At 62.3% G+C, this 57671-nt stretch carries 45 protein-coding genes and 1 riboswitch (1 of these 46 running past the window's edge); of the genes, 20 read left to right on the top strand and 25 right to left on the bottom strand.

Going from position 1 to position 57671, the window contains the following annotated elements; translation table 11 throughout:
* Nucleotides 1-876 carry the 5' portion of a putative hydroxymethylpyrimidine transporter CytX gene (gene cytX / locus NPS47_RS19825; protein ID WP_274296477.1) on the bottom strand. 417 nt of this gene lie to the left of the window's left edge, so 876 of the gene's 1293 nt are visible here — the first part of the coding sequence; it begins with the start codon at nt 874-876; the stop codon falls past the left edge of the window.
* A gap of 131 nt (nt 877-1007) precedes the next feature.
* Complete coding sequence (gene thiC, locus NPS47_RS19820) at nt 1008-2897, bottom strand: phosphomethylpyrimidine synthase ThiC (RefSeq protein WP_274296476.1); 1890 nt, start codon at nt 2895-2897, stop codon at nt 1008-1010.
* Between the two features lie 157 nt (nt 2898-3054).
* Nucleotides 3055-3159: riboswitch (TPP riboswitch) on the bottom strand.
* 141 nt (nt 3160-3300) lie between these two features.
* On the opposite strand from thiC, the gene NPS47_RS19815 reads away from it, so the two are divergent.
* Nucleotides 3301-4731, top strand: coding sequence for a TolC family outer membrane protein (locus NPS47_RS19815; RefSeq protein WP_274296475.1), 1431 nt, complete (start codon nt 3301-3303; stop codon nt 4729-4731).
* A 75-nt stretch (nt 4732-4806) separates the two neighbouring features.
* Here the strand turns inward: NPS47_RS19815 and waaA are convergent, their stop codons facing one another.
* Both waaA and NPS47_RS19805 read right to left on the bottom strand, forming a co-directional pair.
* The gene (gene waaA, locus NPS47_RS19810) at nt 4807-6075 is read right to left on the bottom strand and encodes a lipid IV(A) 3-deoxy-D-manno-octulosonic acid transferase (protein WP_274296474.1); all 1269 of its coding nucleotides are present in this window, start codon (nt 6073-6075) and stop codon (nt 4807-4809) included.
* Nucleotides 6076-6089: 14 nt separating this feature from the next.
* Entirely contained in the window at nt 6090-6980 is an 891-nt protein-coding gene (locus tag NPS47_RS19805; RefSeq protein ID WP_274296473.1) for a LysR family transcriptional regulator, read from the bottom strand.
* 87 nt (nt 6981-7067) lie between these two features.
* Here NPS47_RS19805 and NPS47_RS19800 point away from each other — a divergent pair, with 87 nt between their 5' ends.
* Genes NPS47_RS19800 through NPS47_RS19785 form a run of 4 tightly spaced genes read left to right on the top strand, consistent with a single transcriptional unit; the run spans nt 7068 to nt 10445 of the window.
* A complete protein-coding gene (locus NPS47_RS19800; protein ID WP_136478440.1) occupies nt 7068-7400 on the top strand; it encodes a DMT family transporter in 333 nt (110 codons plus the stop codon).
* Between the two features lie 53 nt (nt 7401-7453).
* A complete protein-coding gene (locus tag NPS47_RS19795) occupies nt 7454-8629 on the top strand; it encodes an NAD(P)/FAD-dependent oxidoreductase (protein WP_274296472.1) in 1176 nt (391 codons plus the stop codon).
* Nucleotides 8626-9435, top strand: coding sequence for an aldo/keto reductase (locus tag NPS47_RS19790; protein WP_274296471.1), 810 nt, complete (start codon nt 8626-8628; stop codon nt 9433-9435). Before NPS47_RS19795 ends, NPS47_RS19790 begins: the two co-directional genes overlap by 4 nt.
* A gap of 47 nt (nt 9436-9482) precedes the next feature.
* The gene (locus NPS47_RS19785) at nt 9483-10445 is read left to right on the top strand and encodes a metal ABC transporter ATPase (RefSeq protein ID WP_274296470.1); all 963 of its coding nucleotides are present in this window, start codon (nt 9483-9485) and stop codon (nt 10443-10445) included.
* An 87-nt stretch (nt 10446-10532) separates the two neighbouring features.
* Here NPS47_RS19785 and hldE read toward each other — a convergent pair whose 3' ends face one another.
* Nucleotides 10533-11954: a bifunctional D-glycero-beta-D-manno-heptose-7-phosphate kinase/D-glycero-beta-D-manno-heptose 1-phosphate adenylyltransferase HldE gene (gene hldE, locus NPS47_RS19780; protein ID WP_274296469.1), complete on the bottom strand. Its 1422-nt coding sequence runs from the start codon at nt 11952-11954 to the stop codon at nt 10533-10535.
* A 131-nt stretch (nt 11955-12085) separates the two neighbouring features.
* A complete protein-coding gene (gene msbA / locus NPS47_RS19775; protein ID WP_274296468.1) occupies nt 12086-13900 on the bottom strand; it encodes a lipid A export permease/ATP-binding protein MsbA in 1815 nt (604 codons plus the stop codon).
* A 220-nt stretch (nt 13901-14120) separates the two neighbouring features.
* Here msbA and NPS47_RS19770 point away from each other — a divergent pair, with 220 nt between their 5' ends.
* On the top strand, nt 14121-14723 hold the full coding sequence (locus NPS47_RS19770; protein WP_274296467.1) for a toluene tolerance protein: 603 nt from the start codon (nt 14121-14123) through the stop codon (nt 14721-14723).
* 110 nt (nt 14724-14833) lie between these two features.
* On the opposite strand, the gene NPS47_RS19765 is transcribed toward NPS47_RS19770, so the two are convergent.
* The 8 genes from NPS47_RS19765 to putP form a co-directional block, all read right to left on the bottom strand.
* Nucleotides 14834-15607 (bottom strand): glycosyltransferase family 2 protein, encoded by a 774-nt coding sequence (locus tag NPS47_RS19765; RefSeq protein WP_274296466.1) that lies wholly within the window; start codon nt 15605-15607, stop codon nt 14834-14836.
* Between the two features lie 66 nt (nt 15608-15673).
* On the bottom strand, nt 15674-16630 hold the full coding sequence (locus tag NPS47_RS19760) for a glycosyltransferase family protein (protein WP_274296465.1): 957 nt from the start codon (nt 16628-16630) through the stop codon (nt 15674-15676).
* A 48-nt stretch (nt 16631-16678) separates the two neighbouring features.
* Nucleotides 16679-18079, bottom strand: a complete 1401-nt coding sequence (locus NPS47_RS19755) for a PIG-L deacetylase family protein (RefSeq protein WP_274296491.1) — start codon at nt 18077-18079, stop codon at nt 16679-16681.
* On the bottom strand, nt 18076-18972 hold the full coding sequence (locus tag NPS47_RS19750) for an antimicrobial resistance protein Mig-14 (RefSeq protein ID WP_274296464.1): 897 nt from the start codon (nt 18970-18972) through the stop codon (nt 18076-18078). Before NPS47_RS19750 ends, NPS47_RS19755 begins: the two co-directional genes overlap by 4 nt.
* On the bottom strand, nt 18972-20102 hold the full coding sequence (locus tag NPS47_RS19745) for a glycosyltransferase (RefSeq protein ID WP_274296463.1): 1131 nt from the start codon (nt 20100-20102) through the stop codon (nt 18972-18974). Before NPS47_RS19745 ends, NPS47_RS19750 begins: the two co-directional genes overlap by 1 nt.
* Entirely contained in the window at nt 20086-21843 is a 1758-nt protein-coding gene (locus NPS47_RS19740; RefSeq protein WP_274296462.1) for a carbamoyltransferase family protein, read from the bottom strand. Before NPS47_RS19740 ends, NPS47_RS19745 begins: the two co-directional genes overlap by 17 nt.
* 162 nt (nt 21844-22005) lie before the next feature.
* On the bottom strand, nt 22006-22842 hold the full coding sequence (locus tag NPS47_RS19735) for a 23S rRNA (adenine(2030)-N(6))-methyltransferase RlmJ (RefSeq protein ID WP_038615287.1): 837 nt from the start codon (nt 22840-22842) through the stop codon (nt 22006-22008).
* 131 nt (nt 22843-22973) lie between these two features.
* Nucleotides 22974-24458, bottom strand: a complete 1485-nt coding sequence (gene putP / locus NPS47_RS19730; RefSeq protein WP_274296461.1) for a sodium/proline symporter PutP — start codon at nt 24456-24458, stop codon at nt 22974-22976.
* 353 nt (nt 24459-24811) lie between these two features.
* Between putP and putA the strand changes: the two genes are divergently transcribed.
* The 8 genes from putA (at nt 24812) to yccS (ending at nt 40151) form a co-directional block, all read left to right on the top strand.
* Complete coding sequence (putA, locus tag NPS47_RS19725) at nt 24812-28765, top strand: trifunctional transcriptional regulator/proline dehydrogenase/L-glutamate gamma-semialdehyde dehydrogenase (protein WP_274296460.1); 3954 nt, start codon at nt 24812-24814, stop codon at nt 28763-28765.
* Between the two features lie 198 nt (nt 28766-28963).
* Nucleotides 28964-30766: an acyl-CoA dehydrogenase gene (locus NPS47_RS19720; RefSeq protein ID WP_274296459.1), complete on the top strand. Its 1803-nt coding sequence runs from the start codon at nt 28964-28966 to the stop codon at nt 30764-30766.
* A gap of 32 nt (nt 30767-30798) precedes the next feature.
* Nucleotides 30799-32241, top strand: coding sequence for a TldD/PmbA family protein (locus tag NPS47_RS19715; protein ID WP_274296458.1), 1443 nt, complete (start codon nt 30799-30801; stop codon nt 32239-32241).
* A complete protein-coding gene (locus NPS47_RS19710) occupies nt 32241-33572 on the top strand; it encodes a TldD/PmbA family protein (RefSeq protein ID WP_274296457.1) in 1332 nt (443 codons plus the stop codon). Before NPS47_RS19715 ends, NPS47_RS19710 begins: the two co-directional genes overlap by 1 nt.
* Before the next feature lie 100 nt (nt 33573-33672).
* The gene (gene mdtD / locus NPS47_RS19705; RefSeq protein WP_274296456.1) at nt 33673-35100 is read left to right on the top strand and encodes a multidrug transporter subunit MdtD; all 1428 of its coding nucleotides are present in this window, start codon (nt 33673-33675) and stop codon (nt 35098-35100) included.
* A 105-nt stretch (nt 35101-35205) separates the two neighbouring features.
* Nucleotides 35206-36543: an ATP-dependent RNA helicase DbpA gene (gene dbpA, locus NPS47_RS19700; RefSeq protein WP_274296490.1), complete on the top strand. Its 1338-nt coding sequence runs from the start codon at nt 35206-35208 to the stop codon at nt 36541-36543.
* Nucleotides 36544-36670: 127 nt separating this feature from the next.
* On the top strand, nt 36671-37852 hold the full coding sequence (locus tag NPS47_RS19695) for an NAD(P)/FAD-dependent oxidoreductase (RefSeq protein WP_274296455.1): 1182 nt from the start codon (nt 36671-36673) through the stop codon (nt 37850-37852).
* Nucleotides 37853-37970: 118 nt separating this feature from the next.
* Complete coding sequence (gene yccS / locus NPS47_RS19690) at nt 37971-40151, top strand: YccS family putative transporter (protein ID WP_274296454.1); 2181 nt, start codon at nt 37971-37973, stop codon at nt 40149-40151.
* On the opposite strand, the gene NPS47_RS19685 is transcribed toward yccS, so the two are convergent.
* Entirely contained in the window at nt 40152-40889 is a 738-nt protein-coding gene (locus NPS47_RS19685; protein WP_425313532.1) for a substrate-binding periplasmic protein, read from the bottom strand.
* A 240-nt stretch (nt 40890-41129) separates the two neighbouring features.
* Here NPS47_RS19685 and NPS47_RS19680 point away from each other — a divergent pair, with 240 nt between their 5' ends.
* The gene (locus tag NPS47_RS19680; protein ID WP_274296453.1) at nt 41130-41582 is read left to right on the top strand and encodes a GNAT family N-acetyltransferase; all 453 of its coding nucleotides are present in this window, start codon (nt 41130-41132) and stop codon (nt 41580-41582) included.
* 60 nt (nt 41583-41642) lie between these two features.
* Here the strand turns inward: NPS47_RS19680 and NPS47_RS19675 are convergent, their stop codons facing one another.
* The 9 genes from NPS47_RS19675 to tkt all read right to left on the bottom strand — a co-directional run bounded on the left by NPS47_RS19675 (nt 41643) and on the right by tkt (nt 51031).
* Nucleotides 41643-41939: a winged helix-turn-helix domain-containing protein gene (locus NPS47_RS19675; protein ID WP_274296452.1), complete on the bottom strand. Its 297-nt coding sequence runs from the start codon at nt 41937-41939 to the stop codon at nt 41643-41645.
* A 17-nt stretch (nt 41940-41956) separates the two neighbouring features.
* Nucleotides 41957-42457 (bottom strand): YgjP-like metallopeptidase domain-containing protein, encoded by a 501-nt coding sequence (locus NPS47_RS19670; protein WP_038615312.1) that lies wholly within the window; start codon nt 42455-42457, stop codon nt 41957-41959.
* Between the two features lie 38 nt (nt 42458-42495).
* Complete coding sequence (locus NPS47_RS19665; protein WP_274296451.1) at nt 42496-44616, bottom strand: putative bifunctional diguanylate cyclase/phosphodiesterase; 2121 nt, start codon at nt 44614-44616, stop codon at nt 42496-42498.
* Between the two features lie 217 nt (nt 44617-44833).
* The gene (gene fba / locus NPS47_RS19660; RefSeq protein WP_274296450.1) at nt 44834-45898 is read right to left on the bottom strand and encodes a class II fructose-bisphosphate aldolase; all 1065 of its coding nucleotides are present in this window, start codon (nt 45896-45898) and stop codon (nt 44834-44836) included.
* A gap of 102 nt (nt 45899-46000) precedes the next feature.
* A complete protein-coding gene (locus NPS47_RS19655; RefSeq protein WP_274296449.1) occupies nt 46001-46333 on the bottom strand; it encodes an MliC family protein in 333 nt (110 codons plus the stop codon).
* A gap of 51 nt (nt 46334-46384) precedes the next feature.
* Nucleotides 46385-46603 (bottom strand): hypothetical protein, encoded by a 219-nt coding sequence (locus tag NPS47_RS19650; protein ID WP_274296448.1) that lies wholly within the window; start codon nt 46601-46603, stop codon nt 46385-46387.
* A 32-nt stretch (nt 46604-46635) separates the two neighbouring features.
* Nucleotides 46636-47799, bottom strand: coding sequence for a phosphoglycerate kinase (locus NPS47_RS19645; RefSeq protein ID WP_274296447.1), 1164 nt, complete (start codon nt 47797-47799; stop codon nt 46636-46638).
* Nucleotides 47800-47811: 12 nt separating this feature from the next.
* The gene (gene epd, locus NPS47_RS19640; protein WP_274296446.1) at nt 47812-48879 is read right to left on the bottom strand and encodes an erythrose-4-phosphate dehydrogenase; all 1068 of its coding nucleotides are present in this window, start codon (nt 48877-48879) and stop codon (nt 47812-47814) included.
* Nucleotides 48880-49033: 154 nt separating this feature from the next.
* Complete coding sequence (gene tkt, locus NPS47_RS19635) at nt 49034-51031, bottom strand: transketolase (protein ID WP_274296445.1); 1998 nt, start codon at nt 51029-51031, stop codon at nt 49034-49036.
* Between the two features lie 261 nt (nt 51032-51292).
* Here tkt and NPS47_RS19630 point away from each other — a divergent pair, with 261 nt between their 5' ends.
* From NPS47_RS19630 to NPS47_RS19615, 4 genes are all read left to right on the top strand, one after another.
* A complete protein-coding gene (locus tag NPS47_RS19630; RefSeq protein ID WP_274296444.1) occupies nt 51293-52288 on the top strand; it encodes an ArsR/SmtB family transcription factor in 996 nt (331 codons plus the stop codon).
* Between the two features lie 19 nt (nt 52289-52307).
* Nucleotides 52308-53498, top strand: a complete 1191-nt coding sequence (metK, locus tag NPS47_RS19625; protein ID WP_038615329.1) for a methionine adenosyltransferase — start codon at nt 52308-52310, stop codon at nt 53496-53498.
* Nucleotides 53499-53661: 163 nt separating this feature from the next.
* Nucleotides 53662-55344 (top strand): NAD-dependent DNA ligase LigB, encoded by a 1683-nt coding sequence (gene ligB / locus NPS47_RS19620; protein ID WP_274296488.1) that lies wholly within the window; start codon nt 53662-53664, stop codon nt 55342-55344.
* Between the two features lie 132 nt (nt 55345-55476).
* Entirely contained in the window at nt 55477-55863 is a 387-nt protein-coding gene (locus NPS47_RS19615) for a DUF1090 domain-containing protein (RefSeq protein ID WP_274296443.1), read from the top strand.
* 74 nt (nt 55864-55937) lie between these two features.
* Here the strand turns inward: NPS47_RS19615 and NPS47_RS19610 are convergent, their stop codons facing one another.
* Complete coding sequence (locus tag NPS47_RS19610; RefSeq protein WP_274296442.1) at nt 55938-56387, bottom strand: c-type cytochrome; 450 nt, start codon at nt 56385-56387, stop codon at nt 55938-55940.
* 129 nt (nt 56388-56516) lie between these two features.
* On the opposite strand from NPS47_RS19610, the gene mltA reads away from it, so the two are divergent.
* Entirely contained in the window at nt 56517-57668 is a 1152-nt protein-coding gene (mltA, locus tag NPS47_RS19605; RefSeq protein ID WP_274296441.1) for a murein transglycosylase A, read from the top strand.
* Nucleotides 57669-57671 lie beyond the last annotated feature (3 nt).

Raw genomic sequence — 57671 nt, 5'->3', positions numbered from 1 at the left:
CGATTCGTCGAGCAGAATCAGCAGCAATGGAATACCGATACCGGCACCGGCCAGCGCCAACAGCAAGGTGTTGACCTCGCCCGCCGGAGCGAAAGCCAGGGTATAGGCCACTCCCAGACTCATCATCCACACGTTGCCGACAAAGTAACCCAGCGCCGTACCGACAAACACCCGGCTGCCATGGCGGCTGAAACGTGAATAGTCGGCAATCAACGGCAGCCACGACAACGGCATGGCAATGGCGATGTCGATCCCCACCGCCAGCGACATCGAGCCATCACCGGCACGCGCCCACAGGGCGGCGAGATCGGCTTTGGCAAACAGGTTCCAGGTCAGCCACAGGCAGGCCCCGAGCAACAGCCAGATACCCCATTTGCGCAGAATCTTGCGCACGAAGGTCAACGGTCCACTGACTGCCAACAGGGTCGCCAGGGCGCCGAAGCACAGGGTCCACAGCAAGGGGTTGGTCAGCGCACTGCCTTCGCCGAAGGCGCGGGCGCCGAGCAGACTGGCGGCATCACGCATGACGATGATTTCGAACGCGCCCCAGCCGATCAGCTGCAGCAGGTTGAGCAGCGCTGGCAGCCGGGCACCTTCGCGACCGAGACTGCGCCGCAGAGCGGCCATGGACGACAGGCCGGTATCGCTGCCAATGACGCCGACAGCCGCCAGCAGCAGGACGCCCACGCTGGTACCGATGATGATCGCCAGCACCGCGTTGGCCAGGCCCAGGCCGGGGCCGAGCAAAGCGCCGGTCTGCAGGACCATCAGGCCGATGCCTAATGAAAACCAGAGGGAACAGAGGTCGCGGCCACTGAGAACGCGTTGCCCGGTGCTGACCGGGTGATCGGGGGAGAACTGGCTGGGTGTGCTCACAAGGGTGATCTCGACAGGGAGAAAATTGTTGTTGTTCGGGCCCTATCGCTGGCAAGGCCAGCTCCCACAAGAGCCTGCATGCAGTCCCCTGTGGGAGCCGGCCTTGCCGGCGATGCGTTGTAATGGGCCGATCAGACCTTTTTGTACAACTGACTGCCTTCCTGGCGGAACCGCTCGGCCTGCTCGCGCATACCGTCCTCAACCGCCACATCCACCGCATCAATGCGCTGGTTGGCGGCGTACTCACGCACTTCCTGGGTAATTTTCATCGAACAGAACTTCGGCCCGCACATCGAGCAGAAGTGCGCGACCTTGGCCGAGTCCTTGGGCAAGGTCTCGTCATGGAACGAACGCGCGGTGTCCGGATCCAGCCCCAGGTTGAACTGGTCTTCCCAACGGAACTCGAAACGCGCCTTGGACAAGGCATTGTCACGGATCTGCGCACCCGGATGGCCCTTGGCAAGGTCAGCGGCATGGGCGGCGATCTTGTAGGTGATGATCCCGGTCTTGACGTCATCCTTGTTCGGCAGGCCCAGGTGCTCTTTGGGCGTCACGTAGCAGAGCATGGCGCAACCGAACCAGCCGATCATCGCCGCACCGATACCCGAGGTGATGTGGTCATAGCCCGGGGCAATGTCGGTGGTCAGCGGGCCGAGGGTGTAGAACGGCGCTTCGTCACAGCATTCCAGCTGCTTGTCCATGTTCTCCTTGATCAACTGCATCGGCACGTGGCCAGGGCCTTCGATCATGCACTGGACATCGTGCTTCCAGGCAATCTTGGTCAGCTCGCCGAGGGTCTCCAGCTCACCGAATTGCGCGGCGTCGTTGGCATCGGCAATCGAGCCCGGACGCAGGCCGTCGCCCAGCGAGAAGCTAACGTCGTAGGCCTTCATGATTTCGCAGATTTCGTCGAAATGGGTGTAGAGGAAGTTCTCTTTGTGATGCGCCAGGCACCACTTGGCCATGATCGAACCACCACGGCTGACGATACCGGTGACCCGCTTGGCGGTCAGCGGCACATAGCGCAACAGCACGCCGGCGTGAATGGTGAAGTAGTCCACGCCCTGCTCGGCCTGCTCGATCAGGGTGTCGCGGAACAGCTCCCAGGTCAGGTCTTCGGCAACGCCATTGACCTTCTCCAGGGCCTGGTAGATCGGCACGGTGCCGATCGGTACCGGCGAGTTGCGGATGATCCACTCGCGGGTTTCGTGGATGTGCTTGCCGGTGGACAGGTCCATGACCGTGTCCGAACCCCAACGGATACCCCAGGTCAGCTTGGCCACTTCTTCTTCAATCGAAGAGCCCAGCGCACTGTTACCAATGTTGCCGTTGATCTTCACCAGGAAGTTGCGGCCGATGATCATCGGCTCCAGCTCGACGTGGTTGATGTTGGCCGGAATGATCGCGCGACCGCGGGCGATTTCCTCACGGACGAACTCGGCGGTGATTTCCTTGGGGATGCTGGCGCCGAAGCTGTGGCCCGGGTGCTGCTGGTCGAGCAGGCCGGCGGCGCGGGCTTCCTGCAGCTTCATGTTCTCGCGGATGGCGACGTATTCCATCTCGGCGGTGATGATGCCCTGGCGCGCGTAGTGCATCTGGCTGACGTTGGCGCCAGCCTTGGCCCGGCGCGGATTGCGCACATGGGCAAAACGCAGTTTGGTCAGTTCGGCATCGGCCAGACGCTGCTGGCCGAAGTCCGACGACAACCCGGGCAGACGCTCGGTATCACCACGCGCATCAATCCAGGCCGAGCGCACGTCGCCCAGGCCTTTGCGCACGTCGATGACGACATTGGGATCGGTGTAGGGGCCGGAAGTGTCGTAGACCAGCACTGGCGCGTTGGCTTCACCGCCGAAATCGGTCGGGGTGTCGTCCAGGCTGATTTCACGCATCGGCACGCGAATGTCCGGGCGCGAGCCTTCGACATAAATTTTGCGCGAACGGGTGAACGGCTGTACGGACTGTTGATCGACCCGGGCCGACTCACTCAGATTGGTCAGGTGCTTTTCTTGTTTGCTCATCACAGGCTCTCCAGACGGCTTCCTAGCAGTGGAATGTCGGGGAGAACCTGAAAGGCACGGACGCACCAGGAGCGGTGCTGTGCCAGATGTACGGTGATGCCTGCAGCGACTGAGGCTGGCTCGACATTCCCGGACCTGACACAAGAGACTCGCCGGGAAAGCGAGAAATCTTGTTCCCTACGCAGGCGCTAACCTGATCAGGTTCAACGGGATCCGGATTATCCGATCTCAGCCTCAACGCAAGGCACCCCGACAAGAACGCGCCCAGTCTAGACTGGACGCAGCTGCAAAGCCAACAGTACGAACACGGTGACGATAAATGGTGTAACGGCAGATTGTTGCAAAGTGCCCGCGCATCTACACTCACCGGTTCAGAAAGCCTCAATCGTTCAAGGACCGCCCTATGCTGCGCAAACTTTCACTGGCCCTCGCCGTGTCTTGTGCTATCAACGGAATGGCCTGGGCAGCAGACGCGCCCTTGTCAGCGAAAACCGATCTGGTCAGCGTCTACCAGGAGGCTGTGGACAACAACGCCGACCTCGCCGCAGCCCGCGCCAACTACGGCGCGCAAAAGGAAGTGGTACCCCAGGCCCGTGCCGGCCTGCTGCCAAATCTCTCGGCCGGTGCCGAGATGCAGAGCACCCGGACCAAGCTCGATGAACCATCGATTACCTCCAACCGCAGCGGTAACTCATGGTCTGCAACCCTGGCCCAGCCGGTGTTCCGCGCCGATCGCTGGTTCCAGTTGCAGGCTGCCGAAGCGGTAAACGAACAGGCGGCGCTGGAACTGTCGGCCACTGAACAGAACCTGATCCTGCAAACTGCCGAGAACTATTTCGCAGTGCTGCGCGCCCAGGACAACCTGGCCTCGACCAAAGCCGAAGAAGCCGCGTTCAAGCGTCAGCTGGACCAGTCCAATGAACGGTTCGACGTCGGCCTTTCAGACAAGACCGACGTCCTGCAATCCCAGGCCAGCTACGACACGGCGCGGGCCAACCGGATCGTCGCGCAGCGCCAGGTCGACGACGCGTTCGAAGCACTGATCACCCTGACCAACCGCAACTACGACGCGATCCAGGGCATCCGCCACACCCTGCCAGTGCAGGTGCCGGTACCCAATGACGCCACGTCCTGGGTTGAAACCGCCGGTAAGCAGAACCTCAACCTGCAGGCCACCAACTACGCCGTCACCGCCGCCGAAGAAACCCTGCGCCAGCGCAAGGCCGGGCACGCGCCGACGCTGGATGCGGTTGCGCAGTACCAGAAAGGCGACAACGACAACCTCGGCTTCACCAACCCCAACCTCGGCGGGACCATCAGCGGTGACGTCGAACAGACCACCGTTGGCCTGCAGCTGAACATTCCGATCTACAGCGGCGGCCTGATCAGCTCGCAGGTGCGCGAGGCTTATCAGCGCCTGAGCCAGAGCGAACAGCAGCGTGAAAGCCTGCGTCGCCAGGTGGTGGAAAACACCCGCAACCTGCACCGCGCGGTCAACACCGACGTGGAGCAGGTGCAGGCCCGCAAGCAGTCGATCATCTCCAACCAGAGCGCCCTGGAAGCCACCGAGATCGGCTACCAGGTCGGTACCCGCAACATCGTCGACGTGCTCGATGCCCAGCGCCAGCTGTACACCTCGGTGCGGGACTACAACAACACCCGCTACGACTACATCCTCGACAACCTGCGCCTGAAGCAGGCGGCGGGCACCCTGAGTCCGCAGGACCTGACTGATCTGAGCCGCTACCTGAAGCCGGACTACAACCCGGACAAGGACTTCCTGCCACCTGATCTGGCGGCATTGGCCAAGGCTAACTTCGACGCCCGGCCTTAAACAGCATCGCGGGGCAAGCCCGCTCCCACCGGATTCAACACTGCTCGGTGGGAGCGGGCTTGCCCCGCGAATGCTTCAGAGCAAACGCCCCAAGCCATCCAGCAAGCGCTGCAATGCGCCCTGATTAGCCTTCATCACCGCCCGTCCCGCTTCACCCATGCGCCGCGCATCCTGCGGCAACTCGATCAGCCGGCGAATTTCAGCCGCCAGCCCCTGCGCATCATCCACCTCCTGCAACGCCCCGGCCTCGCGCAGCATCGCCGCAATTTCCAGGAAGTTGAACAGGTGCGGACCGCTGATCACTGGCAACGACAAAGCTGCCGGCTCCAGCAGGTTGTGGCCGCCGTTGGGCACCAGGCTGCCGCCAACAAAAGCGATATCCGCCAGGGCATACAGAAACAGCAATTCGCCCATGGTGTCGCCGAGCAGCACCGCGGTGTCCGCGGCCACCGCAGTGGCACTGGAGCGGCGGACAGTCGGGAACTGTGCCGAGCACAACTCAAACACGCTGTTGAAGCGCTCCGGATGCCGCGGCACCAGGATCAGCAAGGCATCGCCATGGTGCTCCAGCAACTGGCGGTGCGCAGCGAGAATCACTTCGTCCTCGCCCTCGTGAGTGCTGGCGGCGATCCATACCGGGCGCTGACCGGCCTGCCACTCTTCACGCAAGGCCCGAGCACGCGGCAACAGTTGCTCATCGATACGCAGGTCGAACTTGATCGATCCGGTGACCTGCACACATTCAGCCCGCGCGCCCAGCTGGCGAAAGCGCTCGGCTTCGGCCTCGGTCTGCACCGCGATCAGGCTCATCTCGGCCAGCATCGGCCGGGTCAGCCCGGCAAAACGTGCGTAGCCGCGCGCCGAACGCTCGGACAAGCGCGCATTGGCCAGCGCCACGGCAATACCGCGCTTGGCACACTGGTGGATATGGTTGGGCCACAGCTCGGTTTCCATGATCACCGCCAGCTTCGGCTGGACATGATCGAGAAAGCGCCCGGCCGCCCACGGCAGGTCATAGGGCAGGTAGCAATGCTGAACGCGCGGCTCATCGGCAAACATCGCCCGCACCCGCTCGGAACCGGTCGGGGTCATGCAGGTGATGGTGATCGGCAGCTGTGGATAAGCCTGCAACAGAGCGCGAATCATCGGCGCTGCGGCGATGCTTTCGCCCACCGACACCGCATGCACCCAGATACCGCCCTTGCGCATGGCGGGCAGGTTCATGGCGAAGCGTTCGCCGATGCGCTGGGCGTAGGCTGGCGCCTTGCGCGAACGCAGGAACAGGCGCAGCGCAACCAGCGGCAGGCCCAGGTGAAACAGCAAGGTATAGAGTGTTCTGTTCATGGCGCCGAAGTGTACTAGCCAATGGCTCGCAAGTGCACTGCGAAGCGCTCGGCCAACCACTGTGCCGCAGGCCCCAAAGGCTCGTCACGCCGCCAGACCAGCTCCACTACCAGCGCCGGCGGGGTCCATTCGCTGCGAAGCTCAACCATCTGCGCATGGTAAGTCGGGTACTGCACCACATGCCGGGGCAACCAGGCCCAGCCCAGGCCGCGCATCAACAACTCGGCCATGGCGTAGAAACTGTCGGCACGCCAGATCTGCGGGCTGATGGGTTCGCCACCGGGATAACCGCTTTCCTGTGGGGCGATCAGTAACTGCCGATGCCGCGCCAGTTGTTGCCGATTGACCTGCCCCAGTTGCGCCAAGGGATGGTTGACGGCACAGACAGTGACCATCTCCACCCGGCCCAAGGCACGTCGTTCCAACGCCGGCGGCATGCGCTCATGGTGAAACAGCAAACCCAGGTCGGCACGGCGCTCGACCAGCTTGCGCGCCACATCACCCTGGGCACCACTGGCCAGTTGCACCTCCAGCATGGGGAACTGCTGGGCCAGTTCGTCGAGACTGTCGATGACGGGCTGATAAGGCATGGCTTCGTCCTGGGCGACCCGCAACTGCGCCTCCTGGCCGCGCATCAGCGCCAGCGCCCGACCGTCCAGGCGTTCGCACTGACGCAACAACTCCCGCGCATCCTCCAGCAAGGCCGCCCCGGCTTCGGTCAAGCGCGGCTGGCGACCACTGCTACGCTCGAACAGAATGACGCCCAGGTCCGCCTCGAGCAGGGCAATGGCATTGCTCACCGCCGACTGCGCCTTGCGCTGGGTGCGCGCTACCGCCGAAAACGAGCGTTGCTCGGCGACGCCGACAAACAGCCGCAGCTGCTCCAGATTCCACTGTTCAGCCATGCAACCTATCTCCAGAAAAGATAGGTAATGACTTTACCCCATCCAGGCTTGCTCTAAAATGCCCAGCCAGAACAGAGGAACACCGACATGAATGCCTACACCTACCTGGCTATCGCCATCTGCGCCGAAGTCATCGCCACCGCCTCGATGAAGGCGGTCAAGGGCTTGAGCACCCCGCTGCCGTTGCTGCTGATGGTCTGCGGCTACGCCGTGGCGTTCTGGATGCTGACCCTGGTGGTGCGCAGCATTCCGGTCGGGATCGCCTATGCCATCTGGTCGGGGCTGGGCATTGTCCTGATCAGCATCGCCGCGCTGGTGATATACGGGCAAAAACTCGACATCCCGGCGATGCTCGGCATGGCCATGATTGTCGGCGGCGTGGTGGTGATCCAGGTGTTCTCGAAAACCGCCGGGCATTGATCCGCCTCACAGGCTGTATACTGGGCTTCTGTCCAAGCTTGTGAGGTGCATGCATGCCATCCGTTATTTCCACCGACGTACTGATCGTCGGCGCAGGGGTCGCAGGCCTCTGGCTCAATGCCCGTCTGCGCCGCCTGGGTTACTCGACAGTCGTGGTGGAACGCGCCAGCCTCGGTGGCGAGCAGACCCTCAAATCCCAGGGGATCATTCATGGCGGCGCCAAGTATGCCCTGCATGGCGCGCTGACCGGCGCCTCCGAAGCCATTGCCGACATGCCGCGGCGCTGGAGCGAGGCCCTCGCTGGCAATGGCGAACTGGACCTTTGCGGCGTGCGCCTGCTGTCCGACGCCCATTACCTGTGGTCCCCCGGCACAATCGCCGGCAACCTGACCAGCTTCTTCGCCAGCAAGGCGGTGCGTGGCCGTGTCGATCAGGTCAAGGGGGAGCAACTGCCACCTGCGCTGCAGGATCGTGCCTTCAAGGGTAAGGTCTATCGCCTGGCCGAACTGGTCATTGACGTGCCAAGCCTGCTGAACAAGCTCGCCGAACTGGCCGGTGACAGCCTGCTGGCAGGCGAGCAGATCGAACCCCTGCACGCCGACGGCGAACTGGCCGGGCTGCGCGTCGACGGCCGCGAGATCCGTGCCCAGCGCATCGTCCTCAGCGCCGGGGCCGGCAACGCCGCGCTGCTGCAAACCCTCGGCATGAACCAGCCGGCCATGCAGCGTCGCCCGCTGCACATGGTCATGGCCAAGGGCGCCAGCCTCAAACCCCTGTATGCCCATTGCCTGGGCGGCGGCCCCAAGCCGCGCATCACCGTCACCAGCCACCCGGCCGCCGACGGTCAATGGGTCTGGTACATGGGTGGCGACCTGGCCGAGGCCGACGGCGTTGCCCGCGAACCTGAAGCCCAGATCGCCGCGGCGAAGAAGGAAGTCAGCAACCTGCTGCCCTGGATCGACCTGAGCCAGGTGCGCTGGGCTACCGTGCGCATCGATCGTGCCGAGCCTGCGCAATCCGGCCTGGTGCGCCCGGACAACGCCTTCCTCGCCGAGCAGCAGCGTCTGCTGGTCGGTTGGCCGACCAAACTGGCCCTGGCCCCGGATTTCAGTGACCGGGTCCTGGCCAGCCTTGAGCGTGACGGAATCAAGCCGGGGGCTCACACCGCCCTTCCCGATCTGCCACGGCCACCGATGGCCCTGCCGGTCTGGGAGCAACTGCTGCCATGAGCCTGCCGACGCTCCACGATCTGCACCGTCCCTTGGGCAGTACCGGCCTGCACGTCTCTCCTCTGGGCCTGGGTACGGTCAAGCTGGGCCGCGACCAGGGGGTCAAATACCCCAACGGCTTCACCATCCCCGATGACGATCAGGCCCGCCTGCTGCTGGCCCAGGCCCGCGAACTGGGTATCAACCTGATCGACACCGCCCCGGCCTATGGCCGCAGCGAAGAGCGTCTAGGCCCGCTGTTGAGAGGCCAGCGCGATCACTGGGTGATTGTCAGCAAGGTCGGTGAAGAGTTCGACAACGGCCAGTCGCGCTTCGACTTCAGCGCCGCGCACACGCGCTTCTCCATCGAACGCAGCCTCAAGCGCCTGGAAACCGAGCACATCGACCTGGTGCTGGTGCACTCCGATGGCAATGACCTGCAGATTCTCGAACATGAAGAGGTCTATCAGACCCTCGAAGCCTTGAAGCAGGAAGGCAAGATCGGCGGCTTCGGCTTGTCCGGCAAAACCGTGGCCGGTGGTTTGAAGGCACTTGAGCGCGGCGATTGCGCCATGGTCACCTACAATCTGAACGAACAGGCAGAACGCCCGGTGCTCGACTATGCCGCCGAGCATGGCAAAGCCATCCTGGTGAAAAAGGCCCTGGCCAGCGGCCATGTGTGCCTGAGCCCGGGGGAAGACCCGGTGCGTGCCAGTTTCGAGTTGCTGTTTGGCCACCCGGGTGTGAGCAGTGCCATTGTCGGCACCATCAACCCGGTACACCTGGCCCACAACGTGGCAACTGTTGCCGCCGTATTGAATCGCTGACGCCCACGCCGCCGTCGCGGCCGACCCCAACGCAAGAAGGAGCCGACATGCCGCGAACGCTGATCCGCAAGAACCCGAGCAACTTCAAAACCCTGCCCCTGCACGTTGAAGCCAGCCCCGAAGGGCTGTGCTACCAGAGCATCGGCATGCCGCTGAATTTCGCCCAGACCCAGCAACGGCGCAAACAGATCCACCTGGCCGACAGCCAGCGCTTCGCCGTAGAACTGGCCAATCTGGGCGTCTCGGTGCGCCTGACGCTGCACTGGCAGAACCGCGACTACTGGGTGCTGGTCCGCCAGCGCCGTCAGGACCGCGGGGATGTGGTACTGAAACTGATTTCCGGCTATGTACCGGCCCAGGAACTCAACCTGCCGCTGCACACCGCCATTCAGGAAGTCGCTGAAGAATGCCTGCTGGAAACGCCGGAAGGCTGGCTTGGCGGGCGCTTCAACGAGACCTGGCTGCCGGCGCCCTATGCCGATGCCCTGCACTACCGTGAAGCGCTGCCTTTTGTCCTGACACCGCAATCCGGCGCGGCACGGCCGGTGCGCTGCGCCAACCTGCAGCTACTGGAGCGGCCACGGGCTTACGTGCACCTGCCGACCGCCTCATTGCAGCTGATCTATGACCTGCGCCTGCAGGTCCCGCGCGAAGCCAAATCCTTGAGCCTGTTTCATGTCGATGAACGACTTGAAGGCAACCAGCTGGTGGCCCGCCTCAACCGCACCCGCCCCGACCTGTACCTGATGCCCCTGGAAGACGGTCACCCTCGCGCCGAGCTGTACACGTTGAAAAAGGACCGCCTGGTACCGGCGAGCACTCGCGGTCTTTATCTGGCAGAAAGCTTTGCCCGCCAGGAAGGCTGGCTGGTCAGGGATGAGCGGATTCGCTGGAGGGATTGGGTGAATCAGCAGGGACTGGCGGCGCCGAAAGCGGATACCGGCTTGCAGCGGCTGACGGGCAAGGCACGGGAGTTGTTGCAGATGGCGCGCGAAGGCTTGCGTAAGTAGCTGACACAGTACAATCGCGGGGCAAGCCCGCTCCCACAGGGGTTTACATCAAGCCTGTGGGAGCGGGCTTGCCCCGCGATGCTTGCATCAGTTCTTGCGAATTTTCTCGACGATAGCCGTGGTCGAACTGTTCTCAACCAACCCCAGCACCTTCACCGTGCCGCCATACGCCTTGACGATATCGGCACCGACCACCTGCTCGATACCGTAGTCCCCGCCCTTGACCAGCACATCCGGCTTGACCTGGCTGAGCAGGTTTTCCGGTGTGCCTTCAGGGAAGCTGATGACCCAGTCCACTGCACCCAGGCCCGCGAGCACTGCCATGCGTCGATCAACGCTGTTGATCGGACGGCCCGGACCTTTCAGCCGGCTCACAGACGCATCGTCGTTGACCGCAACGATCAGGCGATCACCCTGGCCCCGCGCTTGCTCCAGGTAAGTCACGTGACCGGCATGAAGGATATCGAAGCAACCGTTGGTGAAAACAATCTTCTCGTTATGGGCACGGGCATCATCGATGGCCAGCAGCAACTGATCGAGACTCACCACACCGCGCTCGGAACCTTCTTCGCGCTGGATCGCGCGGCGCAGTTCCGGGGCGCTGATAGCTGCCGTACCGAGCTTGCCGACCACGATGCTGGCGGCCAGGTTGGCCAGACCCACGGCATGGGGCAGCTCTTCGCCTGCGGCGATGGCGGCGGCCAGGGTCGAAATCACCGTATCACCGGCACCGGTGACGTCGAAGACTTCACGGGCACGGGCCGGCAAGTGCAGGGCCGGATGATCGGGGCGCAGCAAGGTCATGCCATGCTCACCACGGGTCACCAGCAAGGCGCCCAGCTCCAGCTCGTTCATCAGCTTCGCGCCCTTGGCCACCAGCTCCGCTTCATCGGCGCAACGACCAACGATGGTCTCGAACTCGCTGAGGTTCGGGGTAATCAGACTGGCACCGCGGTAGATCGAAAAGTCCTTGCCCTTGGGATCGGCCAGCACCGGAATGCCTTTGGCCCGTGCCGCCTGGATCAGGCTCTGATGGTTCTTCAGCGCGCCTTTGCCGTAGTCCGACAACACCAGTACCTTGACCCCGTCGAGCAGGGTGTCGACTTCAGCCCCCAACGACAGCGGATCGGTGGCGAAGGGTTCTTCGAAATCGATGCGCAGCAGTTGCTGGTGGCGGCTCATGACCCGCAGCTTGACGATGGTCGGCTGGTGCGCGATACGCTGGAAAATCGAGCGCACGCCTGCAGCCTGCAGGCTGTTGGACAGGCTCTCGGCAGCTTCGTCCTGGCCGGTAACCCCGATCAGCGATGCCGGTGCACCCAGGGCGGCGATGTTCAAGGCCACGTTGGCCGCACCACCAGGACGGTCCTCGATCTGCTCGACCTTGACCACCGGTACCGGGGCTTCAGGCGAAATCCGTGAGGTACCACCATGCCAGTAGCGGTCGAGCATGACATCGCCCACCACCAGTACCGGGGCTTGATCGAAACGCGGCATGGACAACTTCATGGGTAACCCATATATACAAAATTAACAGGGGCAGGATATTAGCACAGGCTAGACGAAGGCTTGATTACCGCCTTACCGACAAGCTGTTGCAGGAAAGCGGCCGGAGCCCAGGACAGGCTCCGGCGTCAGGTTCAGGTGATATCGGCCTTGGCCGGCTCGTCCAGACCCATGGCATGCAGCCGGGCATAGTAGCCATTGGCAGCCAGCAGCTCGGCATGCGTGCCGCGCTCGACCAGCTTGCCCTGATCCATGACCAGGATCATGTCGGCCTTTTCAATGGTCGACAGACGGTGAGCGATCACCAGCGTGGTACGGCCCTTCATGACATGATCAAGCGCTGCCTGGATATGCCGTTCGGACTCGGTGTCCAGCGCCGAGGTCGCCTCGTCGAGGATCAGCAGCGGCGCGTTCTTGAGCAGGGCCCGGGCAATTGCCAGACGCTGGCGCTGACCACCGGAAAGCAGCACACCGTTCTCACCGACCTGGGTGTCGAAGCCCTTGGGCAGTTGATCGACAAACTCCTTGGCATAGGCATCGGCGGCAGCCGCTTCGATATCGGCACGCGGCGCCCCCGCCAGGTCACCGTAGGCAATGTTGTTGGCCACGGTATCGTTGAACAGGGTGACATGCTGGGTCACTTGCGCCACGTGGCGGCGCAGGTTACGCAAACGGTAGTCCTCGATCTCCACGCCATCGAGGAGGATCTGCCCCTCAGTGTGGTGATAGAACCGCGGAATCAGTGAGGCCAGGGTCGACTTGCCGCTGCCCGAGCGCCCTACCAGTGCAATCATCTGCCCCGGTTCAGCGGTGAAGGAGATATCAGACAACACCTGACGCTCGGTACCTGGGTAGGTGAAGTTCAGGTTGCGCACCACGAGGCGCCCCTCGACCCGGTCCAGCTCCACAGTTCCAGTATCGACTTCCGGCGCTTCATCCAGCTGTTCGAAGATGCTTTCGGCACCGGCCAGACCTTTCTGGATGGTCGAGCTGACTTCCGACAGCTGGCGGATTGGCTTGGGCAGCAAGCCTGCAGCGGTGATGTAAGCCACCAGGTCGCCGGCGGTGGCTTCGCCCCGCAGGAACAGCACCAGGAACATCAGCGCAGCCATGGCGGAATAGATCACCAACTGCAGCATCGGGGTGTACACGGCCCCGGTCTTGGTCATGCGCAGCTGCTTGTCGGTGTTGCTCTGGCTGGCATTGGCGAAACGCTGCTGCTCGTAGCTTTCACCGCCGAAGCTGCGCACCACGCGGTAACCCTGGATGGTTTCCGAGGCCACGTGGGTGACATCGCCCATTGCCACCTGGATCTTTTTGCTCTGCTTGCGGAATTTCTTGCTGGCGCTACCGACCATTACCGCGATGACTGGCAGGATTGCCAGCATGACCAGGGTCAGTTTCCAGTTCATCCACAGCAGATAAACGAACAGGAACACCACCGTCAGGCCTTCACGAATCACCACCTTGATGGCATCGGTGGCCGCACCGGTCACCATGGTTACGTTGAAGGTGATGCGCGAAATCAGGTGACCCGAGTTGTGGGTGTCAAAGTAGCGGTTGGGCAGCACCAGCAACTTGTTGAACAACTCGACCCGCAGGTCATGCACCAGCCCGAGGGAAACCTTGGCCAGGAAGTAGTTACCCAGGAACGACCCCAGGCCCTGCCAGGCGGCGATCAGCACGATCAGCAACGGCACTGCCTGCAGCAGTTGCAAGTCCTGCAGGTAAGGGACATTGGGGAACAACACGGCCTGCGGGTTGCTCAGACCATCGACGAAGTACTTGAGAATCCCGGCCAGCATTGGCTGAGTGGAGGCAAAGATGATGAAACCGAGAATACTCAGCGTGAAAATACCGATGTACGGTTTCACATAGCTCAGTAGCCGGAAATAGATTTTCAGGCTGGAGCTGCTCTGTTGCTCCGCCTTTAGCGGTGTTTCGGCCATTGTCGAGCTCGCTGTTCAGATTGAACCGGAAATTTTATCACAGCCCGGTCGATGGGCATGCACCCAGACCCACACCAGAGCAAACCTGCACGAATCCAGGCCCTGCACCCTGTGTACATCCAGCGCATCCTCATCTTCAACAACACCGGCATGGTACATCTACAAATTTTTCGGCATTATTGCCGGTCCTTTTGCTCGCCCGTTGGCAAGGCCACTATCCATGCAATGTTCCCGGCTACACCAGGTCGACCTCAACCAACTCATCCTTGGCGCCCAGGTGCTGGAGGCTGATAGTTACGGCGCCAAAGTGTACCTGCTTAATGACGGCAACATCCTTAAACTCTTCAGGCGTAAACGATTAATTTCATCTGCCTTGCTGCGGCCTTATTCCCAGCGCTTTATCGACAACGCGATCAAGCTGGAGAAAAAGGGCATTCCGACGCTGAAGGTCTTGAAGTTCTACAAGCTGGATGCCCCCGGAATGACCGCGGTGCTGTATCACCCGCTGCCGGGAGAAACCCTTAGCCAGTTGTCCCGCAAGGCGGGTTTCAGCTGGCAAGAGCGCCTGCCGGAGCTTGTGGCGCTGGTGCGCAAGCTGCACAAGTCGGGCATTTACTTTCGCTCCCTGCACCTTGGCAACATTGTCGTGACACCAGAACAGGAGATGGGCCTGATCGATGTGGCCGATATGCGCTTCATGGGGGCGCCACTGTCCAACCGCATGGTCCGGCGCAACGTGCAGCATTTCGCCCGTTACATCGCCCGCGAGCGCCTCGAGGGTCAATTCCCTCTCGCCGAACTGGAACGCGCCTTGCTGAACTGAACACCTGGGGTATCGAGGCGCAGGGTGCGCCGCCTGCCCACAGGATGTTGACGATGTTCAAGGGGGATCACCCCCTTGTTTCGCACCGATTCATGGGCATACAGCCCGGATCAATGGGCAAAAAACCCCACGCCCACGCCCAGCACCACGCCAACCACCAGTACCACCATCAATTTGACGCGATCACGCTTGCGGCGCCGTGCTTTACGCCGCCGCTCGCCGGGCAGGCTTACATGCGCACCGAAGCCGGTATGCAGCACAGCGTCCCCCTCAAGGGTCACCGCGGTGAGATTCAAATCGGCGTAGCGCTTTGACAGCGCCTTCTCACCAGAATAGCCGGCAAATGGCGCGCAACGCTGATAGTCGCTGAGCCGGCGCAAGCCTGGGTTCAACGAAAAACTCTGCCACTCAGGCTTGTCCGAGAGCAGCGGGTAACACGGCACACCGGCAATGACCTGACGCTCACCCAGATGGATGTAAGGGCTGTGCACTTTCAAGTCATGGGCATAGCTGCGCAGCCAGACCTGCAGCAAATGCGGGCTGACCTCAAGAATGCTCTTCGAGTCCTCGATGAAACCTGGACGATAGAACTCCCAGTCATCCTCGCAATGAAAGATGTAAGGGGTTTTTACGTGACTGTAGGCCAGGTCGATAGACGGCAGCTGCCCCAGCTTAGGCCGATTGACGAACACCTTGCAGTGCGGTTTCCAATGTTCCGGTACCGCTTGATGGACAGCCTCATCGCCCGAATCCTCGGTGATGAACACTTCGCGAATCGGTGCAGTATTGAAACGATCGAAACTCTCGAGTGTAAGCTTGAGCAGGTCGAAACGCCCGCAACTGGTAACCACCAGGGTTACATCACTGTCATCACTGAATCGCACCGGATTCCCTCCCCATCTTCTGTATTCGGTTGTTCGAGACCACGCCCCGTGTACGGGACAGCCGGCTCATATGCCCAGTCTCAAACGCAAGCGCTGCCAACCGGTCAGGGCTGGACGGGAACGCAGAGGTGGCTGCATTTTTTCTACGATGCTTCGGCCCACTTGAGCGAAGCTGAACTGCGACACAGCAAGGTCACGACCATTGCTGCCAATGCGCTCGACCAATGCCGGGTCGGCGCGTAATACTTTGAGCTTGTCCTGCAGCTGGGCGATGCTGTTGTACAAAACCACGTTGTGCATGTCTTCAAGACCCAGGGCGCGATTCTCCGCCTCCCCTTGATCAAAAGCCAGCAGCACGCAACCACAGGCCATCGCCTCGAAATTCTTGATCATGTATTCGCCCATGCCGACATCGGCACTGACGAAGAAACGAATGCGGTTGAGCGTGTCACAGTACTCTTCACCGGACTTGGTCCGGGTGACCAGCAGGTTTTCAACCTGGGCGAGCTCATCGAGCAACGCCTTGCGCCCGCTGTAGGCGACGCTGTTGGTACTGCCGACAAAGGCCAGCTCGATATCCCGCTCACGCCCCTGGTCGGCCAGCAACTGCTGGTCGTAGCCCTTGGGCACGAACTCGGCGTCGAAGCCCTCCTGGCGCAAGCGCTCACTGACCATGTAGCCGGAGCTGATCACCCGCGCCCAAGGCAACTGACGGTAGTGGGCGCTGAACTTGCCGGTGTACTTGCACGGGATGTAGTTCTGATAGGCGTCGTGCTCGAGGATGACCAGGTTGGGCACCGTACGAATGAAACCGACCTGACGGATCTCTTGCTTGAAACGCAGAAAAAACACAATCCGATCGTACTTTTCGACGTCGACTTCACGACGGAAATAGCTGCGCAGGTTGCGCTGATCGGCACTGCTGAGCCAGCGCAGATCGCATTCGCAATGGGCGGCGACACCGTCATAGAGACGGTCGAGGATTGCCCGTTGTTCTTTCTGCACCAGAAATAGAACTTTCATTGTCTTCCTTGCGGTCTTTATTCAGCCGCTAACAGTCATGGGCCAGGATCAGAGATCACGGCGCCAGAACAATTCATGTCGGCGCACGGCCTTGCGGAAAAATTCGTTCTCGCCATAAGGCGAAGCGCGCCGCCCTGCCAGCCAGCGCTGAAGCAGACGGCGAAGGCGACGCTTGAACGGCACCGGCGGCTGCAGGTCATGCATCATGCCCAGCGCCATGGCCTTGTCGCGCTGAGCCGCCAGATCCAGGGGCAGGCTGTAGGGTGCCCAGATCTGCCCGCCGTCCAGTTGCGGTGGCAACGCCACCCCGGCACCACTGTCGCCCATGGGCCAGCGGTCGTTGTCATGCAGGTGGTTGGCATACCCCAGTACGGTCTCCGGCTGCCACTCAAGCCCCTGCAGGGCCTCAAGCACAGCAGCCTGGGCGCAGATGTGATCGGGATGCGGATCGAGGGTCGGATGCGGCATCACCAGCACCTGCGGGCGGGCCTTGAGCAATAACGCGCGCAAGTCGGCCAACAGGTTGTTCCAGGTCGGCGCACCGTCCTGGTCACCCGGCAAGGTCATCGTGTTGAAGCGCCGGAACAGGCGGGTATCGTCAAGCTCCGCCTCACGCGAGGCAATAACTTGATCCGGCGCCACCTGCATGGCTGGCAGCTGCAGGCAGAAATAGCCCAACTGCACACAGTTCGACTCGGGCACACCTGCCCAGCGTGGCACGGCAATACTGTCCCAGGCGCGCAGACGGCCCTTCAAGCGGGCGGACTCAGCCTTGGCCATGCCCATTTGCTGGTAGTGCTCAGCCTCGATCTCGCCAGCGGTCAGGGTCACGACCCAGGCCTCTTGCGCCTGACTGTAGAGGCCGAATGCCGCCAACTCGGCATCATCGGCATGCGGGGCAATGACCATGACGCGTTTCTGGCGCAGATCGGTGCCCGCAACCACCCACAACTGCCCCTCGCCCGCCAGACGGCAATAGCGCCCACGCAGGCGCAACTGCCCGGCAGCCAGCGACGGGCCAAGCCCGGTCAGGTTCAGGTAGCGCAGGCCCGCGACACCGCGTTCGAAGGCCTGGCAATCGTCATCATTCAACAGCACGGCCGGGTCGAGGAAACGCCCCAGCCAGGTACTTTTCAGGCGCAGTGCCAGGACCAGGGTTTCATCACCGGCAAGCTGCAAAGGCGCCTGAAGCCGCACAACACCGTCGACCAGTTCGACCGGATGCGCCAGGCAATCCTGCGGGAACTGATACTGGTAATCTTCGGCTGGCGAATAGAACAGGTGATCGGCAAACCAGGCTTCATGGGCGACCCACAGCAGTGGCAGCAGCACCAGCGGCAACCACCACTGGACGAAAACACCCAGACCCAGCAAAACCGCCAGGCCAACCAGCAACCCCAGCCGCTTGTTGCGCCGGTGCCGCTTGAGCAACTGCTGCTTGCGGCTCACACCTGAAACACCGGAACGGGGTTGCACCAGCGATCCTTGTACTCGCGATCAGCGCGGCCAAAGGAGAAACGCAGCGGCTTGTTGCGCGCCCGGGCATCTTCCCAGGCGGCCTGGGTATTGAGGAAACTCAATACGCTGCCAGGACTGAAGGCCTTGGTTTGCGGGTCCACGCCGCCATTGATGTACTCGACGCTGATCCACTCGGGGGCTTCGACCCGGTAGACCAACTGAATGGCGATGGGCGCATCATCGAGAAACAGCACCGAACCGATCAGCAACTCACGCAGACGCTCGATGACCTCAGCCATGCGCTCGGCGCCCGTAGCCGGGAATTCCCAGCGGCGCTGAAACAGATCGCAGTAGATCGCTGCCAGTTCACTGCTGGAAAACTCAGAAACCGCACGCACCTGGCCGCCCGCCTCTTCCAGCAGACGCAACTCGCGGCGCTGGTTGTAGCGAAACTTCTTCGACAGCTCTTCAGGCGTGCGCGCCATCGCCAGCGCTTCAGTTTGCAGCTTGAGGTTGGCGAAACGCCCCTGGTTGAGCTCCGACAGGTAACGTCCGGCATGACGCAGCGGCGCCTGGGCATCGGCAGCCGCCGGCAGGATCAGCTCGGCATTGCCCAGGTCATACAGCCCCTTCTTGCCCTGACGCTTGAGCACGTCCTTGGACAACGCCAGGTAACGACCCCAGGTCGGAATCGCGGCCTTGAGCTCGCCGTTTTGCTCCCAGCCCAGGTAGCGCACCGGAATCTGCGCCAGCTCGGCCAGTTGTTCGACCACCAGCGGGTGAGTGGCGACGCTACCACCAAAGTGCTGCCAGGCTTGGGCGTAGGCAGGTGCATCGATCACCCGCCAGCCGCGCTCGCGCCAGCCTTGAATATGATTGAGCATCAAACCTCCGCCGTCAGCGCGCGCACAGCTGGCAACTGCCAGAAGGTATCGCGCACAGCGCTATCGGAAAAACGCTCTCGCAGACGCGCAAGCATGCGCTCGGCGCACTCCTGACGCTGACCTTCATCCAGCACGGCCAGATGTTGCAGGCCTTGAGCCAGGCGCTCGACATCGGCCAGCGGGAACAGGATGCCGACACCTTCGACCACTTCCAGGGCACCGCCGCAAGCGGTGGCGAGGACCGGCACTCCGGCAACCATGGCTTCGAGCAGGACCATGCCGAACGGCTCGTGATCGGAGCTCAGGGCAAAGGCATCGAACGCCTTGAAGTAGCGCCGCGCATTGGACACCTGGCCGAGAAAGTCGACCTGAGCGGCGATACCCAACTCGGCGGCCAGCGCCTTGAGCGACTGCTCCAGGCGCCCCTCACCCAGAATCGCCAGGCGAGCACCCGTCGGCAGATTCGGCAGCGCCAGGGCAAAGCCACGCAGCAAAGTGGCCTGGTCCTTGTCCGGATGCAGGCGCCCGACATTACCGACAATCCAGGCCTGCGGGTCCAGCCCCAGCGCCTGGCGGGCATCGGCTGCAGGCACCAGCGCCACCTGCAGCGCCTCGATATCGATACGGTTGTAGAGGGTCTGGATGCGCTCAGCCGGCCACTTGGGCAAGCATTTGCGCATGTCGTCGCGCACCGCATCGGAGACGCCGAGCAAACTCAGGCGCTGGCGGAACAGGTTGGCAAACAGCCGACGGCTGCCGCGCTGGTAGTCACCAAAAGCATGGTGCACACCAATCACCGGCAGACGACTGCCGAGCAAGGCGATATAGATCGGCTTGAAGCGATGAGCAATACAGAAGCTGAAATTGCGCGTTGCGACGATCCGCCGCAACGCGCGGATCGCCCCAAGCTTCAGGCCACGGATGGCCTTGGAGCTGAACTCCAAGAAGATCACTTCGTCGGAGGCGCAGCCGGCTGCCACCTGCGGGTCGGCAGCGCCGGTCAGGAACACCGTGGTGACCTGGTAGCCGCTGCCGCTGAACAGGCTGGCGTACTGCCGCGCACAGTCCAGGAACGGACCGTCATAGCCGTGGCAGAACTGCAGGACGCGTTTTTCAGCCCTGGACGTCATAACTGTTCGCGCCGTCCTTGACTACCAGAATGTCTTCCATGATCAGGTACTGCAGATCCGAGCCGAAGAACATGTTCAGGGCGTCGGTCGGCGAGCAGATCATCGGTTCGCCACGACGGTTGAGCGAGGTGTTGAGCGACACGCCGTTACCGGTCAGGTCTTCCAGCGCCTTCATCATGTCGTAGTAGCGCGGGTTGTACTCGCGCTTGAGCACCTGGGCCCGCGAAGTGCCGTCTTCGTGGACGACTTCCGGCACGCGGGTCTTCCACTCTTCAGCCACTTCAAAGGTAAAGGTCATGAACGGCGCCGGGTGATCGATCTTGATCATCTGCGGGGCGACGGTGTCGAGCATTGACGGGCAGAAAGGCCTCCAGCGCTCGCGGAACTTGATCTGGTGGTTGATGCGGTCGGCAACGCCGGCCACGCTCGGGCAACCGATGATCGAACGACCGCCCAGCGCGCGCGGACCGAACTCCATGCGGCCTTGGAACCAGGCCACCGGATTGCCGTCGACCATGATCTTGGCGATCTGCTCCGGCATGTTCTCGAGCTTGCGCCATTTCGGCTGGCTCGGGTGACGGGCGCAGGCGGCAATCACGTCTTCGTTGGAGTACGCAGGGCCGAGGTAAACGTGTTCCATCTTCTCGACCGGCACGCCGCGGGCATGCGAAACGTACGCTGCCGCACCGACTGCGGTACCGGCATCGCCGGAAGCCGGCTGGACGAACAGCTCCTTGACGTCGGGACGGGCAATGATCTTCTGGTTGAGCTTGACGTTCAGCGCGCAACCACCCGCGTAGGCCAGCTTGCCGGTTTCCTTGAGGATGTCGCCCAGGTAGTGGTCGATCATCTGCAGGGCGATTTTCTCGAACAGCGCCTGCATGCTGGCGGCGTAGTGGATGTACGGCTCGTCGGCGATGTCGCCTTCGCGCTTGGGACCCAGCCACTCGATCAGCTTCGGCGAGAAGTAGAAGCCCTTGCCCTTCTCTTTGTAGCGGCGCAGGCCGATAACGTTTGCGTAGTCGGTGTTGATCACCAGCTCGCCGTTCTCGAAGCTGGCCAGACGCGAGAAGTCATATTTGCTGGCATCGCCATACGGCGCCATGCCCATGACCTTGAACTCGCCGTCGAGCATCTCGAAGCCGAGGAATTCGGTGATCGCACCATACAGGCCGCCCAACGAATCCGGGTCGAAGAATTCCTTGATCTTGTGGATCTTGCCGTTTTCGCCATAACCGAAGAAGGTCGTGGCGTACTCGCCCTTGCCGTCGATGCCGAGGATCGCGGTTTTTTCCTTGAAACCCGAGCAGTGGTAGGCGCTGGAAGCGTGGGCCAGGTGGTGCTCGACGGGCTCGATCTTGACCTTTTTCGGGTCGAAGCCCAGCTGTTCCAGGCACCAGACGATTTTCTTGCGATAGCGCTTGTAGCGGCGGTTGCCCATCAGGATCGCATCAAGCGCGCGGTCCGGGGCGTACCAGTAGCGCTTGGCATAGTGCCAGCGGGCCTCGCCGAACAGGCTGATCGGGGCGAACGGAATGGCCACCACGTCAACGTCGGAAGGCTTGATGCCGGCCTGCTCCAGGCAGAACTTCGCCGATTCGTAGGGCATGCGGTTCTTTGCATGTTTGTCGCGCACGAAGCGCTCTTCTTCAGCGGCGGCAATCAGCTTGCCGTCGATGTACAGGGCCGCGGAAGGATCATGGCTAAGGGCGCCGGACAGGCCAAGAATCGTCAATGCCAAGGGTCTAGCCTCTTCAATCTGTAAAAATGCGCCCTGGCCCCGTGGGGCGAGCGGCAACGAAAGAGCGGGATTATAACGCAAACTGTAGGAGCGGGCTTGCCCCGCGATTGCGAGCTGTCAGTCACATCGCATCGCGGGGCAAGCCCGCTACCACACCAACACCTATTCGGCGATCAGCCAGTCCATGCGCCAACTGCCCTGCGTCTGCGCCAACACCTGCGACAACCACGGCAGCAGCTCACGCAGCTCCTCCTCAAGCCCCCACGGCGGGTTGGCAATGGCCAGGCCAGAACCATTGAGACCCTGCGGGCTGTCCTGGGGATGCACATACAGCTCGACCCGCAGCAGCTTCGGCGCACCGGTGCTGGTCAGGTCCTGATAGAAGCGCACCAGCTGGCGCTGATCCTTGATCGGGTACCAGATCGCCGCAACGGTCTGACGCATGCGGCTGATGGCCTCTTTCAATGCCACGGTGCAGCGCTTGAGCTCATCGGCCTGCTCGAACGGCGGGTCGATCAGCATCACTGCGCGCTTTTCCTGCACCGGCAGCAGCGCCCGCGGCACATGCCAGCCTTCACCCAGGTGCACGGCGACGCGTGGGTCCTTTTTCATGTTGTCCTTGAGCATGCGCCCGTCTTCGGGGTGCTTCTCGTTGAGCAACACACGATCCTGCTGACGCGCCAGGCGCCGGGCAAGCTCAGGCGACCCCGGGTAGTAGCGCAGCTCGCCGTCGGGGTTCATCTTGCGCAGGATACGCAGATAGTCAGCGGTGACTTCCGGCAGGTCATCACGCCCCCAAAGCCGACCGACACCTTCGATCCACTCGCCGGTACGCGTCGCCTGATCGCCCTGCAGGTCGTACAGACCGAGGCCGGCGTGGGTGTCGAGGTAAGCGAACGGCTGTTCTTTGCGCGACATCAGCGCAATAAGGCGGGTCAACACGAGGTGTTTGAAGACGTCGGCGTGGTTGCCGGCGTGAAAGGCGTGACGATAGTTCATGGCAACTCCTGCAAGACTGCGCAGTTTACCCTGTCACGCCGAACTGTGGGAGCGGGCTTGGCGCCACACAAACGACAACGGCCCGGACTCTTGCGAGGCCGGGCCGTTGTCAGGCGAAACTCAGCAGTCGATCAATGACCGACTTTGAACGCCTGGTCTGCAGCTTCGAAACGCGAAACCATCGCGGCCGACGGGCTGCCCGCCTTACTGACGAAGTAGATAGCCAGGGCACCGAAGAGGAAGCCCGGAATGATTTCGTACAGGCCCCAGATGGAGAAGTGCTTCCACACCACGACGGTGATCGCACCTACCAGGATGCCAGCCAGCGCACCGTTACGGGTCATGCCTTTCCACAGTACCGAGATCAGCACAACCGGACCGAAGGCAGCACCGAAGCCTGCCCAGGCGTAGCTGACCAGACCCAGAACACGGTTCTCGGGGTTGGACGCGATCAAGATGGCAACCACGGCCACCAGCAGCACCATGGCACGGCCGACCCAGACCAGCTCCACCTGCGAAGCACCTTTGCGCAGGAAGGTCTTGTAGAAGTCTTCGGTCAGGGCACTGGAGCACACCAGCAGCTGGCAGCTCAGGGTACTCATGACGGCAGCCAGAATGGCCGACAGCAGGACACCGGCAATCCATGGATTGAAGAGGATCTTGGCCAGCTCGATGAACACACGCTCGTGGTTCTCGGTCACAGGACCTGCCACTTCAGGGTGCGCCGAGAAGTAGGCGATACCGAAGAAGCCAACGGCACAGGTGCCGACCAGGCAGAGGATCATCCAGGTCATGGAGATGCGACGGGCCTTGGCGATCGACTTGACCGAATCGGCAGCCATGAAACGCGCCAGGATGTGTGGCTGGCCGAAGTAGCCCAGACCCCAACCCATCAGCGAGATGATGCCGATGAAAGTGGTGCCCTTGAGCATGTCGAAGTTGCCCGCATCCTGCAGCTCGATGGCGGCAAACGTGGTATCGAAGCCGCCAGTGGCGATCAGCACGATCACCGGGGTCAGGATCAGGGCGAAGATCATCAGCGTGGCCTGGACGGTATCGGTCCAGCTCACCGCCAGGAAACCACCAACGAAGGTGTAGGCAATGGTCGCAGCCGCACCGGCCCACAGCGCAGTCTCATAGGACATGCCGAAGGTGCTTTCGAACAGGCGGGCACCGGCGACGATGCCGGAGGCGCAGTAAATAGTGAAGAACACCAGGATCACTACCGCGGAGATGATCCGCAGCAGACCGCTGTTGTCTTCGAAGCGGCTGGAGAAGTAGTCCGGCAGGGTCAAGGCATCGCCGTTGTGCTCGGTCTGCACGCGCAGACGACCGGCAACGAACAGCCAGTTCAGGTAGGCACCGACGATCAGACCGATGGCGATCCAGCTTTCCGACAGACCCGACATATAGATGGCGCCCGGCAGGCCCATCAACAGCCAGCCGCTCATGTCCGAGGCGCCAGCCGAAAGCGCGGTCACGACGCTGCCGAGGCTGCGGCCACCGAGGATGTAGTCGGACAGGTTGTTGGTGGAGCGATAGGCCATGAAGCCGATCAACACCATTGCCGCGATGTAGATCACGAACGTGATCAAGGTTGGATTGCTTACACTCATTGTTGCGCCCTGGCGTTTGTTTTTATGTAGCGACAGCCTCAGAGGAGGTTGCACCCAGGCCGCGAATGCTATGCAACAACGCAAAGAAGGTGCAACCTGTTTTTGCATTCAAGTTGCACCTCGTCGGATTTTTTGCGTAACAGAAGCTTTTTGCTCCTTTTCGGAGCAAGAACCTACGCCTACAGAAGAAAATGCACCATAAACCGCCATTTTTGCCGTGAGGTTTTACCCACCGGACGAGTTGCACTTTTTTCCTACATTTTTTGGGTTGCACTAGGTTGCACCCAAAATCGCGCACAGCTAATCTTGGCGCCAGCTTAAGCCACAGCCTGTGGCAATAATGAGGATAAGAAATGGCGACGACCACCCTTGGGGTCAAACTTGACGACCCGACCCGTGAGCGACTCAAAGCAGCTGCGCAGTCCATCGACCGCACACCGCACTGGTTGATCAAACAGGCAATCTTCAATTACCTGGAAAAGCTCGAGGGTGGCGCCACCCTGACCGAACTCAACGGTCAGTCGATCATCAATGGCGATGAAGCCGGTGAAGTCCTGGGCGACCACAGCCACCAGTGCTTCCTCGAATTCGCCGAAAGCATCCTGCCGCAATCGGTACTGCGTTCGGCTATCACTGCCGCCTATCGCCGTCCTGAGCCGGAAGTGGTGCCGATGCTGCTGGAGCAGGCGCGCCTGCCCGCCGCCATGGCCGAAGCTACCAACAAGCTGGCCGCCGGCATCGCCGAAAAACTGCGCAACCAGAAGAGCGCTGGCGGCCGTGCCGGCATCGTTCAGGGCCTGCTGCAGGAATTCTCCCTGTCGTCGCAGGAAGGCGTGGCGCTGATGTGCCTGGCCGAAGCCCTGCTGCGCATTCCCGACAAAGGCACCCGTGACGCCCTGATCCGCGACAAGATCAGCACCGGCAACTGGCAGCCGCACCTGGGCAACAGCCCGTCGCTGTTCGTCAACGCCGCGACCTGGGGCCTGCTGCTGACCGGCAAACTGGTCTCGACCCACAACGAATCCGGCCTGACCTCCTCGCTCAGCCGCATCATCGGCAAGAGCGGCGAGCCGATGATCCGCAAGGGCGTCGACATGGCCATGCGCCTGATGGGCGAGCAGTTCGTCACCGGCGAAACCATCGCCGAAGCCCTGGCCAACGCCAGCAAGTTCGAAGCCAAGGGCTTCCGCTACTCCTACGACATGCTCGGCGAAGCCGCACTGACCGAGCACGACGCACAGAAATACCTGGCCTCCTACGAGCAGGCGATCCACTCGATCGGTAAAGCTTCGCACGGTCGCGGCATCTACGAAGGTCCGGGCATCTCGATCAAGCTCTCGGCCCTGCACCCGCGTTACAGCCGTGCCCAGTACGAACGCGTGATGGACGAGTTGTACCCGCGCCTGCTGTCGCTGACCCTGCTGGCCAAGCAGTACGACATCGGCCTGAACATCGACGCCGAGGAAGCCGACCGCCTGGAGCTGTCGCTGGACCTGCTCGAGCGCCTGTGCTTCGAACCGCAGCTGACCGGCTGGAACGGTATCGGCTTCGTCATCCAGGCCTACCAGAAGCGCTGCCCGTACGTGATCGACTACGTCATCGACCTCGCCCGCCGCAGCCGTCATCGCCTGATGATCCGTCTGGTGAAGGGTGCCTACTGGGACAGCGAGATCAAGCGCGCCCAGGTCGAAGGCCTGGAAGGCTACCCGGTCTACACCCGCAAGGTGTACACCGACGTGTCCTACATCGCTTGCGCACGCAAACTGCTGTCGGTACCGGAAGTCATCTACCCGCAGTTCGCCACGCACAACGCCCACACCCTGTCGGCCATCTACCATATCGCCGGTCAGAACTATTACCCTGGCCAGTACGAGTTCCAGTGCCTGCACGGCATGGGTGAGCCGCTGTACGAACAGGTTGTCGGCAAGGTTGCCGATGGCAAGCTGAACCGTCCGTGCCGCGTGTATGCACCGGTCGGCACCCATGAAACCCTGCTGGCCTACCTGGTTCGCCGCCTGCTGGAAAACGGCGCCAACACCTCGTTCGTCAACCGTATTGCCGACCAGTCGATTTCGATCCAGGAACTGGTTGCCGACCCGGTCGCCACCATCGAGCAGATGGCCACCCAGGAAGGCAACTTCGGCCTGCCGCATCCGCGTATTCCATTGCCGCGTGACCTGTACGGCGCCGAGCGGGCCAACTCCGCCGGTATCGACATGGCCAACGAACATCGCCTGGCGTCGCTGTCCTGCGCCCTGCTGGCCACTGCCCACAACGACTGGAAAGCCGCACCGATGCTTGGCTGCGCCTCCAGCAATGAAGCTGCTGCGCCAGTGCTGAACCCGTCCGATCACCGTGACGTGGTCGGTCATGTCCAGGAAGCCACCGTTGCCGACGTCGACAACGCCATCCAGTGCGCCCTCAACGCCGCGCCGATCTGGCAGGCCACGCCACCCGCCGAACGTGCGGCGATCCTCGAACGCGCCGCCGACCTGATGGAAGCCGAGATCCAGCCGCTGATGGGCCTGCTCGCCCGTGAAGCCGGCAAGACCTTCGCCAACGCCATCGCTGAAGTCCGTGAAGCAGTCGACTTCCTGCGCTACTACGCGGTGCAGGCCCGTAACGACTTCAGCAACGATGCCCACCGCCCGCTGGGCCCGGTGGTCTGCATCAGCCCGTGGAACTTCCCGCTGGCGATCTTCAGCGGCCAGGTCGCTGCGGCCCTGGCTGCCGGCAACCCGGTACTCGCCAAGCCTGCCGAACAAACTCCGCTGGTTGCCGCCCAGGCTGTGCGCCTGCTGCTCGAAGCCGGTATCCCTGAAGGCGTGGTACAGCTGCTGCCAGGCCGCGGTGAGACCGTCGGCGCCCGTCTGGTCGGTGACGATCGGGTCAAAGGCGTGATGTTCACCGGTTCCACCGAAGTCGCCCGCCTGCTGCAACGCAACATCGCCGGCCGCCTGGATGCCCAGGGCCGTCCGATCCCGCTGATCGCCGAAACCGGTGGCCAGAACGCGATGATCGTCGACTCCTCGGCACTCACCGAACAAGTGGTCATCGACGTCGTCTCCTCGGCTTTCGACAGCGCCGGCCAGCGCTGCTCGGCACTGCGCGTGCTGTGCCTGCAGGAAGATTCGGCCGACCGCGTGATCGAGATGCTCAAGGGCGCCATGGCCGAAAGCCGCCTGGGTAACCCGGAGCGCCTGAACGTGGATATTGGCCCGGTGATCGACGCCGAAGCCAAGGCCGGTATCGAGAAACACATCCAGGGCATGCGCGACAAAGGTCGCTCGGTGTACCAGGTTGCCATCGCTAACGGCGAAGAGATCAAGCGCGGCACCTTTGTCATGCCAACCCTGATCGAGCTGGAAAGCTTCGACGAGCTGCAACGCGAGATCTTCGGTCCGGTGCTGCACGTGGTGCGCTACAACCGCAAGAACCTCGACCAGCTGATCGAGCAGATCAACGCTTCCGGTTACGGCCTGACCCTGGGTGTTCACACCCGGATCGACGAAACCATCGCCAAGGTCATCGACACCGTCAATGCCGGTAACGTCTACGTCAACCGCAACATCGTCGGTGCCGTGGTCGGTGTCCAGCCGTTCGGTGGTGAAGGCCTGTCCGGCACCGGTCCGAAAGCGGGTGGCCCGCTGTACTTGTACCGCCTGCTGTCGACCCGTCCGGCCGATGCCATCGAGCAATCGTTCCAGCGTACCGACGCCGGCAACGCCCCGGACACCCGCCTGCGCGACGAGCTGAGCAAGCCTTTGCAAGCGCTCAAGACCTGGGCTGCAAGCAACCAGCTGAACGAACTGGGCAGCCTCTGCGAGCAGTTCGCCAAGCAGTCGCAAAGCGGTATCAGCCGCCTGCTGGCCGGCCCGACCGGCGAGCGCAACAGCTACACCATCCTGCCGCGCGAGCACGTACTGTGCCTGGCCGAGGTCGAGGCTGACCTGCTGACCCAACTGGCTGCGGTACTTGCCGTGGGCAGCTCGGCGGTATGGCCGGAAGGCGAACTGACCAAGACCCTGCGCAACCGTCTGCCGAAAGACGTCCAGGCCCGCATCAAGCTGGTGGGCGACTGGACCAAGGACGAGGTGGTGTTCGACGCCGTCCTGCACCACGGCCACTCCGACCAGCTGCGCGCGGTCTGCGAGCAAGTGGCCAAGCGTGCCGGTGCCATCGTCGGCGTCCATGGCCTGTCGTCGGGTGAAACCTCGATTGCCCTGGAGCGCCTGGTGATTGAGCGTGCACTGAGCGTCAACACTGCTGCTGCGGGTGGTAATGCGAGCTTGATGACTATCGGCTGATAGCTATCACTCAATCGCGGGGCAAGCCCGCTCCCACCGGTTTGTGATAAGCCGGTGGGAGCGGGCTTGCCCCGCGATGCTTTCAGGGCGTGGTTTCTTCCGAAGCTGGTTCTACCCTCCTATCACCCACATCTATTTCACTGTGCAGTGCCTGCCCCCCTGCCTAGACTCGGCGCATCCCCAGACAGGAATGCCGTCATGTCCGAGACCCTGCTCAGCGCCCGCAACCTGGCCTTCGAACTCTACGAAGTGCTCGACGCCGAGGCCCTCACTCAACGCCCACGCTTTGCCGAGCACACACGCGAAACCTTCGACGCTGCGCTGAACACGGCGCGGACCATCGCCGAGAAGTATTTCGCACCGCACAACCGCAAGGGCGACGAGCACGAGCCGCGTTACGAGAATGGCGAAGCGCTGCTGATCCCCGAGGTGAAGCCCGCGGTCGATGCCTTCCTGGAGGCCGGTTTCCTCAACGCCACCCGCGACTTCGAAGCCGGCGGCATGCAGTTGCCGACCCTGCTTTCGCAAGCCTGTTTTGCGCACTTCCAGGCGGCCAACGCGGGTACCACCGCCTACCCGTTCCTGACCATGGGCGCCGCCAACCTGATCGAGAGCTTTGGCAGCGATGAGCAGAAACGCCTGTTCCTGCAACCGATGATCGAAGGCCGCTTCTTCGGCACCATGGCCCTGACCGAACCTCACGCAGGCTCATCCCTGGCCGATATCCGCACCCGCGCAGAGCCCGCCGGTGATGGCAGTTACCGGCTGCGCGGCAACAAGATCTTCATCTCTGGCGGCGACCACCCGTTGGCGGAAAACATCGTGCACATGGTTCTGGCCAAGCTGCCGGACGCACCACCCGGGGTGAAGGGTATTTCGCTGTTCATCGTGCCCAAGTTCCTGGTCAATGCCGATGGCAGCCTGGGCCCGCGCAACGACGTACTGCTCGCCGGGCTGTTCCACAAGATGGGCTGGCGCGGCACCACCTCGACGGCGTTGAATTTCGGTGACAACGGAGCGTGCGTCGGCTACCTGGTCGGTAAGCCGCATCAGGGCCTGGCCTGCATGTTCCAGATGATGAACGAGGCGCGCATCGGTGTCGGCATGGGCGCGGTGATGCTCGGCTATGCCGGTTACCTGTACTCGCTTGAGTACGCGCGCCAGCGTCCGCAAGGGCGCCTGCCGGACAACAAGGACCCGGCCACCGCTGCCGTGCCGATCATCGGCCATAGCGATGTAAAGCGCATGCTGCTGACCCAGAAATCCTATGTCGAGGGCGCTTTTGACCTGGGCCTGTACGCGGCGCGGCTGTTCGACGAAACCCAAAGCGGCGAAACCGAGGGGCAGCGCCAGCAGGCGCACGAACTGCTCGACCTGCTGACCCCGATCGTCAAATCCTGGCCCTCGGAGTTCTGCCTCAAGGCCAACGAACTGGCGATCCAGATTCTCGGCGGCCACGGCTACACCCGCGAATACCCGGTCGAGCAGTACTACCGCGACAACCGCCTGAACCCGATCCACGAAGGCACCCACGGCATCCAATCGCTCGACCTGCTCGGCCGCAAGCTGGCGCAGAACGGTGGCGCCGGGCTCAAGCAACTGGTGCGCCTGATTGCCGGAACCTGCGAGCAGGCGCGCGCATTTTCCAGCCTGGATCACCTGCGCACGCCGCTTGAACAATTGCAGGTCCGCCTGCAGAGCGTGACGCTGGGGCTGCTCGGCGACCTGGCCCAGGGTCAGGTCAACCTTGCTCTGGCCAACTCGGCGCTGTACCTCAAGGCTTTCGGTCACTGTGTGATCGGCTGGCGCTGGCTGCAACAGGCGATCCATGCCGAACAGGGGCTGACCCGCGGCAACCCGGCCGACCACGACTTCTACCAGGGCAAATTGCAGGCCGCGCGTTATTTCCTGACCTGGGAAGTGCCGGGCTGCCATAATGAGCTGGCATTGCTCGAGGCCCGTGACGACACCTGCCTGAGCATGCGCGACGAGTGGTTCTGAGGGGGAACCACCGTACACACGGAGGTTCTTGCATGTTCGAGATGACTGCATTGCTGCGCCAGCGCTTTGCCGCCCTGCGCAGCGGTGCCGAGTTTTTTTCCCTGCGCTATGTGCAGCAGTCCCAGCAGCAACTGTCAGTGCGCAAGAACGTGGCCGAGCCGCCGTTTTTCTTCCGCGATGAAGGGGCCATGCTGACGGTCCGGCTCAAGGGTGTGGAAGCCTACGCCGCCACCGCTGACCTGTCCCAGTCCGGCCTGCAGCGCGCCCTGGAGCAGGCCGAGCGACTCGCCGCGCAGACTGGCGCACGCGCCCTGCTTGACCTCAGCGAACAGCCGGTAGCCACAGCGCGCAGCGACTATCGTTCGCCAAATCTCGAACAGTCCATGCCGTCCCTGGCCGACTGCTACGACTTGCTCAGCCGTGAATCGAACAGCGTGCCCGCCGACGACCGCCTGGTGAACTGGCAGGCCAGCCTTGGCATCAGCAACGTCGAACAGATTTACCTGAACACAGCCGGTGCCGAACTGCGCCAGGCCCAGCGTTTTGTCTATCCAGGTTTCGCGGTCACCGCTTTCGATGGTCAGGACAGCCAGAGCCGCACCCTGGGCCGGGAGAACTTCGGTCAGCAGGGCGGTCTGGATGTCATCGAACGTTGCGGCCTGGTGGGCGCCGGGGCCAAGGTCGCCGATCAGGCCCTGCAGCTGCTGTTGGCAGCCAACACCCCGAGTGGCGTGCGCGACCTGCTGCTGATGCCGGACCAGATGATGCTGCAGATCCACGAGTCCATCGGCCACCCGCTGGAAATGGACCGCATCCTCGGTGACGAGCGCAACTACGCCGGTACCAGCTTCGTCAAAGCCTGTGACTTCGGCACCCTGCAGTACGGCTCGAAACTGCTCAACGTGACCTTCGACCCGAGCATCGGCGAAGAACTGGCCAGCTACAGCCATGACGATGACGGCACTGCGGCCAGCAAACAGTTCCTGATCCGCGACGGCTTGCTCCTGCGTCCGCTGGGCGGGGCCCTGTCGCAATTCCGCTCGGGCCTGGACGGCGTCGCCAACAGCCGCGCCTGTGGCTGGAACCGGGCACCGATCGATCGCATGGCCAACCTCAATATCGAGCCGGGCGACCAGAGCCTCGAGCAACTGATCGGCAATATCGAGCATGGCATCCTGATGCGCACCAACCGTTCCTGGTCCATTGATGACGCGCGCAACAAGTTCCAGTTCGGTTGCGAATGGGGCCAGTTGATCGAAAACGGCGAGCTCAAGGGCGTGGTCAAGAATCCCAACTATCGAGGGATTTCCGCACAGTTCTGGGGCAACCTCAGCGCCGTCGGTGACGCCAGCACCTTGCAGGTTCTGGGCACACCCAACTGCGGCAAGGGCGAGCCGAACCAGGTGGTGCGGGTCGGGCATGCCTCGCCTGCCTGCGTATTCAGCCAGATCGACGTATTCGGAGGAGACGCCTGATGGCTGCTACCCCACTGCAAAGCTTCCAGAACCTTGTCGCCAGCCTGCAAGAGCAGGTTCGCACCCCCGAACATTTCACCCTGAGCTACAGCGCCGAACACTCGCAGTTCATTCGCTTCAACCATGCCAAAGTGCGCCAGGCCGGCGAGGTGCAACAGGCCAGTTGCGTCCTCAAGCTGGTCAAGGACGGGCGCCAGGCCGAGCTGCAATTCACTCTGGGCAACGACGCCGACGTCGATCAGCAGCGCCTGGCCGAGGCTGTGGAGCAGTTGCGCCAGACCTTGCCGCTGCTCGAAGCCGACCCCTACCTGCAACTCAACGACAGCGCCTGGCAGAGCCATAGTGTGCAGGACCAGGCGCTGCCCGGAATTGACCAGGTGCTGATGCAGATCGAGCAAGGTGCCGGGGAACTGGATCTGGTCGGCATCTACGCCGCAGGCCCGATCTGCCGGGGTTTTGCCAGTTCGTTCGGGGCGTTTGGCTGGCACCAGGCCAACAGCTTCAACTTTGACTGGAGCCTGTTCCACCGCAATGGCCAGGCGGTCAAAGCCAACTATGCCGGGCAGCACTGGGACAACGACACGCTTGCCCAACGCCTGCGCCAGGCACGCGAACAGCTGGAATATCTGGGTCGCCCGCTCAAGACCCTGGCGCCGGGCGAGTACCGCGCCTACCTGGCCCCGGCGGCCATGGACGAAATCATGGGCATGCTATGCTGGGGCGGTTTCTCCGCCCAGTCGCTGGCAACCAAGAACAGTCCGCTGCAACGCCTGTACGCCGGTGATGCGCGCCTGAATCCGCTGGTCAGCATTGCCGAGCAAGTCACTGGCTCGCTGAGCCCGGCGTTTTCCGATGAAGGCACACCGCGCAGTGATTTGCGCCTGATCGAGCAGGGCCATGGCCTGGACAGGTTGATCTGCGCACGCAGTGCCGCCGAGTTCGAGCTGGCGGCCAACGGCGCTGACAGCCATGAATCCCCTTGCGCCCTGAGCATGGCCGCCGGCGAGCTGGAACAAGCTGAGATCCTGAGTCGTCTGGGTACCGGCCTGTACATCAGTAACCTCTGGTACCTAAATTTCTCCGACCTGCCGGCTGCGCGCATGACCGGTCTGACTCGTTTCGCCACCTTCTGGGTGGAAGACGGGCAGATCCAGGCACCGGTCAGCACCATGCGTTTCGATGACAGCGTCTACAGTTTGTTGGGCTTACAGCTGGAGGCCCTGACCGCAGAGCGCGAGCTGATTCTGTCGACCAGTACTTACGGGCAGCGGCAGACCAGTTCGAGCCATTTGCCGGGGGCACTGGTAAAGCGTCTGACGCTGACATTGTAATGACCCCATCGCCGGCAAGGCCGGCTCCCACAGGGGGCAGTCCAACTTGTGGGAGCCGGCCTTGCCGGCGATGAGGCCCTAGAGGACACCCGAGCAAACCATGCCCAACCGCGCCCCGCTGGACCCTGTCACCGCCCGCTGGATCCCTTGGGTCGTGGCCATCGCCTTCTTCATGCAGTCGCTGGACGGCACCATCCTCAACACCGCCCTGCCAGCCATGGCCCGCGATTTGGCCGAAGACCCGCTGCGCATGCAGTCGGTGATCATCGCCTACATGCTCACCGTGGCGCTGTTGATCCCCGCCTCGGGCTGGATCGCCGACCGCTTTGGCACCAAGCGGATCTTCTTCGGTGCGATCCTGCTGTTCAGCCTGGGCTCGCTGCTCTGCGCCCTGTCCGAGAGCCTGAGCATGCTGGTCGCAGCGCGGGTGGTTCAGGGGTTGGGCGGCGCCTTGATGCTGCCGGTCGGCAGGCTGGTCGTGCTGCGTGCCTACCCGCGCTCGGAGCTGGTGCGGATCATGAGCTTCATCACCATCCCCGGCCTGCTTGGTCCGCTGCTGGGCCCGACCCTGGGCGGCTGGCTGGTAGAAATCCTCAGCTGGCACTGGATCTTCCTGCTCAACCTGCCGGTCGGCGTGATCGGCTGCTACGCCGTGTGGCGTTTCATCCCCGACCTGCGCGGCAGCGAGCGCACGCGTTTCGACGGCGTCGGCTTTGTGCTGTTCGGCGCCGCCATGGTGCTGATCACCATCGCCATGGAAGGCCTGGGCGAACTGCACCTGCCACACCTGCGGGTGATGTTGCTGCTGTTCGCCGGCATGGCCTGCCTGGCGGCTTACTGGCTGCGTGCGGGCAGCGTCGACAATCCGCTGTTCTCGCCCAGGCTGTTCCGCACCCGGACCTTTTCCGTCGGCATCCTCGGCAACCTGTTCGCCCGTCTGGGCAGCGGCGCCCTGCCGTTTCTGGTGCCGTTGCTGCTGCAGGTAGCGCTGGGCTACTCGCCGGCCCAGGCGGGGATGAGCATGATTCCCCTGGCTGCAGCCGCAATGCTGGCCAAATCCATCGCCCGGCCGCTGATCGAACGCTTCGGCTACCGCACCATCCTCACCGGCAACACCCTGCTGCTCGGCCTGTTGCTCGCCAGCCTGGGGCTGGTGGACGAACAAACGCCCTACGCCTTGTTGCTGTTCCAGTTGGGCCTGCTCGGCGCGGTCAACTCCATGCAGTTCACGGCGATGAACACCGTCACCCTGATCGACCTCGACGACGCCAGTGCCAGCAGCGGCAACAGCCTGCTGTCGGTGGTGGCGCAACTGTCGCTGAGTCTCGGCGTCGCCTGTGCCGGTGCGCTGCTCGGTGGGTTCAGCGCGGCGGGCAGTGCCGAGGGCGTGGAAAGCACGTTGGGCGCCTTCCAGCTGACGTTCCTGACCATCGGCCTGATGGCCATGCTGGCGGCGGCGATCTTCATGCAGCTGGCCAGGACGGACGGAAGGCGTGCCCCTCGTCCGGAACCGGAGATCGAGCCTTAGGGCTAATGGCGTCGAGGCTGGTACACTGCGCGACATTTTGTTTTGCAGGCCCGCCTCGTGACCACCATTGCCACCGCCTTCGCCACCTTGCCGCTGTCCGCCGCCATGCTGGCCAACCTGGACGCCCTCGGCTACGCCCAGATGACCCCGATCCAGGCCCAGAGCCTGCCGGTAATCCTCAAGGGCATGGACCTGATTGCCCAGGCCAAGACCGGCAGTGGCAAGACCGCCGCATTCGGCATCGGCCTGCTCAACCCGATCAACCCGCGCTACTTCGGTTGCCAGGCCCTGGTCCTGTGCCCGACCCGCGAGCTGGCTGACCAGGTGGCCAAAGAACTGCGCCGCCTGGCCCGTGCCGAAGACAACATCAAGATCCTGACCCTGTGCGGCGGTGTGTCCCTGGGCCCGCAGATTGCCTCGCTGGAACACGGCGCGCATATCATCGTCGGCACCCCGGGGCGCATCCAGCAACACCTGAGCAAAGGCACCCTGGTGCTCGACGGCCTCAACACGCTGATTCTCGATGAAGCCGACCGCATGCTCGACATGGGCTTCTACGACGCCATCGCCGACATCATCGGACAAACCCCGAAGCGCCGTCAGACCTTGCTGTTTTCGGCGACCTACCCGGCCGGCATCAAGCAGCTGGCCTCGACCTTCATGCGCGACCCGCAGACCGTCAAGGTCGAAACCCTGCACGCCGACAGCCAGATCGAACAGCACTTCTACGAAATCACTCCAGAGCAGCGCATGGAAGCGGTCACCAAAGTGCTCGGCCACTTCCGCCCACAATCGTGCGTAGCGTTCTGCTTCACCAAGCAGCAATGCCAGGAGCTGGTCGAGCACCTGCAGGCCAAGGGCATTTCCGCTCAAGCGCTGCATGGCGACCTCGAGCAGCGCGACCGTGACCAGGTCCTGACCCTGTTCGCCAACCGCAGCCTGTCGGTGCTGGTGGCCACCGACGTGGCCGCCCGTGGCCTGGACATCGATGCCCTGGACATGGTCATCAACGTCGAACTGGCCCGTGATGCCGAGATTCACGTGCACCGCGTTGGCCGTACCGGCCGTGCTGGCGAGAAAGGCCTGGCCATCAGCCTGGTCGCCCCGGCCGAAGGCCACCGTGCCCAGGCTATCGAAGACATTCAGAAAGCCGCGCTGCGCTGGGAACAGCTGGACAACCTCAAGGCCCAGAACGGCGCTCCGCTGCTGCCGACCATGAGCACCCTGTGCATTGCTGCCGGTCGCAAGGACAAACTGCGCCCGGGCGATATCCTCGGCGCCTTGACCGGCGACGCCGGGTTGCCAGGCACCCAGGTGGGCAAGATCGCGATTTTCGATTTCCAGGCCTTTGTTGCTGTGGAACGCGCGGTCGCCAAACAGGCGTTGCAGCGCCTGAACAGCGGCAAGATCAAGGGCCGGTCGTTGCGGGTGCGCATCGTCTGAGCTGTTTGTTGAATTTGCTGGCCTTTCGCGGGGCAAGCCCGCTCCCACCCGATGTCCTGTGGGAGCGGCGGTGCGACGATTCGACTTGCCCCGCGATAGTCTCACCACCGTTGCAGAGGATTTTGCAGTGCGTTCCACCGAAGTGATCATTATTGGCGCCGGCGCCGCCGGCCTGATGTGTGCCCTGACTGCCGCCGGTCGCGGCCGCCAGGTGCTGCTGCTCGACCACGCCAACAAACCGGGCAAGAAGATCCTCATGTCTGGCGGTGGCCGCTGCAACTTCACCAACATGTACTCCGAGCCGTCCAACTTCCTGTCGCAGAACCCGCACTTCTGCAAGTCGGCCCTGGCCCGCTACACCCAGTGGGATTTCATCGAGATGGTCGGCAAACACGCCGTGCCCTATCACGAGAAGAAACTTGGCCAGCTGTTCTGCGATAACAAGTCCAGTGACATCCTCGACATGCTCCTGCGCGAGTGCGACAACGCCGGCGCCGAGCTGCGCATGGACACGCGCATCGAGCAGATCGAGAAGATCGACGGCGGTTACCTGCTGGAAACCAGCGCCGGTCAGTTCCAGTGCCAGTCGCTGGTGATCGCCACAGGCGGCCTGTCGATCCCGACCCTGGGCGCAACCGGCTTCGGCTACCAGGTCGCCCGCCAGTTCGGCCACAGCCTGCTGCCGACGCGTGCAGCGCTGGTACCGTTCACCATCACCGAGCCGGTGCTCAAAGGCATCTGCACCGAGCTGTCCGGCAGTTCCGTGGATTGCATCGCCAGCTGCAACGGCACCAGCTTTCGCGAGAACCTGCTGTTCACCCACCGCGGGCTGAGCGGGCCGGCGATCCTGCAGATTTCTTCGTTCTGGGAAGCGGGCGACACAGTCGAGATCAACCTGCTGCCAGACCACGACGCCCTGACCTGGCTGCAACAGCAACAGGCCGAGCGCCCCAACAGCGAACTGAAAACCCTGCTCGGCGAGGTCTTCACCAAGAAGATGGCCAACCTGCTCAGCGAGCACTGGTTCGTCTCCAAGCCGATGAAGCAGTACACCCCGGCGGAGCTGGCCCAGGTCGGCGACAAACTCGGCGCCTGGCAGCTGGTACCGGCCGGTACCGAAGGCTATCGCACCGCCGAGGTGACCCTGGGCGGCGTCGATACCCGCGAAGTGTCGTCCAAGACCATGGAATCGCTGAAAAGCCCTGGGCTGTACTTCATCGGCGAAGTGCTCGACGTCAGCGGCCACCTCGGTGGCTTCAACTTCCAGTGGGCCTGGGCCTCGGCGTACGCGGCCGCGCAGTTCGTCTAACCTTCGCGGTAGAATCAGCGCATCAAGGAACAAATTTTGCTGGTCAGCTAGCAGCCGTAACACGCTTGCTGTCTGATCAGCTCAATTTCGATCATCGCCCAAGGCCTGCCGACCCGACATGTCATCCTCCTCGCTCAGCCAATCGTTGCGCCGCCTCTGGGCCCTGGACAAGTTCAGCTACGCCATCCGCGTTCTCATCGCCCTGACCGGCAGCATGCTGCTGTGCTGGTACAAGGACGAGATGAGCCTGCTGATTCCACTGTTCCTGGGCATCATCGCCAGCGCCCTGGCCGAGACCGACGACAGCTGGCAAGGGCGCCTGAACGCCCTCGCGGTCACCCTGGTGTGCTTTACCGTTGCCGCGCTGTCGGTGGAGTTGCTGTTCCCCTATCCGCTGATTTTTGTCTGCGCCCTGGCCCTGGCCAGTTTTGCCCTGACCATGCTCGGCGCCCTGGGCGAACGCTACGGCGCCATCGCCTCGGCGACGCTGATTCTCTCGGTCTACACCATGATCGGCGTCGACCAGCGCGGCGGCGAAGTCAGCGACTTCTGGCACGAGCCGCTGTTGCTGGTGGCCGGTGCCGCCTGGTACGGGCTGCTCTCGGTGCTCTGGCAGGCGTTGTTCTCCAACCAGCCGGTGCAGCAAAGCCTGGCGCGCCTGTTCCGTGAACTGGGGCGCTACCTGAAGCTCAAGGCCACCCTGTTCGAGCCGATCCGTCAGTTGGATGTGGAAGCCCGGCGCCTGGAACTGGCGCAGCAGAATGGTCGCGTGGTGGCCGCGCTCAATGCCGCCAAGGAAATCATCCTGCACCGGGTCGGCAATGGCCGGCCGGGCTCGAAGGTCAGCCGCTACCTGAAGCTGTACTTTCTCGCGCAGGATATCCACGAGCGCGCCAGCTCTTCGCATTACCCCTACAACGCCCTGACCGAAGCGTTCTTCCACAGCGACGTGCTGTTTCGCTGTCAGCGCCTGCTACGCCAGCAAGGTGTGGCTTGCCAGCAATTGTCCGAGTCGATCCAGCTGCGCCAGCCGTTCATCTATGACAGCGGTTTTACCCAGGCCCTGGAAGACCTGAATGCCTCCCTGGAACACCTGCGCATCCAGAGCAATCCGGCCTGGCGCGGACTGCTACGCTCGCTGCGGGCCCTGGCCGCCAACCTGGCCACCCTCGACCGCCTGCTCAGCGATGCCAGCAACCCTGACACCCTGGCCGATGCCAGCGACAGCAGCCTGCTCGACCGCTCGCCGCACAACCTGGCCGATGTCTGGAACCGTCTGCGCCAGCAGATGACCCCCACCTCACTGTTGTTCCGCCACGCCCTGCGCCTGCCACTGGCACTGTCGATCGGTTACGGCATGGTCCACCTGATCCACCCGACCCAGGGCTACTGGATCATCCTCACCACCCTGTTCGTCTGCCAGCCCAACTACGGTGCGACGCGGCGCAAGCTGGTGCAGCGGATCATCGGCACCGGCATCGGCCTGACGGTGGGCTGGGCGCTGTTCGACCTGTTCCCGAGCCCGATCATCCAGTCGCTGTTCGCCGTCGCCGCCGGGGTGGTGTTCTTCGTCAACCGCACCACCCGCTACACCCTGGCCACTGCGGCGATCACCCTGATGGTGCTGTTCTGCTTCAACCAGGTCGGCGATGGTTACGGGCTGTTCCTGCCACGCCTGTTCGATACCCTGGTCGGCAGCCTGATCGCGATTCTCGCGGTGTTCCTGTTCCTCCCCGACTGGCAGGGCCGGCGCCTGAACAAAGTGCTGGCCAACACCCTGAGCTGCAACAGCACCTACCTGCGCCAGATCATGCAGCAGTACGCCCAGGGCAAGCGCGACGACCTGGCCTACCGCCTGGCCCGGCGCAACGCCCACAACGCCGATGCGGCGCTGTCGACCACCCTGGCCAACATGCTCATGGAGCCTGGGCATTTTCGTAAGGAGGCGGATGTCGGCTTTCGCTTTCTGGTGCTCTCGCACACCTTGCTCAGTTACCTCTCAGGTCTAGGCGCGCACCGTGAAACCACGCTGCCGGCCGATGTTCACGAGCAGTTGATCGATGGTGCCGGGGCCAGCCTGGCCAACAGCCTGGATGAGATTGCCGAAGGCCTGGCCAGCAAGTTGCCGGTGGCTATCCACAGCGATGCCGAAGAAGCATTGGCCATCGAGCTTGAGCAGATGCCCGAAGAACTGGAAGAAAACCAGCGCCTGGTGCAGACCCAACTGGCGTTGATCTGTCGGCAACTGGGCCCGCTGCGCACCCTCGCCGCGCACCTGATCAAAGATGCGCCGGCCTGATCAGAACCCGTAGTGTTTGAGCAAGCGCTCATAGCTGCCATCGGCCTTCATCTCACCAATCGCACGGTTGAAACCAGCAACAATCTGCTGGTACTCCGGAGTCTTCAGGCTCACCAGGATATGCAGGGTGTTTTCGCTCAGTGGCCTGTCGACGAACTCGATGCTGTCACGCACCGAACGGGATTCGCGCTGCAGGAAGTAGCGGGCGACGTATTCATCCTCCAGGGTCAGCCCCACCCTGCCGGCGGCAAGCATGCGCACGGCCACCGAAAAATTGCGTACCGGGATTTTTTGCAGCTGTGCATCGGCATCAAACGCCGGCGAATAGGCATAGTCCCTGACAACCGCAAGCGGATAAGGGCGCAGATCGTTCAGGGACTTGAACCTGAGCGAATCGCCCTTGCGCTTGAGCAAGCGGATGCGATTGGTCAGGTAAGCGCTGGAAAACGCCCCGATCCGGGTACGGCTCTCATTGAACCAGGCGTTGATCAACACGTCGTAGCGCCCTTCCTCCACGCCCAGCAGCGCCCGCGCCCAGGGCACCTGCTCGAACTCGCTGGCGTAACCGGCACGGTGCAAGGCGGTGGTGACAATCACTGTGGCCAGGCCGCCACCCGGCATACCGGCGTCAGTAAAGGGTGGCCAACTGTCGGCAACCAGGCGCAGCTTTTGCGCCTGGGCGGTGTTCAACAGCAACAGCATTCCAAGCAAAGCCAAGGTTCGAAGCGCTGCAGCCATGCTCAAATCCTTTAGTAGACGCGCGATTACGCGTCGTTGATATCAACTGCTTGAGAGGTACCGCTGTCAGCGCGTTGGCGCAGGTTACACAAAGATGAAGCCTCAAGGCAGAGACAATGATATCAAATGGCCTTCATTTTGAGTGCCGTCACACCCTGTGTTGACTTATGGCAATTTCGCCCTCGTCCTTGCCGATAGCATCTGCGATGATCAAGCCAATCAACCGTTCGAGAACCCCTTATGTCCATCGACTGGATCTGTAAACATCACAGCGACCTTGGCAAGGAACAACTCTATGCCATTTTGCGGCTACGCACCGAAGTCTTCGTCGTTGAACAAAAGTGTGCCTATCAGGAAGTCGATGGCCGCGACCTGGAGGGCGATACTCACCACCTGATGGCCTGGCAGGATGATGAGCTGCAAGCCTATCTGCGGCTGCTCGACCCGGAGTCTCAGGGTGGCGATGTGGTGATTGGCCGGGTCGTCAGCGCACCGTCGGCGCGGGGCAAGGGCCTGGGCCATGAACTGATGGAAAAAGCCCTTGAGCAGGCCGAGAAGCACTGGCCCGGCGTGCCGGTGTACTTGTCGGCACAGGCGCATCTGCAGGGCTACTACAAGCACTATGGCTTTGTTGTGGTGGGTGAGGAGTATCTTGAGGACGATATTCCGCATATCGGCATGCGGCGCGGCTAAATGCATCGCGGGGCAAGCCCGCTCCCACAGTAGGAGCGGGCTTGCCCCGCGATGAGGCCCTCAAGGATACCCAAGCACCTCACGAATACTGCGCAGATGCTGGATGATCCACTGCTTGTCGATCGCGCCCCAATCGCGAATCCGGTAATACCCGGCATGATTACGCGCGCCAGCCTGCTGCTCGAACTCGCAGATGATATCCAGGTCGGCCAAGGCCGCGATGGTGTCCTGCGCCGTGCGCCGGGGCATGCCGGTCGCCTCCATCAGCGCCGGTACAGTAGCAGCGGTCTGACTGTCGATCAGCCAGGCAACATACAGCCGGCGGTAAAAACTGCTCTTGGTCTTGCTCACGTCCATTGGCAAATCCTTGGGGCTCACGCGCTGCCAGGCAGCTCGCGGTAAGTCAGGTAAACACGCAGGTCGAACTCCAGTTGATGGTAGCCCGGCTGCATGTGTTCGCAGAGCTGGTAGAAGGCCTTGTTGTGCTCGCTTTCTTTCAAATGGGCCAGCTCATGCACGACGATCATTTTCAAAAACTGCGGCGCCGCCTCCCTGAACAACGAGGCAATGCGGATTTCCTTCTTCGCCTTCAGCTTGCCACCCTGTACCCGTGATACCGCCGTGTGCAGGCCCAGGGCACGGTGGGTGAGGTCAAGGCGGTTATCGAACAACACCTTGTCCAGGTTCGGCGCATTGCGCAGGTACTCCTGCTTGAGCCCCTGGACATAGCTGTACAGCGCCTTGTCACTCTGCACATCATGACGTTGCGGGTAGCGCTGCTGCAGGTAATCGCCCAGACGATTGCTGGCAATCAACTGGCGGACCTGATCTTGCAGGGTGGACGGATAGGCTTGCAGGTACTTGAGCGCGGTCATGGTTGCAAAGCAGACGGGTAAAAACGCAGTGTACCCAACTACAGCGGATGCCAGTCAAAAAAGCGTGGAAACTCACTGGCGTGTGCTGCGGTCATCGGGTGCGCCAGCAAAAAACCTTGTACGTACTCACAGCCATTGGCCCGCAGCCAGTGAGCCTGTTCAGGCGTTTCGACGCCTTCAGCGATGACACTGATGCCATACGCCCGGCACAGTTCGAGCACACAGCTGACCATCGCGGCATCGGCTGTCGAGCCCGGTAATCGCGCCACCAGGTGCCGATCGAGCTTGAGGGTGTCGATCGGCAAGTCGCGCACCATACGCAGCGAACAATCACCGGCGCCAAAATCATCCAGAGCGATACGCACACCCAATGTATGCAAGCGGTGGAGCTGTTTCGTGGCATCGTCGAGGTTGTAGCGCAGCGTGGTTTCGGCAATTTCCACTTCCAGCTGGGCAGGCTGAAGTTCCTGGGTGAAGATCACCCGCGCCAGCTCCTCCACCAGGTTGGGCATGCTGAACTGCACCTGGCTCAGACTGATGCTCAGCACCACCCCGGCATCGTAGCGTTCGTACCAGGCCCGGCGCTGTGCCGCGCCGTTCTGGTAGATCCAGCTGGCCAGACGGGTAATCAGCCGGGCCTCCTCCAGCAGGGGGATGAACAAGCCCGGCGGTACGTCCCCGACACTGGGATGACGCCAACGCAACAACGCCTCGAAGCCCCGCAAGCGACCATCGGCCAGGGCCACCTGGGGCTGGTAGACCAGGCTGAATTCCTTGTGCTCGATTGCGCTACGCACACTGTCTTCAAGCATCAGCCGCGAGCGTGCACGACCGTTCAGGTCCTGGTCGTAGTATCGATATTGCTGGCGCCCCGACTGCTTGGCTGCATACATCGCCGCATCCGCGGCCCGCAGCAGCCCGTCCAGACTGGACCCGCACTCGGGATAAGTGGCGATACCGATGCTGACCCCAAGCGTTACTTCCAGCCCGTCGATCTCCTGATAGATCGACATGCGCTCAATCAGCTTTTCGGCAAACCGCGCAGCTTGTTCGGGGCAATCCAGCGAGTCGAGCAGCGCGGTGAATTCGTCGCCGCCCATGCGCGCAAGAATCGCGCAGCTACCCAGGCAATCCTTGAGCTGCTCGGCGACCCAGTTGAGCACCCGGTCACCGGCTTCGTGCCCCAGTGAGTCATTGATGCGCTTGAACCCGTCCAGGTCGAGGAACATCAAGGCCTGGGGCCGGTCCGCGCGTTCGTTGCGCAACAGCGCACTTTCGGCCGCCTGATAGAAACCACGGCGATTGAGCAGGCCGGTCAGCGGATCAGTGATCGCCTGGTACTCGAGTTGCTGATGCAGATTGCGCACCACCGACATGTCCAGCACCGTGATCACCAATGCCCGCTGCTCGCTGGGTAACGGCGCACACGACAGCGCTACCGGAATCGGATGGCCGCCCGCCGTTCGCAGGACTGCGTCGTGAATGCGCAGGGTGTCCCGCGCCAGGTAGGCCTGGTAAAACGCCGACTCACGCCACGCCTTCGATCCGGGTGACTGGATGAAATCCAGCACCCCCTTGCCCTGCAACTGGTCGAACGACGCATCCAGCAACCTGGCAATGGCCGGGTTGGCAAACCGGATCAGGCCGTCTTCGGCCACCACCACAATGCCCTCGGCGGCGTTTTCCAGCACCGACGCGTTGAACGCCCGTTCAGCCTCCAGGTCATGGCTCAGGCGCTGCAGCGAACGCCGGTTGCGCTGTTGCTCCAACAAGGCCTGGACCTTGGGCTTGAGAATCTGTGGGTCGAAGGGTTTGAACAGGTAGTCCACCGCGCCACTGGCATAGCCCTTGAGCACAGCCGCCTGGGACTGCTCATTGGCGGTCAGGAAAATGATCGGGGTAAGCCGTGTACGCTGGCTGCCACGCATCAGGCGGGCGACTTCGAAGCCATCCATGCCCGGCATCTGTACATCCAGCAGCACCAGGTCGACTTCGTGCTCAAGCAGCGCGCTCAGGGCTTCCGTTCCGGAGCTTGCGGTGAGTACTTGCCAGTCCTGACGGGCCAGCAAGGCACGCATGCTGATCAGATTTTCAGGGTAATCATCGACGACTAGCAAAACCGAGCCGCCATCGTTTGTGTGAGGTTGCGCGCAATCCATGCTGCTTCTCTTGTGAAACTGACATCGAATTTCGGTCGAAACCCGAAACTAACTCTAGACCTGGCGGCCATAAATCTGAAGTAATCAGATTGCCATCATCCGTGGAAAGTTCCGTAAGCCGACTAACGGTCTGTCTACTCAGGCCAATACCACCCTGTAGTTGGCGCGAGAGGCATAAAAAAACCCGCATCGCTGCGGGTTTTTTCTAGCCCGGGTGTCAGTTGACCTTGGCGGCCAGCTCACCCTTGAGGTAGCGCTGGAACATGCCTTCCAGGGAGATCGGCTTGATCTTGGAAGCATTACCGGCAGTACCGAAGGCTTCATAACGGGCGATGCACACATCACGCATGGCCGTTACGGTGGCACCGAAGAACTTGCGCGGGTCGAACTCGCTCGGGTTCTGTGCCATCAGGCGGCGCATGGCACCGGTAGAGGCCAGGCGCAGGTCGGTGTCGATGTTGACCTTGCGCACGCCGTGCTTGATGCCTTCGACGATTTCTTCAACCGGCACGCCGTAAGTTTCTTTAATCTCGCCGCCGTACTGGTTGATGATCGCCAGCCACTCCTGCGGAACCGAGGAAGAGCCGTGCATCACCAGGTGGGTGTTAGGGATGCGCTTGTGGATTTCCTTGATGCGGTCGATCGCCAGGACGTCACCGGTAGGTGGCTTGGTGAACTTGTAGGCGCCGTGGCTGGTGCCGATGGCGATGGCCAGGGCATCGACCTGGGTCTTCTTGACGAAGTCCGCAGCTTCTTCCGGGTCGGTCAGCATCTGGCTGTGGTCCAGCACGCCTTCGGCACCGATGCCGTCTTCTTCGCCGGCCATACCGGTTTCCAGCGAGCCCAGGCAACCCAGCTCACCTTCAACGGAAACGCCGCAGGCGTGGGCCATGGCCACGGTCTGCTGGGTGACACGGACGTTGTATTCGTAGTCGGTCGGGGTCTTGCCGTCTTCACCCAGCGAGCCGTCCATCATCACCGAGCTGAAGCCCAGCTGGATCGAACGCTGGCAGACGTCAGGGCTGGTGCCGTGGTCCTGGTGCATGCACACCGGGATGTGCGGGAATTCTTCGATCGCGGCCAGGATCAGGTGGCGCAGGAACGGGGCGCCAGCGTATTTGCGGGCACCGGCCGAGGCCTGGACAATCACCGGGGAGTCGGTCTTGTCGGCGGCTTCCATGATGGCGCGCATCTGCTCGAGGTTGTTGACGTTGAAAGCCGGTACGCCGTAACCGAACTCGGCGGCGTGGTCCAGCATCTGGCGCATGCTAATGAGTGCCATTGTGTATCTCTCTCCCGACAAGCGTCGTTTTAATCGTGCAAGCCTGCCGCAGTGGCGGTTGCTATTCAAGTAGTGTGGGTCGCCATCACGCGGCCCGGCCAGTCACGGTGCCTTGCAGCCCCGCCCTATCAAATCGTTGGTGGCGACCCAGTACACCAGGCCTTCGTCACCTTTGCTGTGGAACGCCAGCACGCCATCGCTGTACAAAGAACCCGAGGCGCCCGGCTCAGCCTTGAGCCGGTAAACCTGGTCACCGCCGCCCAGACGAACATCGACGTCCTGCTGGCTGCTGTCGGCAAAGCGCCAGAGCACTTCGACCTGGCTGTCACACACCCAGCGCGTCCAGTTATCCGACGGCACCGATGCCGGTGAAGACGTGAAGCTTGCGCATCCGCCCAGTACTGCCAGGGCCATCACGGCCACGACACCTTTCATCCAATATCCTCTAGCAGACCACAAACTGGCCGGTAGGTTGCCATCAACCGATCAAGGGCAACCCTGAGCCCGGCGCTGGTGTTCGTCGTCGTATTTTTCCAGGCCATCCGGGCCGAGCCGCTTGTTGATCACCGGGACGGTTTCCGCCTGCCATTCAGACTGATAGCAGCCACCTTTCGGCGCGCCAGAGTTATCAGTCGCAGGCTCCGGGGTGCTGGAGCAAGCGCCCAGCATCCCGACCAGGACAAACACAGGCAATCGCTTGACCATCAGGTCGCTCCCTTTGCCAGGCGCTGAGCGGATCAGGCCTTGGCCCGTTGTTCCAGTACTTCCACCGCTGGCAGGACCTTGCCCTCGACGAACTCGAGGAACGCGCCGCCACCGGTAGAAATGTAGGAGATTTGCTCGGCAACGCCATATTTGTCGATGGCGGCCAGGGTATCGCCACCACCGGCGATGGAGAAAGCAGCGCTTTCGGCGATGGCCTGGGCCAGTACCTTGGTGCCGTTACCGAACTGATCGAACTCGAACACGCCAACCGGGCCGTTCCACAGGACGGTTTTCGACGACTTCAGCAGTTCGGCGAAGTTGGCTGCGGTTTGCGGGCCGATGTCCAGAATCATGTCGTCTTCGGCAACGTCAGCGACCAGCTTCACAGTGGCTGCAGCGCTTTCGGCGAATTCCTTGGCAACCACGACATCAACCGGCAGCGGCACGTTGACCTTGGCGGCGATGGCTTTGGCGGTGTCGATCAGGTCAGGCTCGTACAGCGATTTGCCGACCGGGTGACCGGCAGCGGCCAGGAAGGTGTTGGCGATGCCGCCGCCGACGATCAGCAGGTCGCAGATCTGGCTCAGGCTGTTCAGTACGTCGAGCTTGGTCGAGACTTTGGAGCCGGCGACGATGGCGGCCATTGGCTTGGCCGGGGCTTTCAGGGCCTTGCCCAGTGCATCCAGTTCGGCCGCCAGCAGCGGACCTGCGGCAGCGACTTTGGCGAACTTGGCGACACCGTGGGTCGAGCCTTCGGCGCGGTGAGCGGTACCGAACGCGTCCATCACGAACACGTCGCACAGGGCAGCATATTTCTGCGCCAGCTCGTCGGCGTTCTTCTTCTCGCCTTTGTTGAAGCGTACGTTCTCGAACAGCACGATGTCGCCGGCCTTGACCTCGACACCGTCCAGGTAGTCGGCAACCAGCGGTACTTCGCGGCCCAGGGCCTTGCTCAGGTAGTCGGCAACCGGCTTGAGGCTGTTCTCGGCCGAGAATTCACCTTCAGTCGGGCGGCCCAGGTGCGAGCAGACCATCACGGCCGCGCCTTTTTCCAGCGCCAGCTTGATGGTCGGCAGCGAAGCCAGGATACGCGCATCGCTGGCCACCACACCGTCCTTCACAGGCACGTTGAGGTCTTCGCGGATCAGTACGCGCTTACCTTGCAGATCGAGGTCGGTCATCTTCAACACGGTCATGAATGCAGTCCTTCAGGGCTGTTTACAAGTGGAGCGGGTTTGATTGACGACGTGCAGATAATGATCGGCAACGTCGAGCATACGGTTGGCAAACCCCCATTCGTTGTCGAACCAGGCCAGCAGGTTGACCAGCCGGGGGCCGGAAACGCGGGTCTGACTGGCATCGACAATTGCCGAATGAGGGTCATGGTTGAAATCACAACTGGCGTGCGGCAGTTCAGTGTAGGCCAGCAAGCCCTTGAGCGGTCCGCTCAGGGCGGCGTCACGCAACACCTGGTTGACCTCGGCCGCAGTGGTATCGCGGGCGGTCTGCAAGGTGATGTCCAGGCACGACACGTTGACGGTCGGCACGCGTACGGCTTTGGCCTGAATTCGCCCGGCAAGTTCCGGGAGCAGGCGCTCGATACCGCGGGCCAGCCCGGTGGACACCGGAATCACCGACTGGAACGCCGAACGGGTGCGGCGCAGGTCTTCGTGGTGATAGGCATCGATGACAGGCTGATCGTTCATCGCCGAGTGGATCGTGGTGATCGATACGTACTCAAGGCCAAAGGCCTGATCCAGCACACGCAGCAGCGGCACACCGCAGTTGGTGGTGCAGGAGGCGTTGGAGACCAGACGCTCGCTGCCGTCCAGGCAATCCTGGTTGATGCCGTAGACAATCGTCGCATCGACGTCCACTTCACTGGCCATCGGTTGCGAGAACAGCACCCGCGGTGCACCGGCGTCGAGGAAGCGCTGGGCGTCGGCACGGGTGTTGTAGGCGCCGGAACACTCGAGCACCAGGTCGACGCCGAGCGCCGCCCAGTCGATGCCTTCCGGGGTAGCACTGCGCAAGACTTTTACGCAGTCGCCATTGATATGCAGACAGTCGCCATCGACCTTCACCTCACCGGGAAAACGCCCGTGGGTGGAGTCGAAGCGTGTCAGGTATTCGATACTGGCCTGATCGGCCAGGTCGTTCAGTGCGACGATCTCGAAGCCCGCCTTCGCTCCCCGTTCAAAGAGTGCGCGCAAGACGCAACGACCGATACGGCCGTAGCCGTTGAGTGCAACTTTGTAAGGACGCGGTTGGGGCATGGGATGCTCACGGAACAGAAACATTATCTGCAACCTGCAGGAATCGAGTTGACGTCAATCGCTGGCAAGCCAGCTCCCACAGGGATCACCGCAGCCCCTGTGGGAGCTGGCTTGCCAGCGATGAAGCCGACACCAGTCCCACAGGGAAACGGGATCAGTCTTCCAGCAGCTCTTCAGCAGTACCCAGGATGTTTTCCAGGGTGAAGCCGAACGCTTCGAACAAGGCAGCCGCAGGGGCCGACTCGCCGTAGGTGGTCATACCGATCACACGGCCTTCGAGGCCGACGTACTTGTACCAGAAGTCGGCATGGGCCGCTTCGATAGCGATACGCGCACCGACCTGCAGCGGCAGTACCGATTGCTTGTAGGCAGCATCCTGGGCATCGAACACGCTGGTGCACGGCATCGACACGACGCGTACCTTGCGGCCTTGCTCGGTCAGCTTGTCGAAGGCCTGAACGGCCAGGCCGACTTCGGAGCCGGTGGCGATCAGGATCAGCTCAGGCTCGCCTGCGCAGTCTTTCAACACATAGCCGCCACGGCTGATGTCGGCGATCTGGCCAGCATCACGGGTTTGGTGCTGCAGGTTCTGACGCGAGAAGATCAGCGCCGAAGGGCCGTCCTTACGCTCCAGCGCTTGCTTCCAGGACACGGCCGATTCGACCGCGTCGGCTGGACGCCAGGTGTCCAGGTTCGGCGTGCTGCGCAGACTGGTCAGTTGCTCGATCGGCTGGTGCGTCGGGCCGTCTTCGCCCAGACCGATGGAGTCGTGGGTGTAGACATGGATTACACGCTGCTTCATCAGCGCCGACATGCGTACGGCGTTGCGGGCGTATTCCATGAACATCAGGAAGGTCGCGCCGTAAGGCACCAGGCCGCCGTGCAGGGCAATGCCGTTCATGATCGCGGTCATGCCGAATTCGCGCACGCCGTAGTACATGTAGTTGCCGCTGGCATCTTCAGCGCTGACGCCCTTGCAACCTTTCCACAGGGTCAGGTTGGAACCGGCCAGGTCCGCCGAGCCACCGAGGAATTCCGGCAGCAGTGGGCCGAAAGCATTCAGGGTGTTCTGGCTGGCTTTACGGCTGGCGATGGTTTCGCCTTTGGCCGCGACTTCAGCGATGTAGGCAGTGGCCTTCTCGGAGAAATCGGCTGGCAATTCGCCGCTCAGGCGACGCTTGAGCTCGCTGGCCAGTTCCGGGAAAGCTGCGGCGTAGGCGGCGAAACGCTTGTCCCATTCAGCTTCAACGGCTTTACCGGCTTCCTTGGCGTCCCACTCGGCGTAAATATCAGCCGGAATCTCGAACGGACCGTGGTTCCAGTTCAGTTCTTTGCGCGCCAGGGCGATTTCGTCGTTGCCCAGCGGAGCACCGTGGCAATCTTCCTTGCCCTGCTTGTTCGGCGAGCCGAAACCGATGATGGTCTTGCAGCAGATCAGGGTCGGCAGCGGGCTCTTGCGAGCGGTTTCGATGGCGGTCTTGATCTCTTCCGGATCATGACCGTCGACATTGCGGATCACTTGCCAGTTGTACGACTCGAAACGCTTCGGCGTGTCGTCGGTGAACCAGCCTTCGACTTCGCCGTCGATGGAGATGCCGTTGTCATCGTAGAAGGCAATCAGCTTGCCCAGGCCCAGGGTACCGGCCAGGGAAGCGACTTCGTGGGAAATGCCTTCCATCATGCAACCGTCACCCAGGAACACATAGGTGTGGTGGTCGACGATGCTATGGCCCGGGCGGTTGAACTGCGCACCCATGACCTTTTCGGCAAGGGCAAAACCAACGGCGTTGGCCAGGCCCTGGCCAAGCGGGCCGGTGGTGGTCTCGACGCCTGGGGTGTAACCGAATTCCGGGTGGCCCGGGGTGCGGCTGTGCAGCTGACGGAAGGCCTTGAGGTCGTCGATGGTGACGTCGTAGCCGGTCAGGTGCAGCAGCGAATAGATCAGCATCGAGCCGTGACCGTTGGACAGCACGAAGCGGTCACGGTCAGCGAAGTTCGGGTTGCTCGGGCTGTGTTTCAGATAGTCGCGCCAAAGAACCTCGGCGATATCCGCCATGCCCATAGGGGCACCTGGATGGCCGCTGTTGGCCTTTTGCACGGCATCCATGCTGAGGGCACGAATGGCGTTGGCACGCTCACGACGGCTGGGCATCGCTTATCTCCTGGGGGCTTGAATTAATTACGAAACGAAAAAAGGCGGCCATTTTCGCCCAGGCACGCCCCCGGGGGCAATGACGGATGGTCGATGCGGCATGATTTTCCTGCGATTGAGCGAAGAATCAGGCGTTAAGCCGGGCAAACAGCCGGATCGGTCGTATTGTCCTGCGACCAATTGCCCCGCTTATCGTGCAATATCAAAACTTTTTGATATTGCTCTTGCGGCGCTGCTACGGCCTGACTAGACTGCCGTCCCATGAATCTACCCGCCCCCTCGATCCGTCCCGAGCAAAGCGAAGACCTGGCTGCCCTGTGCAAAGCCAGCGGCGACCCGCTGCGCCTGAACGTATTGCGGGTGCTGGCCAGCGACTCGTTCGGCGTGCTGGAGCTGGCGCAGATCTTCGCCATCGGCCAGTCGGGCATGAGCCACCACCTCAAAGTCCTGGCCCAGGCCGGACTGGTGGCAACCCGGCGCGAAGGCAATGCAATCTTCTATCGCCGCGCCCTGCCCGATGGCTTGCGCCTGGGCGGCAAGCTGCATACGGCGCTGCTCGAAGCAGTCGATGGCTTGAGCCTGGCGGATGAAGTGCAAGAACGTATTGGCCAGGTCCAACAGCGCCGGGCCGCCACCAGCCAGGACTTCTTCCTGCGTGTCGAAGAGAAATTTCGCGCCCAGCAGGACCTCATCGCCGGGCTGCCCCAGTACCGCGAAAGCCTCCTGGCCCTGCTCGACAAACTCAGCTTCGGCGCTGATGCCTGTGCCCTTGAAGTCGGCCCTGGCGATGGCGAATTTCTTCCCGAGCTGGCCCGGCGTTTTGTCCGGGTCACCGCACTGGACAACAGCCCGACCATGCTCGAGCTGGCACGCCAGGTCTGTCAACGCGAAGACCTGGCTAATGTGAACCTGCAGTTGGCCGATGCACTCAGTGCAACGGATGTGGAAGCCGACTGCGTAGTGCTGAACATGGTCCTGCACCATTTCAGCGCCCCGGCCGAAGCCCTGCGGCAGCTGGCCAACCGTGTGAAAGCAGGCGGCAGCCTGTTGGTAACAGAGTTGTGCAGCCACGACCAGAGCTGGGCCAGGGAGGCCTGTGGCGATATCTGGCTGGGCTTTGAGCAGGACGACCTGGCCCGTTGGGCCAGTGCTGCGGGACTGGCGCCCGGGGACAGCCTGTATGTGGGCTTACGTAATGGTTTCCAGATCCAGGTCCGCCATTTTCAGCGACCGGCTGGCGACACTCAACATCGGTAAATTTTAGGAACCCGTCGAGATGAGCGAATACTCCCTTTTCACCTCCGAGTCCGTGTCTGAAGGGCATCCGGACAAAATCGCCGACCAGATTTCGGACGCCGTGCTGGACGCCATCATCACCCAGGACAAATACGCACGCGTAGCCTGCGAAACCTTGGTGAAAACCGGTGTAGCGATTATCGCGGGTGAAGTCACCACCTCGGCCTGGGTCGACCTGGAAGAGATCGTCCGTAACGTCATCGTCGACATCGGCTACAACAGCTCCGACGTTGGCTTCGACGGCGCCACTTGCGCAGTGATGAACATCATCGGCAAGCAATCGGTAGACATCGCCCAGGGCGTTGACCGCAGCAAGCCGGAAGACCAGGGCGCTGGTGACCAGGGCCTGATGTTCGGTTATGCCAGCAACGAAACCGACGTGCTGATGCCAGCCCCTATCTGCTTCTCGCACCGCCTGGTCGAGCGTCAGGCCGAAGCACGCAAGTCCGGCCTGCTGCCGTGGCTGCGTCCGGATGCCAAATCGCAGGTCACCTGCCGTTACGAAGGCGGCAAAGTGGTCGGCATCGACGCCGTGGTCCTGTCGACCCAGCACAATCCTGAAGTCTCGCAAAAAGACCTGCAGGAAGCAGTCATGGAGCTGATCGTCAAGCACACCCTGCCTGCCGAACTGCTGCACAAGGACACCCAGTTCCACATCAACCCGACCGGCCAGTTCATCATCGGCGGCCCGGTGGGTGACTGCGGCCTGACCGGCCGCAAGATCATCGTAGACAGCTACGGCGGCATGGCCCGTCACGGCGGTGGCGCGTTCTCCGGCAAGGATCCGTCCAAGGTTGACCGTTCCGCCGCTTACGCCGGTCGTTACGTGGCCAAGAACATCGTCGCCGCCGGCCTGGCCGAGCGCTGCGAGATCCAGGTTTCCTACGCCATCGGTGTAGCTCAGCCTACCTCCATCTCGCTGAACACCTTCGGCACCGGCAAGATCTCCGACGACAAGATCGTCCAGCTGGTACGTGAGTGCTTCGACCTGCGTCCGTACGCGATCACCACCATGCTCGACCTGCTGCACCCGATGTACCAGGAAACTGCCGCCTACGGTCACTTCGGCCGTATCCCGCAGCAGAAGACTGTCGGCGACGACACCTTCACCACTTTCACCTGGGAACGTACCGACCGCGTCGACGCCCTGCGCGCCGCTGCTGGCCTGTAAGGGTGAGCGGCAAGCGTTAAGCTGCCAGCGACAAGCGAAGCCCTAGCCGAGTGATCGGTTGGGGCTTTTTTGTGACATATCGGCTGACAACTCACGGCGATGTCCTGAGCGTCAATTGCCTAGGCTGAGGATTCCATATCGCCAAGCAAGGATGCTGGCCATGTTGCCCAAACTGCTCGTTTATCTGCTGCTTGCCCTGTACTTATCCACAAGCCATGCCGAGGAATGCCCCGCCTGGCCAATCGACCAGGCGCGCAACGAGACCGATCGGTTGCGTGAGACCCTGGCCAACTGGGATGAGCATTACCATCGTCTGGGCCTCTCACTGGTGGCAGACGAGATCTACGACCAGAGTCGGCAGCGCCTGAACCATCTTCAGGGGTGCTTCGACCTGCAGACCGTCGCCAACCCGCTCACCAGCGCCCGCGGGCCGATACCCCATCCCGTTGCGCACACTGGCGTCGACAAGCTGGCCGACGATCAGGCAGTCGCTCAGTGGCTACACGGCAAGCAGAACCTCTGGATTCAGCCCAAGGTGGATGGTGTGGCTGTCACCCTGGTGTTTCGCCAGGGCGAGCTACGGCAACTGCTCAGCCGCGGCGATGGCGTTCAGGGGCATGACTGGAGCCGGCACATTCCTTATCTCGACGGCATAACCCGACAACTGACTGAACTACTCGATCTCACCTTGCAAGGCGAACTGTACTGGCGCCTCGACGGCCATGTGCAGTCGGCTGCTGGAGGGTTGAACGCTCGCGGCACTGTGGCCGGATTGATGTCGCGCAAGCAATTGAGTGCCGAGCTGGGTAGCGGAATCGGTCTGTTCGTCTGGGACTGGCCCGAAGGCCCTAGTTCCCAGGCCGAGCGCCTGGCCAGGCTGGCAGCGCTGGGTTTCCCCGACAGCCAGCGCTACAGCGTTGCCATCGCTACTCATGACGAAGCTGCCCACTGGCGCCAGCACTGGTACCGCACACCGTTACCCTTCGCCACCGACGGCGTAATCCTGCGCCAGGACAACCGACCGCCCGCCGAACGCTGGCGGGCAAACGCACCTTACTGGATCGCCGCCTGGAAACACCCTTTCGCCCGGGCACTGGCCGAGGTCCGCGAGGTGCGCTTCCGGATCGGCCGCACCGGCAAGATCACCCCCGTGCTGCAGCTAAAGCCGGTCATGCTCGATGACCGGCGCATCACCCAGGTCAGCCTGGGCTCATTGCCACGCTGGCAATCGCTGGACATCCGCCCGGGTGACCAGGTGGCGATCAGCCTGGCCGGGCTAACCATCCCGCGCCTGGAGCAGGTGGTGCATCGCAGCGTTCAGCGCCAGCCGCTGGAGCCTCCGGCAAGCGGGCAATTTCATGCCTTGAGCTGCTGGCAGGCCAGTCCCGGCTGCGAAGAACAGTTCATCGCCCGACTCGCCTGGCTAAGCGGCAAGCACGGGCTGGATATGCCGCGGCTAGGCGCTGCGACCTGGCGCAAGCTGGTGCAGGCGGGGCTGGTCAACACCCTGGCCGACTGGCTGAGCGTGACCGACGAGCAACTGCGCCAGCTACCCGGCGTCAGTGCAGCCAGTGCCGCGCGGCTGTTGCAAGGCTTCGACAGTGCTCGCGCTCGCCCCTTCCAGCAGTGGCTGCACGCCTTGGGGATACCCGCACCACGTGACGCTGATCTGAGCGTGGGCTGGTCTTCGCTGGCGGCCAGGACGGCCGCGCAGTGGTCTCGCGAATCCGCAATCGGAACCACCCGCGCCGAACAACTGCTGGCTTTCTTCAGCCATCCGCACGTGCAGGCGCTGGCTGCGCAACTGTTGATTCAAGACATCGAAGGATTCCAGAACATCCTCTAAAATCAGGCATCTGCAGCTGTAGGATTTTTCCTCCAATGCAATTGAAAAACCTACCAAGGGTTCCTTAATTCAGGAAATCAGGGCAGGATTCCCCCAACTTTTTGCTGCCCTGCCCCGACCAAGGAGGCTCCCATGAAACTTTTCTCTCAACTCGTATTGCTGACCGCTTTCGGACTTGCAGCGACTTCGCTGCAGGCCGCCGAGCCAGATCAAGTTCTGACGGGTTGCGCTGCAAAGAAGGCGGATATTCAACAGCAGATTGACAAGTCCGTTAACCCTTTCGAAAAAGCCGGCCTTGAGAAAGCACTGAGTGAAGTCAACGAGCACTGCACCGATGCCGGCCTGAAGAAAGAGCGCGAACAGAAAGTACTCGATGCCCGTCACGAAGTGACACAGCGCACCAAGGACCTGGACAAGGCCATGAAAAAGGGCGACGCCGAGAAGATCAACAAGCGCAAAGACAAGCTGGCTGAATCCAAGAAGGAACTGCAGCAGGCGCTGGAGGAACTCGACAAGTAAATCGCTGGACTAATCGCGGGGCAAGCCCGCTCCCACCGGTCTGGTAGGAGCGGGCTTGCCCCGCGATTGTGTATTCAATGGTTACGAAATTCGGTATGACAAGCTTTGCATGCTGCTTCAACCTTGTCCGTCGGAGCGGCCAGGTCCGCAGCCTTCAGCGGCTGGGTACGAGTGACAGCCACCAGCTCAGCGGTCGCCACCTCCAGCTGACGCGCCAGGTCCTGGAAGCGTGTCTGCTTCTCCCAGACCTCTGCACGAGCGCTGGTTTCATCGTCCTCGCGAACCTGCGGAAAATGCTTCCACGGCTCACGGGACAGGTTGTCGAGCTTGACCGCGCCGTCGGCGAACTTCTGCCCGTCGAAGGCAAGCCGCCCGCGCAGCATGCCGCCCAGGTCTTCACTGGTCTTGAGCATCTGTTTGAAAATGGTCTTGCGCTGGCCCAGTGGCGAGTTTGGATCGACACCACCACAGGCGGTCAGGGTCAGGCAGGCCAGCACTACAACAGAAAGGCGCTTGAGCATCATGGTAACGTCGGCTCACGGAAAAAAGGCGGCCAGTATCCTCGCCTCATCGCCAAAGACCAATACCCTTAATAAAACTACGGTTTGCCTGGGCAGCTGGAGCCCAGGCAAACCGCCAAGGAAACCCTGTTCATGAAATTTTCCCTGCGCCATCTGGGATGGTCGCTCTCGGTGCTGGCGCTGCTCGCCGGTTGCAACGGTGGCGGCCCGGAAAAACCCAAGCCTCACGCGCTGGCCACCTACGTCAGCAGCACCTGGAAAGACCTGCCGCAGGTCAGCGACAGTGACCTGCTGGCCGGCTTCGAAGCCTGGCGCAGTGCCTGTGAACGCCTCAAGCGCGATGCGATCTGGGCCAATACCTGCGCGGCGGCGGCCAATGTGCCTGGCGACAGCACCGAGGTGCGCAACTTTCTCCAGGCCCAGCTGGATGTCTACAGCATGCGCTCGGGCGAAAACAACGCCAACGGCCTGATCACCGGTTACTACGAACCGGTCTACCCCGGTAGCCTGAGCCAGACCGACAGCGCGCATGTCCCCGTCTATGGTGTGCCGGATGACATGATCGTGGTAGCCCTGGACAGCGTCTATCCGGAACTCAAGGGCAAGCGTCTGCGCGGTCGTATCGAGGGGCGCACCCTCAAGCCCTACGACACCGCCGAAGTGATCAATCAGCAAGGCGTGCCGGCACCGGTGCTGGCCTGGCTGACCGACCCCATGGACCTGCAGTTCCTGCAGATCCAGGGCTCCGGGCGGATCCAGCTCGACAACGGCCGCCAGCTGCGCGTCGGTTACGCCGACCAGAACGGCCACCCCTATCGCCCGGTGGGGCGCTGGTTGGTCGAGCAGGGGCAGTTGAAAAAAGAAGAAGTCACCATGGGCAGCATTCATGCGTGGGCCCAGGCCAACCCGGCACGGGTGCCGGAACTGCTGGCAAGCAACCCCAGCTACGTGTTCTTCAGCACCCGCCCGGACAGCAACGAAGGGCCACGCGGCTCGCTCAACGTGCCGCTGACGGCGGGTTATAGCGTGGCAATCGACCGCAAGGTGATTCCGCTGGGCAGTCTGCTGTGGCTCTCCACTACCCGTCCCGACGGCACCCCGGTGATACGCCCGGTTGCCGCCCAGGACACCGGCGGCGCGATCACCGGCGAAGTGCGTGCCGACCTATTCTGGGGTACCGGCGCCGAAGCGGGTGAGCTTGCCGGCAACATGAAGCAGCAAGGGCAGATCTGGTTGCTGTGGCCCAAGGGCGTGGCGTTGCCGGAAGTGCCGAAAGTGCTGTGATCT

The sequence above is a fragment of the Pseudomonas putida genome, assembly GCF_028682475.1.
GTDB lineage: Bacteria > Pseudomonadota > Gammaproteobacteria > Pseudomonadales > Pseudomonadaceae > Aquipseudomonas > Aquipseudomonas putida_AG.
Note: the sequence above shows the minus strand (reverse complement) of the source record. Positions and strands in the feature narration are given on the sequence as shown.

Coding starts and splice junctions, on each gene's coding strand:
- thiC (WP_274296476.1), bottom strand. CDS start 2,897: ATGAGCAAACAAGAAAAGCACCTGACCAATCTGAGTGAGTCGGCCCGG.
- NPS47_RS19815 (WP_274296475.1), top strand. CDS start 3,301: ATGCTGCGCAAACTTTCACTGGCCCTCGCCGTGTCTTGTGCTATCAAC.
- waaA (WP_274296474.1), bottom strand. CDS start 6,075: ATGAACAGAACACTCTATACCTTGCTGTTTCACCTGGGCCTGCCGCTG.
- NPS47_RS19805 (WP_274296473.1), bottom strand. CDS start 6,980: ATGGCTGAACAGTGGAATCTGGAGCAGCTGCGGCTGTTTGTCGGCGTC.
- NPS47_RS19800 (WP_136478440.1), top strand. CDS start 7,068: ATGAATGCCTACACCTACCTGGCTATCGCCATCTGCGCCGAAGTCATC.
- NPS47_RS19795 (WP_274296472.1), top strand. CDS start 7,454: ATGCCATCCGTTATTTCCACCGACGTACTGATCGTCGGCGCAGGGGTC.
- NPS47_RS19790 (WP_274296471.1), top strand. CDS start 8,626: ATGAGCCTGCCGACGCTCCACGATCTGCACCGTCCCTTGGGCAGTACC.
- NPS47_RS19785 (WP_274296470.1), top strand. CDS start 9,483: ATGCCGCGAACGCTGATCCGCAAGAACCCGAGCAACTTCAAAACCCTG.
- hldE (WP_274296469.1), bottom strand. CDS start 11,954: ATGAAGTTGTCCATGCCGCGTTTCGATCAAGCCCCGGTACTGGTGGTG.
- msbA (WP_274296468.1), bottom strand. CDS start 13,900: ATGGCCGAAACACCGCTAAAGGCGGAGCAACAGAGCAGCTCCAGCCTG.
- NPS47_RS19770 (WP_274296467.1), top strand. CDS start 14,121: ATGCAATGTTCCCGGCTACACCAGGTCGACCTCAACCAACTCATCCTT.
- NPS47_RS19760 (WP_274296465.1), bottom strand. CDS start 16,630: ATGAAAGTTCTATTTCTGGTGCAGAAAGAACAACGGGCAATCCTCGAC.
- NPS47_RS19750 (WP_274296464.1), bottom strand. CDS start 18,972: ATGCTCAATCATATTCAAGGCTGGCGCGAGCGCGGCTGGCGGGTGATC.
- NPS47_RS19745 (WP_274296463.1), bottom strand. CDS start 20,102: ATGACGTCCAGGGCTGAAAAACGCGTCCTGCAGTTCTGCCACGGCTAT.
- NPS47_RS19735 (WP_038615287.1), bottom strand. CDS start 22,842: ATGAACTATCGTCACGCCTTTCACGCCGGCAACCACGCCGACGTCTTC.
- putP (WP_274296461.1), bottom strand. CDS start 24,458: ATGAGTGTAAGCAATCCAACCTTGATCACGTTCGTGATCTACATCGCG.
- putA (WP_274296460.1), top strand. CDS start 24,812: ATGGCGACGACCACCCTTGGGGTCAAACTTGACGACCCGACCCGTGAG.
- NPS47_RS19720 (WP_274296459.1), top strand. CDS start 28,964: ATGTCCGAGACCCTGCTCAGCGCCCGCAACCTGGCCTTCGAACTCTAC.
- NPS47_RS19715 (WP_274296458.1), top strand. CDS start 30,799: ATGTTCGAGATGACTGCATTGCTGCGCCAGCGCTTTGCCGCCCTGCGC.
- NPS47_RS19710 (WP_274296457.1), top strand. CDS start 32,241: ATGGCTGCTACCCCACTGCAAAGCTTCCAGAACCTTGTCGCCAGCCTG.
- mdtD (WP_274296456.1), top strand. CDS start 33,673: ATGCCCAACCGCGCCCCGCTGGACCCTGTCACCGCCCGCTGGATCCCT.
- dbpA (WP_274296490.1), top strand. CDS start 35,206: ATGCTGGCCAACCTGGACGCCCTCGGCTACGCCCAGATGACCCCGATC.
- yccS (WP_274296454.1), top strand. CDS start 37,971: ATGTCATCCTCCTCGCTCAGCCAATCGTTGCGCCGCCTCTGGGCCCTG.
- NPS47_RS19685 (WP_425313532.1), bottom strand. CDS start 40,889: ATGGCTGCAGCGCTTCGAACCTTGGCTTTGCTTGGAATGCTGTTGCTG.
- NPS47_RS19680 (WP_274296453.1), top strand. CDS start 41,130: ATGTCCATCGACTGGATCTGTAAACATCACAGCGACCTTGGCAAGGAA.
- NPS47_RS19675 (WP_274296452.1), bottom strand. CDS start 41,939: ATGGACGTGAGCAAGACCAAGAGCAGTTTTTACCGCCGGCTGTATGTT.
- NPS47_RS19670 (WP_038615312.1), bottom strand. CDS start 42,457: ATGACCGCGCTCAAGTACCTGCAAGCCTATCCGTCCACCCTGCAAGAT.
- NPS47_RS19665 (WP_274296451.1), bottom strand. CDS start 44,616: ATGGATTGCGCGCAACCTCACACAAACGATGGCGGCTCGGTTTTGCTA.
- fba (WP_274296450.1), bottom strand. CDS start 45,898: ATGGCACTCATTAGCATGCGCCAGATGCTGGACCACGCCGCCGAGTTC.
- NPS47_RS19655 (WP_274296449.1), bottom strand. CDS start 46,333: ATGAAAGGTGTCGTGGCCGTGATGGCCCTGGCAGTACTGGGCGGATGC.
- NPS47_RS19650 (WP_274296448.1), bottom strand. CDS start 46,603: ATGGTCAAGCGATTGCCTGTGTTTGTCCTGGTCGGGATGCTGGGCGCT.
- NPS47_RS19645 (WP_274296447.1), bottom strand. CDS start 47,799: ATGACCGTGTTGAAGATGACCGACCTCGATCTGCAAGGTAAGCGCGTA.
- epd (WP_274296446.1), bottom strand. CDS start 48,879: ATGCCCCAACCGCGTCCTTACAAAGTTGCACTCAACGGCTACGGCCGT.
- tkt (WP_274296445.1), bottom strand. CDS start 51,031: ATGCCCAGCCGTCGTGAGCGTGCCAACGCCATTCGTGCCCTCAGCATG.
- NPS47_RS19630 (WP_274296444.1), top strand. CDS start 51,293: ATGAATCTACCCGCCCCCTCGATCCGTCCCGAGCAAAGCGAAGACCTG.
- metK (WP_038615329.1), top strand. CDS start 52,308: ATGAGCGAATACTCCCTTTTCACCTCCGAGTCCGTGTCTGAAGGGCAT.
- NPS47_RS19615 (WP_274296443.1), top strand. CDS start 55,477: ATGAAACTTTTCTCTCAACTCGTATTGCTGACCGCTTTCGGACTTGCA.
- NPS47_RS19610 (WP_274296442.1), bottom strand. CDS start 56,387: ATGATGCTCAAGCGCCTTTCTGTTGTAGTGCTGGCCTGCCTGACCCTG.
- mltA (WP_274296441.1), top strand. CDS start 56,517: ATGAAATTTTCCCTGCGCCATCTGGGATGGTCGCTCTCGGTGCTGGCG.